The sequence below is a fragment of the Mesorhizobium sp. B2-3-2 genome (genome assembly GCF_006442295.1).
Taxonomy (GTDB): Bacteria; Pseudomonadota; Alphaproteobacteria; order Rhizobiales; family Rhizobiaceae; genus Mesorhizobium.
Map to the genome: position 1 here is coordinate 1 of NZ_VFWA01000020.1, position 55151 is coordinate 55151.

59 protein-coding genes and 1 riboswitch (1 of these 60 running past the window's edge) are annotated in these 55151 nt (G+C 63.9%); of the genes, 48 read left to right on the forward strand and 11 right to left on the reverse strand.

The features are described 5' to 3' along the window. Nucleotides 1-428 precede the first annotated feature (428 nt). The 4 genes from FJ964_RS27965 (at nt 429) to FJ964_RS27985 (ending at nt 2863) form a co-directional block, all read left to right on the forward strand. Nucleotides 429-812 carry a hypothetical protein gene (locus FJ964_RS27965; RefSeq protein ID WP_140553692.1) on the forward strand — a complete coding sequence of 128 codons (384 nt, stop codon included), beginning with the start codon at nt 429-431 and terminating at the stop codon, nt 810-812. Then, nucleotides 805-1200: a hypothetical protein gene (locus tag FJ964_RS27970; protein WP_140553693.1), complete on the forward strand. Its 396-nt coding sequence runs from the start codon at nt 805-807 to the stop codon at nt 1198-1200. The genes FJ964_RS27965 and FJ964_RS27970 overlap by 8 nt, the downstream gene beginning before the upstream one ends. Next, a complete protein-coding gene (locus FJ964_RS27975) occupies nt 1157-1852 on the forward strand; it encodes a terminase family protein (protein ID WP_224713325.1) in 696 nt (231 codons plus the stop codon). The genes FJ964_RS27970 and FJ964_RS27975 overlap by 44 nt, the downstream gene beginning before the upstream one ends. Nucleotides 1853-2107: 255 nt before the next feature. Then, nucleotides 2108-2863: a terminase family protein gene (locus FJ964_RS27985; RefSeq protein ID WP_140553698.1), complete on the forward strand. Its 756-nt coding sequence runs from the start codon at nt 2108-2110 to the stop codon at nt 2861-2863. Nucleotides 2864-2994: 131 nt separating this feature from the next. Here FJ964_RS27985 and FJ964_RS27990 read toward each other — a convergent pair whose 3' ends face one another. After that, nucleotides 2995-3366, reverse strand: coding sequence for a nuclear transport factor 2 family protein (locus FJ964_RS27990; RefSeq protein ID WP_140516300.1), 372 nt, complete (start codon nt 3364-3366; stop codon nt 2995-2997). A 149-nt stretch (nt 3367-3515) separates the two neighbouring features. Here FJ964_RS27990 and FJ964_RS27995 point away from each other — a divergent pair, with 149 nt between their 5' ends. Beyond that, on the forward strand, nt 3516-4043 hold the full coding sequence (locus tag FJ964_RS27995; RefSeq protein WP_140553701.1) for a hypothetical protein: 528 nt from the start codon (nt 3516-3518) through the stop codon (nt 4041-4043). Further along, nucleotides 4030-4179 (forward strand): hypothetical protein, encoded by a 150-nt coding sequence (locus FJ964_RS31110; RefSeq protein WP_181172645.1) that lies wholly within the window; start codon nt 4030-4032, stop codon nt 4177-4179. The genes FJ964_RS27995 and FJ964_RS31110 overlap by 14 nt, the downstream gene beginning before the upstream one ends. A gap of 292 nt (nt 4180-4471) precedes the next feature. Here FJ964_RS31110 and FJ964_RS28000 read toward each other — a convergent pair whose 3' ends face one another. Further along, nucleotides 4472-5086, reverse strand: coding sequence for a methyltransferase domain-containing protein (locus FJ964_RS28000; protein WP_140553702.1), 615 nt, complete (start codon nt 5084-5086; stop codon nt 4472-4474). A 289-nt stretch (nt 5087-5375) separates the two neighbouring features. Between FJ964_RS28000 and FJ964_RS28010 the strand changes: the two genes are divergently transcribed. Then, nucleotides 5376-7151 (forward strand): portal protein, encoded by a 1776-nt coding sequence (locus FJ964_RS28010; RefSeq protein ID WP_140553706.1) that lies wholly within the window; start codon nt 5376-5378, stop codon nt 7149-7151. Further along, nucleotides 7148-7471, forward strand: coding sequence for a hypothetical protein (locus FJ964_RS28015; protein WP_140553707.1), 324 nt, complete (start codon nt 7148-7150; stop codon nt 7469-7471). The genes FJ964_RS28010 and FJ964_RS28015 overlap by 4 nt, the downstream gene beginning before the upstream one ends. Before the next feature lie 134 nt (nt 7472-7605). On the opposite strand, the gene FJ964_RS28020 is transcribed toward FJ964_RS28015, so the two are convergent. From FJ964_RS28020 to FJ964_RS28030, 3 genes are all read right to left on the reverse strand, one after another. Then, a complete protein-coding gene (locus tag FJ964_RS28020) occupies nt 7606-7920 on the reverse strand; it encodes a YMGG-like glycine zipper-containing protein (RefSeq protein ID WP_140553709.1) in 315 nt (104 codons plus the stop codon). A gap of 186 nt (nt 7921-8106) precedes the next feature. Then, on the reverse strand, nt 8107-8502 hold the full coding sequence (locus tag FJ964_RS28025; RefSeq protein WP_140553711.1) for a type II toxin-antitoxin system HicB family antitoxin: 396 nt from the start codon (nt 8500-8502) through the stop codon (nt 8107-8109). Nucleotides 8503-8506: 4 nt separating this feature from the next. Further along, on the reverse strand, nt 8507-8695 hold the full coding sequence (locus FJ964_RS28030; protein ID WP_140553713.1) for a type II toxin-antitoxin system HicA family toxin: 189 nt from the start codon (nt 8693-8695) through the stop codon (nt 8507-8509). Nucleotides 8696-8956: 261 nt separating this feature from the next. Between FJ964_RS28030 and FJ964_RS28035 the strand changes: the two genes are divergently transcribed. The 9 genes from FJ964_RS28035 to FJ964_RS28080 all read left to right on the forward strand — a co-directional run bounded on the left by FJ964_RS28035 (nt 8957) and on the right by FJ964_RS28080 (nt 19800). Next, nucleotides 8957-9868 (forward strand): hypothetical protein, encoded by a 912-nt coding sequence (locus tag FJ964_RS28035; RefSeq protein ID WP_140553715.1) that lies wholly within the window; start codon nt 8957-8959, stop codon nt 9866-9868. A 45-nt stretch (nt 9869-9913) separates the two neighbouring features. Further along, a complete protein-coding gene (locus tag FJ964_RS28040) occupies nt 9914-10903 on the forward strand; it encodes a Coat protein (protein WP_140553716.1) in 990 nt (329 codons plus the stop codon). A 302-nt stretch (nt 10904-11205) separates the two neighbouring features. After that, on the forward strand, nt 11206-11820 hold the full coding sequence (locus tag FJ964_RS28050) for a hypothetical protein (RefSeq protein WP_140553718.1): 615 nt from the start codon (nt 11206-11208) through the stop codon (nt 11818-11820). After that, nucleotides 11820-14276: a hypothetical protein gene (locus FJ964_RS28055; protein ID WP_140553720.1), complete on the forward strand. Its 2457-nt coding sequence runs from the start codon at nt 11820-11822 to the stop codon at nt 14274-14276. Before FJ964_RS28050 ends, FJ964_RS28055 begins: the two co-directional genes overlap by 1 nt. A gap of 261 nt (nt 14277-14537) precedes the next feature. Further along, the gene (locus tag FJ964_RS28060) at nt 14538-15191 is read left to right on the forward strand and encodes a hypothetical protein (protein WP_140553722.1); all 654 of its coding nucleotides are present in this window, start codon (nt 14538-14540) and stop codon (nt 15189-15191) included. Nucleotides 15192-15193: 2 nt separating this feature from the next. Continuing rightward, on the forward strand, nt 15194-15697 hold the full coding sequence (locus FJ964_RS28065; RefSeq protein ID WP_140553724.1) for a hypothetical protein: 504 nt from the start codon (nt 15194-15196) through the stop codon (nt 15695-15697). Beyond that, a complete protein-coding gene (locus FJ964_RS31115; protein WP_181172639.1) occupies nt 15697-18336 on the forward strand; it encodes an HNH endonuclease signature motif containing protein in 2640 nt (879 codons plus the stop codon). Before FJ964_RS28065 ends, FJ964_RS31115 begins: the two co-directional genes overlap by 1 nt. Continuing rightward, entirely contained in the window at nt 18333-18806 is a 474-nt protein-coding gene (locus tag FJ964_RS28075; RefSeq protein WP_224713324.1) for a hypothetical protein, read from the forward strand. Before FJ964_RS31115 ends, FJ964_RS28075 begins: the two co-directional genes overlap by 4 nt. 559 nt (nt 18807-19365) lie before the next feature. Beyond that, a complete protein-coding gene (locus FJ964_RS28080; RefSeq protein WP_140553726.1) occupies nt 19366-19800 on the forward strand; it encodes a hypothetical protein in 435 nt (144 codons plus the stop codon). An 815-nt stretch (nt 19801-20615) separates the two neighbouring features. On the opposite strand, the gene FJ964_RS28085 is transcribed toward FJ964_RS28080, so the two are convergent. After that, nucleotides 20616-20804 (reverse strand): hypothetical protein, encoded by a 189-nt coding sequence (locus tag FJ964_RS28085; protein ID WP_140553728.1) that lies wholly within the window; start codon nt 20802-20804, stop codon nt 20616-20618. A gap of 332 nt (nt 20805-21136) precedes the next feature. On the opposite strand from FJ964_RS28085, the gene FJ964_RS28090 reads away from it, so the two are divergent. Further along, nucleotides 21137-23710, forward strand: coding sequence for a hypothetical protein (locus FJ964_RS28090; RefSeq protein WP_140553730.1), 2574 nt, complete (start codon nt 21137-21139; stop codon nt 23708-23710). Here the strand turns inward: FJ964_RS28090 and FJ964_RS28095 are convergent. Together FJ964_RS28095 and FJ964_RS28100 are read right to left on the reverse strand one after the other, a co-directional pair. Continuing rightward, entirely contained in the window at nt 23707-24372 is a 666-nt protein-coding gene (locus FJ964_RS28095) for a class I SAM-dependent methyltransferase (RefSeq protein ID WP_140553732.1), read from the reverse strand. The two genes, FJ964_RS28090 and FJ964_RS28095, sit on opposite strands and share 4 nt — an antisense overlap. 38 nt (nt 24373-24410) lie before the next feature. Continuing rightward, on the reverse strand, nt 24411-25238 hold the full coding sequence (locus FJ964_RS28100) for a class I SAM-dependent methyltransferase (protein WP_140553734.1): 828 nt from the start codon (nt 25236-25238) through the stop codon (nt 24411-24413). A 182-nt stretch (nt 25239-25420) separates the two neighbouring features. Here FJ964_RS28100 and FJ964_RS28105 point away from each other — a divergent pair, with 182 nt between their 5' ends. The 6 genes from FJ964_RS28105 to msrA all read left to right on the forward strand — a co-directional run bounded on the left by FJ964_RS28105 (nt 25421) and on the right by msrA (nt 27895). Then, nucleotides 25421-26158 (forward strand): glycosyl hydrolase 108 family protein, encoded by a 738-nt coding sequence (locus FJ964_RS28105; protein WP_140553736.1) that lies wholly within the window; start codon nt 25421-25423, stop codon nt 26156-26158. A gap of 2 nt (nt 26159-26160) precedes the next feature. Beyond that, complete coding sequence (locus FJ964_RS28110; protein WP_140553738.1) at nt 26161-26361, forward strand: hypothetical protein; 201 nt, start codon at nt 26161-26163, stop codon at nt 26359-26361. Further along, complete coding sequence (locus tag FJ964_RS28115; protein ID WP_140553739.1) at nt 26358-26597, forward strand: ABC transporter permease; 240 nt, start codon at nt 26358-26360, stop codon at nt 26595-26597. Before FJ964_RS28110 ends, FJ964_RS28115 begins: the two co-directional genes overlap by 4 nt. Next, the gene (locus tag FJ964_RS28120) at nt 26582-26782 is read left to right on the forward strand and encodes a hypothetical protein (protein WP_140553741.1); all 201 of its coding nucleotides are present in this window, start codon (nt 26582-26584) and stop codon (nt 26780-26782) included. Before FJ964_RS28115 ends, FJ964_RS28120 begins: the two co-directional genes overlap by 16 nt. A 99-nt stretch (nt 26783-26881) precedes the next feature. Next, on the forward strand, nt 26882-27193 hold the full coding sequence (locus tag FJ964_RS28125) for a hypothetical protein (protein WP_140553861.1): 312 nt from the start codon (nt 26882-26884) through the stop codon (nt 27191-27193). A gap of 183 nt (nt 27194-27376) precedes the next feature. After that, nucleotides 27377-27895, forward strand: coding sequence for a peptide-methionine (S)-S-oxide reductase MsrA (msrA, locus tag FJ964_RS28130; RefSeq protein ID WP_140553743.1), 519 nt, complete (start codon nt 27377-27379; stop codon nt 27893-27895). 156 nt (nt 27896-28051) lie between these two features. Here msrA and FJ964_RS28135 read toward each other — a convergent pair whose 3' ends face one another. Beyond that, nucleotides 28052-28369 carry a hypothetical protein gene (locus FJ964_RS28135; RefSeq protein ID WP_140553745.1) on the reverse strand — a complete coding sequence of 106 codons (318 nt, stop codon included), beginning with the start codon at nt 28367-28369 and terminating at the stop codon, nt 28052-28054. A 218-nt stretch (nt 28370-28587) separates the two neighbouring features. Beyond that, nucleotides 28588-28701, forward strand: a riboswitch (TPP riboswitch). On the opposite strand from FJ964_RS28135, the gene FJ964_RS28140 reads away from it, so the two are divergent. From FJ964_RS28140 to FJ964_RS28155, 4 genes are all read left to right on the forward strand, one after another. Further along, complete coding sequence (locus FJ964_RS28140; protein ID WP_140553746.1) at nt 28692-29300, forward strand: YkoF family thiamine/hydroxymethylpyrimidine-binding protein; 609 nt, start codon at nt 28692-28694, stop codon at nt 29298-29300. It overlaps the preceding riboswitch by 10 nt. A 98-nt stretch (nt 29301-29398) precedes the next feature. Next, complete coding sequence (locus FJ964_RS28145) at nt 29399-30154, forward strand: ABC transporter permease (RefSeq protein ID WP_140553862.1); 756 nt, start codon at nt 29399-29401, stop codon at nt 30152-30154. After that, nucleotides 30151-30918, forward strand: a complete 768-nt coding sequence (locus FJ964_RS28150; RefSeq protein ID WP_140553747.1) for an ABC transporter ATP-binding protein — start codon at nt 30151-30153, stop codon at nt 30916-30918. The genes FJ964_RS28145 and FJ964_RS28150 overlap by 4 nt, the downstream gene beginning before the upstream one ends. Continuing rightward, complete coding sequence (locus FJ964_RS28155) at nt 30911-31933, forward strand: ABC transporter substrate-binding protein (protein ID WP_140553749.1); 1023 nt, start codon at nt 30911-30913, stop codon at nt 31931-31933. Before FJ964_RS28150 ends, FJ964_RS28155 begins: the two co-directional genes overlap by 8 nt. 168 nt (nt 31934-32101) lie before the next feature. Here the strand turns inward: FJ964_RS28155 and FJ964_RS28160 are convergent, their stop codons facing one another. Further along, nucleotides 32102-34513 carry a tetratricopeptide repeat protein gene (locus FJ964_RS28160; protein ID WP_140553751.1) on the reverse strand — a complete coding sequence of 804 codons (2412 nt, stop codon included), beginning with the start codon at nt 34511-34513 and terminating at the stop codon, nt 32102-32104. Nucleotides 34514-34630: 117 nt separating this feature from the next. Between FJ964_RS28160 and FJ964_RS28165 the strand changes: the two genes are divergently transcribed. The 17 genes from FJ964_RS28165 to FJ964_RS28245 all read left to right on the forward strand — a co-directional run bounded on the left by FJ964_RS28165 (nt 34631) and on the right by FJ964_RS28245 (nt 50240). Further along, nucleotides 34631-35419: an isoprenylcysteine carboxylmethyltransferase family protein gene (locus tag FJ964_RS28165; RefSeq protein ID WP_224713323.1), complete on the forward strand. Its 789-nt coding sequence runs from the start codon at nt 34631-34633 to the stop codon at nt 35417-35419. A gap of 182 nt (nt 35420-35601) precedes the next feature. Next, the gene (locus FJ964_RS28170) at nt 35602-35766 is read left to right on the forward strand and encodes a DUF3309 family protein (RefSeq protein ID WP_023757858.1); all 165 of its coding nucleotides are present in this window, start codon (nt 35602-35604) and stop codon (nt 35764-35766) included. A gap of 432 nt (nt 35767-36198) precedes the next feature. Continuing rightward, on the forward strand, nt 36199-36924 hold the full coding sequence (locus tag FJ964_RS28175) for a GntR family transcriptional regulator (RefSeq protein ID WP_140553753.1): 726 nt from the start codon (nt 36199-36201) through the stop codon (nt 36922-36924). 3 nt (nt 36925-36927) lie between these two features. After that, nucleotides 36928-37980 carry an ADP-ribosylglycohydrolase family protein gene (locus tag FJ964_RS28180; protein ID WP_140553754.1) on the forward strand — a complete coding sequence of 351 codons (1053 nt, stop codon included), beginning with the start codon at nt 36928-36930 and terminating at the stop codon, nt 37978-37980. Then, nucleotides 37977-39014 (forward strand): PfkB family carbohydrate kinase, encoded by a 1038-nt coding sequence (locus tag FJ964_RS28185; RefSeq protein WP_140553756.1) that lies wholly within the window; start codon nt 37977-37979, stop codon nt 39012-39014. Before FJ964_RS28180 ends, FJ964_RS28185 begins: the two co-directional genes overlap by 4 nt. Then, nucleotides 39001-40062 carry an ABC transporter substrate-binding protein gene (locus FJ964_RS28190; RefSeq protein ID WP_140553758.1) on the forward strand — a complete coding sequence of 354 codons (1062 nt, stop codon included), beginning with the start codon at nt 39001-39003 and terminating at the stop codon, nt 40060-40062. The genes FJ964_RS28185 and FJ964_RS28190 overlap by 14 nt, the downstream gene beginning before the upstream one ends. A gap of 66 nt (nt 40063-40128) precedes the next feature. Continuing rightward, nucleotides 40129-40998 carry an ABC transporter permease gene (locus FJ964_RS28195; RefSeq protein ID WP_140553760.1) on the forward strand — a complete coding sequence of 290 codons (870 nt, stop codon included), beginning with the start codon at nt 40129-40131 and terminating at the stop codon, nt 40996-40998. Next, entirely contained in the window at nt 40998-41786 is a 789-nt protein-coding gene (locus FJ964_RS28200; RefSeq protein ID WP_140553762.1) for an ABC transporter permease, read from the forward strand. The genes FJ964_RS28195 and FJ964_RS28200 overlap by 1 nt, the downstream gene beginning before the upstream one ends. Further along, the gene (locus FJ964_RS28205) at nt 41786-42850 is read left to right on the forward strand and encodes an ABC transporter ATP-binding protein (protein WP_140553763.1); all 1065 of its coding nucleotides are present in this window, start codon (nt 41786-41788) and stop codon (nt 42848-42850) included. The genes FJ964_RS28200 and FJ964_RS28205 overlap by 1 nt, the downstream gene beginning before the upstream one ends. Nucleotides 42851-42907: 57 nt before the next feature. After that, on the forward strand, nt 42908-44158 hold the full coding sequence (locus tag FJ964_RS28210; protein ID WP_140553765.1) for an aconitase X: 1251 nt from the start codon (nt 42908-42910) through the stop codon (nt 44156-44158). Beyond that, nucleotides 44155-44604, forward strand: a complete 450-nt coding sequence (locus tag FJ964_RS28215) for a DUF126 domain-containing protein (RefSeq protein WP_140553767.1) — start codon at nt 44155-44157, stop codon at nt 44602-44604. The genes FJ964_RS28210 and FJ964_RS28215 overlap by 4 nt, the downstream gene beginning before the upstream one ends. Nucleotides 44605-44849: 245 nt before the next feature. Further along, the gene (locus FJ964_RS28220) at nt 44850-45446 is read left to right on the forward strand and encodes a thioredoxin family protein (protein WP_140553768.1); all 597 of its coding nucleotides are present in this window, start codon (nt 44850-44852) and stop codon (nt 45444-45446) included. A 27-nt stretch (nt 45447-45473) separates the two neighbouring features. Beyond that, nucleotides 45474-47099, forward strand: coding sequence for an FAD-binding protein (locus FJ964_RS28225; RefSeq protein ID WP_140553770.1), 1626 nt, complete (start codon nt 45474-45476; stop codon nt 47097-47099). After that, nucleotides 47096-47422 carry a ferredoxin family protein gene (locus FJ964_RS28230; RefSeq protein ID WP_140553772.1) on the forward strand — a complete coding sequence of 109 codons (327 nt, stop codon included), beginning with the start codon at nt 47096-47098 and terminating at the stop codon, nt 47420-47422. The genes FJ964_RS28225 and FJ964_RS28230 overlap by 4 nt, the downstream gene beginning before the upstream one ends. A 13-nt stretch (nt 47423-47435) precedes the next feature. Then, a complete protein-coding gene (locus tag FJ964_RS28235) occupies nt 47436-48272 on the forward strand; it encodes an ABC transporter ATP-binding protein (RefSeq protein WP_140553774.1) in 837 nt (278 codons plus the stop codon). Nucleotides 48273-48284: 12 nt separating this feature from the next. Then, nucleotides 48285-49184: an ABC transporter permease gene (locus FJ964_RS28240; protein WP_140553776.1), complete on the forward strand. Its 900-nt coding sequence runs from the start codon at nt 48285-48287 to the stop codon at nt 49182-49184. A gap of 36 nt (nt 49185-49220) precedes the next feature. Then, nucleotides 49221-50240, forward strand: a complete 1020-nt coding sequence (locus FJ964_RS28245; RefSeq protein ID WP_140553777.1) for an aliphatic sulfonate ABC transporter substrate-binding protein — start codon at nt 49221-49223, stop codon at nt 50238-50240. Nucleotides 50241-50292: 52 nt separating this feature from the next. Here the strand turns inward: FJ964_RS28245 and FJ964_RS28250 are convergent, their stop codons facing one another. Further along, nucleotides 50293-51321, reverse strand: coding sequence for a LacI family DNA-binding transcriptional regulator (locus FJ964_RS28250; RefSeq protein ID WP_140553779.1), 1029 nt, complete (start codon nt 51319-51321; stop codon nt 50293-50295). A 355-nt stretch (nt 51322-51676) separates the two neighbouring features. Here FJ964_RS28250 and FJ964_RS28255 point away from each other — a divergent pair, with 355 nt between their 5' ends. The 3 genes from FJ964_RS28255 to FJ964_RS28265 form a co-directional block, all read left to right on the forward strand. Further along, nucleotides 51677-53290, forward strand: coding sequence for an extracellular solute-binding protein (locus tag FJ964_RS28255; protein ID WP_140553780.1), 1614 nt, complete (start codon nt 51677-51679; stop codon nt 53288-53290). 83 nt (nt 53291-53373) lie between these two features. Further along, complete coding sequence (locus tag FJ964_RS28260) at nt 53374-54234, forward strand: carbohydrate ABC transporter permease (RefSeq protein WP_140553782.1); 861 nt, start codon at nt 53374-53376, stop codon at nt 54232-54234. Further along, nucleotides 54231-55151, forward strand: the 5' portion of a protein-coding gene (locus FJ964_RS28265; RefSeq protein ID WP_140553784.1) for a sugar ABC transporter permease. 39 nt of this gene lie beyond the right edge of the window; the window shows 921 of its 960 coding nt (coding positions 1-921); its start codon is at nt 54231-54233; its stop codon lies beyond the right edge, outside the window. Before FJ964_RS28260 ends, FJ964_RS28265 begins: the two co-directional genes overlap by 4 nt.

A 55151-nucleotide genomic window follows, 5' to 3' on the forward strand; every position in this document is an offset into this window, starting at 1 on the left:
GCGGTCAGATCGAACATTGCGGTAACTCCTTGGATTCGTTATCGCAAATCGCAGATGGTACGTCAAGTATATAATTAAGAGTTTTTTCCTAAAAGCTGTTGACGGGGTGAAGGCAACTATGCTATGTTTCTATCTATGGTGCTGAGTTGCGCCGATGACCCGCCCCCGAGGCGGGTTTTGTGTTTTTGGTTTTGCCTTCTCCTCGAACGATGGCGCTCTACGGCGCCCCCCTCTGTCCTGCCGGACATTTCCCCCTCAAGTGGGGAGATTGGCAGCTTCAGCGTATCGCTCATTCCTGCAAAGCAGGAGATTGGCGACAGCGATAGCGACAGTCGATCTCCCCCCTCGTGGGGGAGATGTCCGGCAGGACAGAGGGGGCGCGAAGGAATGCGACGTTTCGATCCTGACGATTATCTGCGAGAACAGCCATGCCACGCTATGCCACCATCATCACCGGCGATGACGGCCTCGAGGTCGTCAGCGCCATTGGCGAATTCGAGGGTGCGGCGCCGCGGCCGCGGCTGGGCCGGATCGAGCAGGTCGCGCCCGGCGTGCTGATCGGCATGGCGCGGGACGCGGCCGGCGGCTTCGCTTTCCCGCAGCCGGCGATTCATAGCGGCGCCATCGGCCTCGCAATGGCGGGCCTGAAGGGCCTGCCGGGCACCGCGAAGCCTGCGGGGCGGCCGAAGGGCGCCAGGAAAGCCAGGAAGAAATCCGCTCGTTCGAAGAAGCGGGTCCGGTCGGTCAAGTCCGTGTCGTCGAAGGCCAAGGCCCGTGTCGATGCCGGCGAAGCGGTGACGGGCCATGGCTGACGAAACCGCCGCTGTGCCGGTGCGCGGCAAGGGGCGCAAGCCGGCCGCCGGGCGGAGCGCAGGCCGGGAGGCCGCGCCGGAGACCCGCCTCAAACGCCCGAAGAAAACGCTGGGCGACGACTTTCTTGCCGCCGTGCGCGCCGATTTCCGCGCCCATGGCGCCGGCGTCATCGCCGAAGTGCGGGCCGACAAGCCGGACCAGTATCTGAAGATCGTGCTTTCGGTGCTGCCCAAGGATTTCGATGCCGCCGTCAACCATCTGGATGCCTTGAGCGATGAAGAGATCCGCCGCCGCATCCGCGCGCTCGAAGCCGCGGTCAAACCGTTCCTCGAAGACATCGCCGATGGCGGCGAGAACGGAATATCTGGCGCTGCTGGCGGAGCTTGACCGCAGGCGCCGTACCAACCAGCTTGCCGCCTACCGGCCCTATGCCAGGCAGGCGGCGTTCCACGCCGCAGGCGCCACCCACCGCGAGCGGCTGTTCATGGCCGGCAACCAGCTCGGCAAGACCCGCGCCGGCGGCGCCGAATGGGCGATGCACCTGACGGGCCGCTATCCCGCGTGGTGGCAAGGCAAGGTTTTCGATGCGCCCGTGCGGCTGTGGGCCGCCGGCGTCACCGGCGAGGGCACGCGCGACAATCCGCAGCGCGTGCTGGTCGGCCCGCCGCAGCGGCAGGCTGAATGGGGCACCGGCATGATCCCGGCCGATGCGATCGTCGACACAATGATGGGCCGTGGCGCGCCGGGCGCGCTCGACAGCGTCGTGGTGCGCCATGGCGGCGGCGGCGACGTGCAGGCCGGCGAGAGCGTGCTGTCGTTCAAGAGTTTCGAGAAAGGCCGCGAGAAATGGCAGGGCGAGACACTGCACGGCGTCTGGTTCGACGAGGAACCGCCGCTCGACATCTATTCCGAGGGCCTGACCCGCACCAATGCCACCGGCGGGATCACCATCGTCACCTTCACGCCGCTGCTGGGGATGAGCGACGTGGTGCTGCTGTTCTTGAGCGCGGCGGAGGTGGAGGGGTTGGGGAAGGGGTGATGGAGCGTGCCTTTCCTTCTCCCCTTGTGGGAGAAGGTGGATCGGCGCGCAGCGCCGAGACGGTTGAGGGGTGCTCCAGCGGAGTGAGGCGTTGGCGTTCCCTGGAACACCCCTCATCCGACCTCGCTTCGCGAGGCCACCTTCTCCCACAAGGGGAGAAGGTGAAGCGACCGCCGGCCGCGCCTCTCTGTCCAAAACTTCCTGCGAAATCTAACACCTATTCTCCTCTCCTGATTTATCTTGGATACCTCCCCAATGTCCCGTCACGTCACCTTCATGACCATCGACGATGCCGAGCATTATTCGCCGCAGGAGCGCGCGGCGATCGTCGCCGCCTATCCCGAACATGAGCGCGAAGCGCGGGCTCGCGGCATTCCGGTGCTGGGGTCCGGCCGCATCTTTCCGGTGGCGGAGGAGTTGATTGCCTGCGCGCCGTTCCGGCTGCCACGCTACTGGCCGCGCATCGGAGCGCTCGATTTCGGCTGGGATCACCCTTCCGCCGCCGTCGAGCTCGCCTGGGATACGGAGGCCGATGTCGTCTATGTCGCCAAGGCCGCACGCGCCTCGCAGCAGACGCCGGCCATGCAGGCGCTGACCCTGAAACCCTGGGGCGAATGGCTGCCCTGGGCGTGGCCGCGCGACGGCCGCCGCGAGACGCTGGAAGGGGCGGGCACGGCGCTCGCCAAGCAATATGCCGCGCATGGGTTGAACATGCTGACCCGCCACGCGCAATTCCCCGACGGCTCCGTCTCGGTTGAGGCCGGGCTGATGGAGATGCTCGACCGCATGCAATCCGGCCGCTTCAAGGTGTTTTCGACGCTTGTCCCATGGTTCGAGGAGTTCCGGCTCTACCATCGCAAGGACGGCCAGGTGGTGAAACTGCGCGACGATTTGATGGCGGCGACGCGTTATGGCGTGATGATGCTGCGCGAGGCGATGGTGGATCCGGCGGAGTTCAGGGCGGCGAGGCGGGCGAAGGGCCAGAGCGATCCGCTGGGGGCGTTTCGGTAGGCTCGCCACATTTCGTCATTCTCGGGCAACGATCCCACCGTGACTTCGGAGCGTTGCGGCGGCGCAATTCTCGCTGAGTAAACGAGTGCTCCAGCGCCGGCCCGATAGCTCTCGCTGCGCTTGCCCTGCGCCTACTCCAGGATTTTCCAGTAAGAATCCTTGCGGATCACCTTGCCGTCGCGAAACGTGTAGAAGTCGCAACCCCGGACCTCCTTTTTCTCCCCCTCGCGTGTGGTGCCGGTGAGGGTCCATTTCGAGATGCCGGTATCGGCGGTCGAATCCACAAAATGTTCGGCGTTGCCGTAGTGGACATCCGGCAAGCCTTCAAAGCGTGTCGCCAGTGCTTTCCGTACGTTTGCCTTGCCCTCGAAACGAGAGCCCCAGGGCTTGCCTCCTCTCGGCATCTCCAGGATGCAGTCGTCGGAAAAGAACGCCATGATCCGATCGAGATCGTGCGCGTTGAAGGCCTCGCATAGCTGCGTCAGCGTCGATCGAATGTCCATTCGCCCGTCTCCCTTCAATTGGATGACCGATGTCTTGCTCCCGCATTCGATGGTCGAAGTAGGTCACCGGCTAGGAGACCGGTCAAGGGCGTGAATTCTTCACGCTGCACTCACATAGATGAACCGTATCCCGGGGCTCTGGCATCCGCATGACCCTCCGCATCGTCCCCGCCACCCTGCGCGATCTCTCCTACATCGCCGCCAATTTGCGGCCCGAGGACCGGGCCGAGATCGATTGCCAGCTCGATCAATGGTCGCCCGCGCTGCTGGCGCTTACGGCGCTGCAAGGACTTGCCTATGTGGCCGAGCTCGACGGCAATCCGGAGGCCGGTTTTGGCGCTGCCGAGCAGCGGAGCGGGCTGTGGATCGCCTGGAGCTGGGGCACGCGCCGCATGAAGCGTTGCGTGCCCGGCATCACCGGATTTTTTCACACTGTGCTCGGGCCGCAGGTTTCCGCCCGCGGCGCCTGGCGGGTCGAGGCGCGGGCGCTGGCCGGCAATGAACTGGCGCTGCGCTGGCTTGGGCGGCTCGGCGCCTCGCAGCGCTGCCTGCTGCCCGGATATGGCAGGAACGGCGAAGATTTTTTCCTTTACGACTGGACAAGAGAAGGCTGGAACCATGTGTCTGTTTCAAAAACCACCGGAACTGAAACCGCTGCCGGCAGTGCCGACGGCTGAGGACAAGGACGTGCAGGCGCGCGAAGCCGCACTTCGGGCTGAACTCGAACAGCGCCAGGGCACGGCGAGCACCATCAAGACCGATCTGGCGCCCGGCAGCCTCGCCGGCCAGCGCCGTGTGCTCCTGGGGATGTGACCATGACCGCAATGAAGCGCAGTTTCAGGAAGCGCGTGCTGGACTGGTGGTACTGGAGACGGCATGCAAGGTTGGTGAAGCGGCGTGGCGGGTGAACGCTGCCAATCTCCCCCCTCGTGGGGGAGATGCCCGGCAGGGCAGAGGGGGGCGTGAAGGAACGCCGACCTCTCAGTTTTCAACCTGCGATGGCTTGAGAGATCGACCATTCAGCTGACAGGTCGGCGGGAGAGCGCCCCCCTCTGGCCTGCCGGCCATCTCCCCCACGAGGGGGGAGATTGGCAGCTTCCACCGCTCACCCCTTCTTCGCGAACGCCCAGACCATCATCGGGTATTCCTCGTCGTTGCTGAGGTCCCGCCACAGGCCGTAGGCGCGGACCGGGCCGCCTATGTGGGCGCGGGCGCAGGCCTTGTTGCCCCAGCCGAACGCCTGGACGTTGTCCTCGGCGAAGCCGCCATCGACCATCAACTGCTTCAGGCCGGCCGGCGTCCACCTGTTATAGTCGTGCGGCCTGGCATGGACGCGAAACAGGAAGGGCGTCGCCACCATCGCCCAGCCGCCCTCGCGGGTCATGGCGTGGATGTTCCGCGCGGCCGCCTGCGGCCGCTGTACATGCTCCAGCACCTGATCGGCGATGACGATGGAGTATTGCTCGTCGGTGCGATCCTTGCAGATGTCGAAATCGGGGAAGTCGACCGAGCGATAGTTGGGGCACATCGCCTTCCAGTAGCGGTTCCAGCCGGGCGAGATCTCGATCACGTCGCGCGATTTGCGGTTGGCAGCCGTCAGGAAGGTTGTGAAGGCTTCGATCTGGCGGATGCGCAGCCAGTTGCGGGAATCGTAGCCGATCAGGCGCTTGACCGCCTGCTTGCTGCGATTTTTCACGGTGCCGGCAAGGCTTGTCGTCACTTCGACCTCCTCAGACGCCCGCCGCCAGGGACAGCCTAGCCCGGCCAAGTGGGCAAAAGATGACAGGATCGGCAATCTCCCCCCTCGTGGGGGAGATGCCCGGCAGGGCAGAGGGGGGCGCGACAGAACGCCAGCCTTTGCGATTTCGAGCCAGGACAACCTTGGAATTCCATGACGATTTGCTGGACAGGCCGGCGGGACAGCGCCCCCCTCTGTCCTGCCGGACATCTCCCCCACGAGGGGGGAGATCGGCAGCTTCCGGTTCGGCGCCCAAACAAGCGAGATTGAAATGACCGATTCCCGTGCCCGCGATATTCTTTCCCGCCAGTCCGAGCTCGAGAGCGAGCGCGCCGCCTACGAGCCCGTCTGGGAGGCGGTGGCGGAGTTCTGCGATCCCGATGCGCCCGATATCCTGTCCGGGCGCGGTGCCCGCCGCGGCGACAGCCAGGCCGAGCGGCAGGAGCGGCGCGGCGCCCGCGTCTATGCCAACACCATCAACTCGGCCGCCAACCGGCTGGCGGCGGGGCTCGAAAGCCTGATCATCCCGCAGTCGGAGAAATGGCACGGGCTGACCACCGCCGAGATGGACGACGAGGAGACCGACGAGGAAAAGGAATGGGCGGAAAACCTGCGCGACTTCCTGTTTTCGCTGCGCTACTCCGCCAATTCCAATTTCGTACCGGCGACGCAGGCCTGCCTGCGCAATGTCGTGCGCTACGGCCCGGCCTATCTCTATGCCGAGGAAGGGTTCGGTTCGACGCTGATCCGCTATGCCTCGATCCCGGTGGTGGAAGGCTATCTGTCGCGCAACCGCTGGGGCCAGGTCGACATCTTCCACCGCCGCTACGAACGCACCGCGCGCCAGGCGGCGCAGTTGCTCGGCTACGAAAAACTGCCGGCGCGCATCAGGACGCTGGTCGACGACCCCGCCAAATGCGAGGAGAAGATCGCGCTCATCCAGTGCATCCAGCCGCGCGACGAGCGCCGCATGTACCGATCGGGCGGAAGCTACCGCTATCTCGACGCCGCCTTTGCCTCCTACCACGTCATCGAGGACGAGGAGGAGATCGTGCGCGAGAGCGGTTTTCGCACCTTCCCGGTGTCGGCCTTCAACTGGCGCCGCTACGAGGGCGACGCCTACGGCATCTCGCCGACCATCGAGGCCCTGACGACCGTGCGCGAGGAAAACGCGGTACGCCGCTCGGGCCTGCGCGCGCTCCAGCAGATCACCGATCCGCCGACGGCGTCGAAGGCCAGGCTCGACTATGTGCCGGTGCTCAATCCGGGCGAGAATTATCCGGGCCTGATCGACGACAATGGAAGGCCGCTGATCGCGCCGATCACCACCGGCCAGAACCCGAGCTACGCCTTCGACTATGCGGCCAGCCGGGCGGAGGAGATCCGCGACATGATGTTCGTCAATCTGTTCCAGACGCTGGTGCAGAACCCGCAGATGACCGCCACCGAGGCGCTGATCCGCCAGGAGGAGAAGGGCGCGCTGCTCGGGCCGTCGGGCTCGATCATCCAGGCGGGCTTTGCCACCAATCTCGACCGCGAGCTCGGCATATTGGAGGACAAGGGCCTCTATGACGAGGACAGCCGCTTCCTGCCGCCGGCGAGCCTGGCGGGCAAGGCGGTGCGGCCGACCTTCACCGGTCCGCTCGATGTCTTGCGCCGCTCGGCGGAAGCGCGCGACACCATCCAGTTGGTGACCACGGCCATGCAGATGGCGCAGTTCGACCCCGATGTGATGGACAATATCGACAGCGACGAGGCGCTCCGCGTCGTGCAGAGCGCCGGCCGCAGCCCGCAGCGCATCTTCCGCCGCAAGGACGAGGTGACGGGCCTGCGCGACACGAGGGCCAAGGCCAGCCAGGCGCAGGCCGCGATGGCGGCGCTCGCCACCGCCGGCAAGGTGGCCAAGGACGCCGTGCCGGCGGCCGTGCAGGCGCGCGACAGCGGCCTGTTCGAGGGATTGCAAGGCATGCTGGGGGGCGGCGCGGCCGATGGGCCGGCACCCGATGCCGGCGCCCAGGGCGCGATGCCGGCCGGACAGCGCCCATGAGCCGCAAACGCTTCGCCCACGCGTCGCAGAACGGCGGCCCCGCCAAGGCGCGCGAGGCGCTCGCCAAGGCCTATCTGCGCGTCTTTTCCGGCGAGGACGGCGAAATGGTGCTGGCCGATCTCGCGGCGACGGTCGGCTATTTCAGGCGCCCGTCATACGGCGAGTGGATGGCGCGGACCAGGACGCCCAACGGCTTCGAACTGCACAGCGCGCTCAGCAACGCCCGCGCCGAAGTGGTGCAGCACATAATGGGTTTCCTGACGCTGGACGAGGCGCAGCTCGTGGCGCTGGAGAAGGCGGCGAGGGCGGAGGGGAGGTGAGGCGCTGAAGCCGCCGATCTCACCCTTGTTCAAGGTTCGGCGACGATCGAGGTCGGCGCCCTACGGCGCCCCCCTCTGTCCTGCCGGACATCTCCCCCACAAGGGGGGAGATTGGCGGTCTGGCCGCCGGTGATTCAATAATTGCCGTTGTAGTACCGGTCGTCGCAAGGCGCGGTGTAGATGCGGCCGCGGCGGTCCTGGTAGCGGCAGAGCTGTTCGCCGCGGCGCTGCGGGGTGGTGGCCGAGCCGACGACAGCGCCGAGCAGCGCGCCGCTGGCCGCGCCGATGACAGTGCTCTTGGTGTTGCCGCCGATGGCCTGGCCGACGAGGGCGCCGCCGGCGCCGCCGATCAGCGCACCGGTTCCGGCCCGCTGCTGGCCTTCCGTCTGCGCGCAGCCCGCCAGCGCGGCGGTCATCAAAACGGCGGCTATGGCTTTGTGAATGTTCATGTGACGTCTCCCTTGAAGATCTGAGATCCCTATCGATCGCCAAGTGCGGCCGCATTGCGGCGGAACGGCGGCACAGGCTCTCACGATATAAGACATGGTTTCTCGGGTGTTGATGGACCGAGGACGCGAAACACCTCTTTCGAACAAGGCGCTAGCACCGCTTCCTGGCAAAATGATTCAGCCGGCCTATGCCGCCTCGATAATCTTCCTGGCGGCGGCGGTCAGAAATCCGGAACGGCTGTAGCCGTGTCGTCTTGCATATTCGTCAATCTCGCCGAGGACATCTTCGGGAATGGTGACGTTGACCCGTACCACCCTCGTTGTCTCGATCTTCAGAGGGATCAGAACGGCAACGCCGGTAAGATTATCCTTGTCCGCCATCACTTGCTCGAGCGACGAGGGCTCGGGAATGGCCTCGCCATCCTCGACCAGACCATCGACATGAAAGGCGAGCGCTTCCTGCGCCATGGCACGGGCGTCGTCCAGTGTCGTGCCGGCAGTCACCACGCCGGGAAAATCGGGGAAAGAGACGCCGAAATCGCTGTCTGCTTCCTTGTGTATCAGTCCGATATATTGGCGCATCTCTCTACCTCAACTTGAGACCGGATTGCTTTTCGATGCTCTTCAGCGTGCCGATCGGGACATCCCGTTTGGGATGCGGAACCGTAACCCGACCCGGCTTGGTCGTGTGCTTGAACTGAGCATGACTGCCTTTTCGAGCCACTTCGAACCATCCATCGGCGGTCAATCTGACGATGATGTCGGAGCTCTTCATGTTGTGTATGGATACACACAGTTCAAGTGTCTGTCGATAGAGATCGCGCTGCCTGTCCCCGCCAGCCTTTCCGTCAAAGTCAGCGCGGATCGATGAAGGCGCCTTGTAGGTAAACGCGAACGCCGAGTTTCTTCGCGCCCCCTGTGTCCTGCCCGTCCTCCGCTGCAGCTGCGGAGGGTGGACCGGCACCTCCCCCTCGTGGGGGAGATTGGCAGCCTTGCCGCCGGCTCATTTTCTAACCCCTTACAAAGGAACCATCACATGACAGATCTGGCAAACGCCGGGTCCGTGGCTGCCGTATCGCAGCCGGCGGGCAACCCAGTAAGGCCACCGGCAGGCGCGGACAACGGGTCCGCCGCGCCTTCCGCCAAAAGTTGGTTTGACGGTCTTTCCGAAGGCAACCGCAAGCTTGCTGAAGCCAAGGGCTGGACCAAGCCTGAAAGCCTCGATCGGGTTTTCACATCCTATGCGGAACTGGAGCGGCGGCAAGGCGAAAGCCTGCGCGTTCCAGCCGCGGACGCGCCTCGGGAAGACTGGGACAAGTTTCATGCCCGGCTGCCCGAGGCGATGCGTCCGCTGACATCGCCCGAAAAGGTCGAATACCGGCGGCCGGAAGGCTTGCCGGAAGACTTCGCCTATTCGGACGAACTCGCCAATGCGTCCAAGGCCTGGGCGGTCGAAGCGGGTGCTTCGCCGAAGATCGCCCAGGCCTACCATGACAGGTTCGTCGGCTACATGGCCGAGCAGGCGGCGGCCCAGCAGGCAGCGCTCGCCCGCTCGGTCGAAGCCACCCATGACGACCTCGCCAGGGACTGGGGACCGACCGACAGCGACGGCTTTCGCCAGAAGCTGGAGGTCGCCAACCGGGCGATGAAGAAGCTCGGCCTGGTCGATGCCTACAAGCAGAAGGGCATCCTTCTGCCCGACGGCGCCCTGACCGATCCGCAGATCGCCAGGGCCTTCCAGGCGATCGGCGAGGCGATGTTCCGCGAAGACACGATCGACGCCGACGCGGCGCCGCGGGGGCAAAATCCCTTCCGGCGCAACGCCGCCGGCGAGCGCAACGTTTCGGCGATTTCAGCCCTTGTCAAAAGCGACCCTCAACGCGCCCGGCGGCTGGCCAGGGAAGCGGGCGAAAACCCGGATCTCTGGATGCCGAACAACCCCCTCTGATCCCGACGCATCAGCCGCCGATCAATCTCTCAAAGGAAAGACAAAATGGCAGACGCCTATACCCGTATCGCGGACGCGATCGTTCCGTCCGTTTATGCCCAATACGCTTTCGAGGAACACGTCCAGTCGCTCGAAATCTACCAGGCCGGCATCCTGTTTTCCGATCCGGCCATCTCGTCCAAACTGTCGATGGGCGGCCGTTCCGTCGACATGCCCGGCTGGAAGGATCTCGGCAACGACCCGTCCGAGCCGGTCAATGACGATCCGGCCGATTCCATCGAGATGAAGAAGATCGGCTCGCGCCGCGAGGTCGCCGCCCGCAACGTCCGCGCCCAGGCCTGGGGCGTTCCCGACCTGACGTCGATCCTGGCCGGCGACGATCCGCAGAAGCTGATCGTCAAGCGGCAGACCGAGTACTGGCAGCGCGCCAACAAGCTGACCCTGCTCGGCATGCTCAAAGGCGTCGTCGCCGACAATCTGGCCAATGACGGCGGCGACCTGGTGCGCGCCACCGGCGCCTCCATCGTCGACACCGACATCATCGAGGCGGCCTACCTGATGGGCGACCGCGCCGACAAGTTCCGCACCCTCTGGATGCATTCCAAGCAGATGAAGGCGCTGAAGCTCGCCGACCTCATCGACTATGTGCCGTCCTCGCAGCAGGGCGGGCCGCTCATTCCCTACTATATGGGGCTGCGCTGCGTGGTCGACGACGACATCCCGCAGGCGGGCGGCGTCTACACCGCGTTCATGTTCAAGGACAAGGCGATCCTGTGGAACGAGCTGCCCGTCAACACCGAAGGCGGGCCGCTGGAGTTCGACCGCAAGCCGCGCCAGGGCCATGGCGGCGGGGTGACGGAAATGGTCGGCCGCCGGCATTTCGTGCCGCACGTTCCCGGCACGCGCTTCCTCGACGCCTCCACCGCCGGCGAATTCGCCACCGATGCGGAGCTGGCGCTGGCGGCGAACTGGGACCGCACGGCGTCGAGCGTCAAGACCATGACGTTCATCGCGCTGAAGACCACGGAAGCGTAGGCGCCTCGGCGAAAGGGCGGGGCCTTTGGCGCCGCCCTTTTTCAAAGGCTGCATTCCTTCGCGCCCCCCCTCTGTCCTGCCGGACATCTCCCCCACAAGGGGGGAGATCGCTGTCACGCCGGCCTTCGCTGATCTCCACCGTTGCAAGAATGTGCGCTGGCGCTCGAACCGCCAATCTCCCCCCTCGTGGGGGAGATGTCCGGCAGGACAGAGGGGGGCGCCGTAGGGCGCCAACAACCACGCCAAGCCGCTTCGAGCGGCTTTTTTCATGCCGCAATCACAACCCACGGAGGCGCTGACCCATGGCCATAACCCCGACCGACATCGCCAACATGGCGCTGGCTGTCCTCGACGAGGCGCCGATCGACAGCCTTGACCAGGACATCAAGGCCGCGCGCTTGCTCAATGTGCATTTCGACCTGACGCGCGAAGCCGAGCTGACGAAATACGCCTGGGTGTTCGCCATCCTTTCGGCATCCGTGGCCGGCAGCGATACCGGCAGCGGCGCCTGCACGCTCAACTTTGCCTATGAACTCCCCGTCGATTGCCTTCGCCCGCTGCCGCTTACCCACAATGGCGAGCCGGACGGTGTTGCGATCTCGTGGCGGCAGGAGGCGGGGCTGGTCTATAGCGACCGGGCGGGACCGCTGACCATCCGCTATGTCGCCAACCTCACCGATCCCGACGACTGGGACGCGCTGTTCACCGAAGTGCTGGTGGCGGCGCTCGCCATCAAGGTCGCGCATCCGCTGACGCACAAGGCCGGGATGATCGACATTGCGCGTTCGGCCTACGACCGGGCGCTTGACGCCGCCTTCACCGCGCAGGCCATCCAGCGCGGCGGACGGCTTTCGATATCGAGCTGGGCGCGGCAGCGCGGCGATAACCGGTTTGTCGGTGCGGGGATCATGCGCTGATGGCGACGCTCTATCCGGTCCAGGACGTCTTCACCCGCGGCGAGATCTCGCCGCGCCTGCATGCGCGCGCCTCGCTCGATCTCTACCGGGCGGCGCTCTCGAAATGCGAGAACTTCGTCACCCTGCCGCATGGCGGCATCCGCAAGCGCGGCGGCACCTGTTTCGTCGGCGAGGTGAAAACGTCGGCGAAGAAAACACGCGCGATCCCGTTCATCTTCTCGGCCGACCAGGCCTATATGCTCGAGTTCGGCAATCTTTACATCCGCGTCTACGCCTATGGCGCGCGTGTCGGCACGGTCGAGGTGGCCTCGCCCTATCTTGAAGCCGACCTGTTCGATCTCGACTATGTGCAGTCCGCGGACCAGATGTGGATTTCCCACAGGGACTATCCGCTCAAGGTACTGACGCGCACCGCCCATACGGCATGGACGCTCGACGACTACGCGATCGACGACGGGCCCTATGACGACATCAACGATACGCCGACCACGCTGACGCCGGCCGACTACGGCGCGCTGACGCCGAAGATGACGTCGAACGCCGCGCCTTCGGGCACGGTCTCAGGCATGGGCGGGGCAGGGGACGCCTACCAACTTTTCGACAAGGCGACGGAGACGGACAGCGGCATCGCCGGCGCCACCAACGGCTCGGTCACCTACCAGCTTGCCGGTGGCGCCCAGGCCATCGTCGAGAACTACTACCTGACCGCACGCACAGGCGGGACGGTTGACCGCACGCCGACGATCTGGGTGCTCGAAGGATCGAATGACGGCGCGACATGGGTGACGCTCGACAGCCGCACCGGCGAGACCGGGTGGTCAGGCGGCGAAACCCGCTACTACGAATTCCTCAACAAGCTGGCGTTCGAATATCACCGCTTTACATGGAAGGCGATCAACGGAGCCTCGGACAGCGCGTTTTCCGAACTGAACCTCAACCGGGCGGCGGCGAGCCAGACGCCGTTCGACCTCACGGCGTCGTCGACCGCCGGCATCAATGGCGGCGCCGGTTTCCAGGCTTCGGACGTCGGCCGGGCCATTCGCCTGCTTGCATCCGATGGCCGCTGGCGCTGGGCCAAGATCACCAGCCGCACCAGCGCCACGGCGGTGAAAATCCAACTGCATGGATTTGCCCTGCCGGACCTCAGCCCGATATCGCGCTGGCGCCTGGGCACGCTCGTGCCCGGCAAATATGTCGAAAGCGGATCGCTCTACGAGGAGCGCCTGGCTTTCAGCCGCAAGTTTTCGGTCTACGCCTCGGCCACCGGAGATTTCAACAATTTCGCATTGGGCGAGAAGGATGACGACGCGCTGGAATTCCTCCAGGCCGGCGGCGGCCAGGCGAACGACATCACGTGGATCGCGGAATCGGATGGCGCCCTGCTGATCGGGACGCTCGGCGGCATCCGCGCGCTCTCCGGCTCCGGCATCGACGAGGCGTTGACGCCGTCCTCGTTCAAGAACCGGCGCTCGCGCACATCGGGCTGTGCCCGCATCCGCCCGGTCGATGCCGGCCAGTCGTTCCTCTATGTCACACGCTCGCGCCGCTCGATCGCCGAGCTGACGCAGGCTTCCACCGGCCGCTTCACCTCCGACGATATCGGCCAGATATCCGAACATATCCCGAAGAAAGGCGTGGTCGAACTGGCGTTCCAGACCGACCCCGACCCGATGCTGTGGTTTCCGCTCGATAATGGCGAGCTCGGCGGCTACACCCACCAGCCCTCGCAGGAGGTGCGCGGCATGCACCGCCACCGCTTCGGCGGCGCCTTCACCGGTTCCGGCTGGGCGGCCGTCGAAAGCGCTGTCGTGACGCCCGGCCAGGATGGGGTCGACGACATCTGGCTGATCGTCAGGCGGACCATCGGCGGCGTGACCAGGCGCTATATCGAGATCATGACGGCGCCGTTCGAGTATGGGGCGCTGGAGGACGCCTTCCAGGTCGATTGCGGCCTGACCTATTCGGGCGCCGCCGTCAACGCCGTGTCCGGGCTCGGCCATCTCGACGGCGAAAAGGTCGACGTGCTGGCCGGCGGCAAGGTCTATCGCGGGCTGCCGGTCGCCTCCGGCCAGGTGATGCTGCCCGGCGGCGCCATCGCGGCCAAATGGCAGGTCGGGCTTGCGTTCCAGTCGCAGGCCGACACGCTGGAGCTCGACGTCGCCGGCCGGGACGGCTCGATCCTCGGCCGGCGCAAGAAGGTGGCGGGGGTGATCCTGTCCCTGCTCGAGACCGACACGACGGGGCTTCAGGTGCAGTCGCTGATCCGCGGCCGCTGGGAAAGCGTGCGCATGCCCTCCATCGTCGCGCCCGACGGCAAGGCGAGCCTGTTCACCGGCAATGTCGAGGTGCCCATCGACGACAGCTGGGAAGGGCAGGGCAGGGTGCGGATCCGCCACGTCAACCCGACGCCCTGCACGATACGGGCGTTCACGCCCGTGTTCGACGCCGAGCCGTAGGGGGAGGCGCTGAAGCTGCCGATCTCCCCCCTAGTGGGGGAGATGGCCGGCAGGCCAGAGGGGGGCGCTGTCCCGCCAGCCTGTCTGCAATTCAGCCCACTCCTATCAGGCGCTCGTCGCTCGTGACTTGATCAAGGCCGCGATCCTTCGCGCCCCCCTCTGCCCTGCCGGGCGTCCGCTGCGCGGACCGCTCCTCAACCCCCACAAGGGGGGAGATCGGCGCTCCACCGCCTCCACCCCTACCACAAGGAACCCCACCCCGTGACCACATCCCCCCATGCCGAAAAGCTCGGCAGGGCGCGGACGGCTGCCGAATACGCTGCCGTCATCGCCTTGCTCGATACCGACCTCAACGATGCGATCGCCCGCCGGCGCGGCTGCGAACAGGCCGAGGACCGCGCCGTTTTCGGCGACGGCGATCTCTCCGCCGCGCGCATCGCGCTGGACGACTGTAACGACGTCGTCGCGCTGCTGGAGAAGATCATCGCGGCAGCGGACAAATGCCGTGCCGCGGCCGCCGCGGCAGAGGCGCGCGCCGCTGTCGAGGCGCTGGGCGAGCAGGCGAAAGCCAGGGCGGAGGTGCTGACTGAGCGCTGGCGCGCCGTGCGCCGCCTGGTCGAGCTGTTGCGCCAGGAATTGTTCGAGGCCGATGCGCTCGCCCGCGCGCTCGCCACCGCCAACGGCCTGTTCGACGCCGCCGGCATGCCTGACCTGACGGTGAACCTGGCCCTTGCCCGCCGCGCCGCCATGGCCGGGCCGCGCGCGGCGGCGCCGGCGCGCCTCAGCCGCCCGGCGCTCCAGGCCGACAGGCTGCTTCTGTCGTTCACCAACCCCGGCGGCGCGCTCGACCCACGACCGGCGCTCGGCGCGCGGGCGGCCAGGAAAAATCCCATTGCCGCATCTGAGCGAGGCTGACCATGTGCACATTAGCCCTTCTCGGCACGGCCATCTCGGTGGGTGGCGCATTGTTCGAAGGCCGGCAGCAGAACCAGGCGGCCGGTTACCAGGCCAAGGCCTACGGGCAGCAGGCGCAGGCCGATGCGCAAAGTGCGGCCTTCGAACAGAGCCAGGAGCGCCACAGGCAGGATCTCCTGCTGTCGCAGGCGCGAGCCCAGGCGGGCGCCTCCGGCGTCGGCATACAGGGCTCGCCCGCCGAGGTGCTGGCGGCCAATGCCAGGCAAGGCCAGCTCGACCTCAAGGCGATCCAGTACGGCTCGGCGCTGCGCCGGAACACTCTCGACAGCCAGGCCGCGCTCGCGCGCTTCTCCGGCAGGCAGGCGGCGGCGGCGTCGGTCTTCAAGGCCGGCGGCAGCCTCGTGTCGGGTCTCTCGCGCCTCTACGACCCGACCAAGGCCGTGACCTTCGGCAAGGGCGCCTTCCCGCCGGCGCCGGGCGGCGCCTTCACGGGAGGGCTCTACTGATGGCGACGATTCCTCTCCAGCTTGCGCAGCGCCGGCTCGACACCGGCAACGGCGTCTCCTATCCCGAGGGGTCGCCGGCCGGCAGGGCGATGCAGGATCTTGGCGACGAGCTCTCGGCGGTCGCCGAGCGCTACCGGCAGATGAAGGAGCGGCAGGAAGCGTTCGACGCCGAGCTGGCGCGCCGCCGGTTCGCCGACCGCATCGCGCAGGCGGAAGACGAGGTGGCGGCGAACGCGCCGGCCGACGGCAGCGGCCTGCACGATGCGATGTATGGCGAGGTCGACCCGCGCAGCGGGCAGGTGGTCAAGCCCGGCCTGTTCGACAGGCTGTTCGACGAGGCTGTGCCTGAAATACCCGAGAGCCGGCGCGCCGATTTCGCCAGGCAGAAGGAGCCGATGCGCGCCGCCGGCTCGCCGCGCATGGCGCAGCGGCAGCAGGCACAACGCGATGAGTATGAGCTGGCGGAGTGGGCGAAGGTCGACACCATATCCACCAGCTCCATCGCAAAAGGCGACCCGAACGATATCAGAGCTTTCGAGGCGATCCGGCAGAACGGGTCCGATCTGATCGCCAAGATCGGAAACCCGGTTATCAGGCAAGCGGCGGAAGTGGCCTGGCGCAGCAACACGGCCAAGGCGCTGGTTCAGGCGATGATCGCCCAGGATCCGAAGCGGGCCGCCGAGATGTTGGGCGGGGCGCGAGCTGGAAGCCGGCTCAAGTACGACACGGCAGAGGCCGTTGATGGCTCTGATGCGTCGGGCATCTCTAGTGCAGCTTTAGCAAATGGTGCTGGCAAGCTGACGCCGGTTAACAGTAATGCGCAGGCGTTCGACCGAAGCATCTCGACGACCCCGGATGCCAAGTCAGCCATCCCCCTGGATGCCATTACCTACCTGAAGCCCGGCGATCTCGCAGCGCTAAGGGATCAGGCCAACACGGCCACCGCTGCACAATTGGTCGATGCCCGCGCCAAGGTGCAACTGGCGGAGCAGAACGCTCCGGCTGTCATCGCCAGCACGGGCGAGTATCCCGAGGAGAAACCTACCGCACAGGATTTCGTCAATATCTATGGCCTCGAGGAGGGCGCCGAGCACTTTCAGGCCTTCGACACGACATCCAATGTCGCCGCTGCGGTCTTCGATATGCGCCGCGCGCCGAACCAGGCGATACACGCTCAGCTTCGCGATTTTGAGCCCGGTCCCAACAATTCGCAGGAAGAGTGGGCGCGATACGAAGCAAAGGCTGGCGGCGCGGAATTCGTTCTAGGCGCCAGGCGGGCCGACCCTGTCGCCTATATCGGCCAAATGTTCCCGGGCCGGGCTCCCAACTGGGACAAGGTCACCACTCCCGAGGGCTATAAGGCCGCCATCACCTGGGTTGTTGCAGCCCAACGGGAGATGGGTTTCGACAAGATACTGCCGTTGCCGTGGACCACCGCGGAAAGCCTTGCTGCGAAATTCATCGATCCAAGTGTGCCGTGGCGGCAGCGCATGACCGATCTGAGCACGATTTTTTTGGCGGTCCGCGATCCACGCCTGCGCTTCGGGATGGCCCAGCAATTGTTTGCCTCCGGCCTGCCTCGGCTGCGACAGAACGCGGCAACCGATCCGAAGCTGACATCAGCGGATATCCAGGCACGAGAAGACGCCTTGGCGGCCGCCCTGTTGACCGTCGCATTGCATCCGGCTCGATCACAATACAACGCTGCGTCGCTTTGGCTGCAACCTCTCCAAGCCGCCGATGACGTGGCCCGGCTGATGGCCAAAGGGATGACCCTCGGTCACGCGGACAAAGCCGCGGCCAGCCTCAGTTCGCTTTTTTCCGACAAAAGCTACGAGGAGTTGCTCGCCGCCGAACGGGCCGCGACGGAAGATGCCGAAGACCGGGCAGGGTCTGCAGCCCTGCCTGCGGAACTCCTTGGTGGGATCATCGCCGGACATGGTCTGGCGAGTTCGGGCATCACTCTCACGGGCAAGTTGGGCACCGCAGCCTTGGACGGCCTGACCGGCCTGGCTGCACGAACCGCCGTCGCTGGCGGCGAGGGTGCAATCTATGGCGCCACATATGCGCACGGCATGGATGAGGACATGCTGCGCGGTGCAGCCGCTGGGGCACTTTGGGGTGCCGGCGGCAATATCCTTGCCGAGGGGCTCAGCGAGATCGGCAGGCAGGTGACAGCGAGGCTCACCGGCTCGCCGGAAGGCTCGGCAGCATCTGAACTTGTGGACAGCAGATCCGCCGACGAGGCAGCCGACGTACCGCGACATGAAGGCGTTCCGACGGCGACAGAAGTCGAGGCGTCGGAGCGCGTTGCGACCGCAGGGGACCCGGCTGCAAGAATTACGGACGAGGACGATCTAAACCTTGTCCCGACCAATCGTACGACCACGAACAGAGCTCTTCGCAAGGAATGGGAACTACTGCATGGCAAGCCCTGGCCCAAAGATCCCAAGACAGGTCGAAATATGGATGTTTCCCATGAAAAAGCTCTGGCCGATGGTGGAGCGGATCATGTATCAAATGTTCAGCCGCGTACCAGGGAAGATCACATAAGGCTCCACATGGAGGCTGGTGATTTTCGGCGGTGGGCTAAGAGGCGATGGCGGAAGAATAAATTAAGTAATGGAGAGGGTGTGTGAACGCAATTATGCCAGATCTCAGTACAGTAAGCCGTTTGCCGCTTCCTGAGGGTGATCAAGACGCCGATGATAATCTTGATGCAGCTCTTCAAGAGGCCCGTGAATATATAAAGTTTTATGATTGGGGAAAGAATATAAAAACAGAGTATCTTGGATATGGCGCCGAGGGAATAATATACATTTTTCTCTTCGAGATTTCACCGGGGAGACCAGATGTGCCCCAATGGATATGGGTAATCGTGGGTGATGTGCCGCCAGCTTATATGCCCGGCGACGATGTCGAGACTCCGTACGAGGCGCTGGATGGATATATCGGCGCAATGGATGAATGGGTTGAGGCCGCGCGTCAGGGGAAGTCAGTGGCGAAGCTGATCCCTGTGAATGTCCCGGCGAACCCCGCCAATGCCGAGATGTTGGGCGGACGTCTTAAATTCCTCGATGAAAAGATTCTGCCGCTGCTTGAAAAGTGATGTGTAGGCACTTGTATAGGCAATGAGGCGTTTTTGACCCGATTGCCGAACAACGGCAAAGCCGTTGATGGGCCAGGTCATAGCGAAGGTGAAGGGATTGCCTCCGGGACCCCAATAAACCTCAAGTCGTAAATTGGAGTGGCGGCCTCTAAATTGTTGCATTTGGCTCTAATCCGTATGGGCGGCGCTGGTCGCGGTGCCCAATCCTGACGATCGAACCAATTGACTAGACCGGGGAGAGGCCAACCGCGGAAGAGCGCATTCTGCCCGAGCTCGGAGAGACGGCTACATTTTTCTGATGAAGCCACCTGAGCGGGAGGCCGGAGGCACCGGCTTCGGGAGGAAGGGATTCCGATCGTTTCGATCCTATGCGGTGACGGGTGTTGGCTCTCGAGCTCGGCAGCGACAAGGTGGAGATGACCGAGGCGGATCTCTCCAAAGACCTGAAAAGGGGAATGCGGTGGTCGCAAGAATATGGCGTAGCCTTGTTGCGTTTGGCCAGATGATGGCTGGGGCGGAAGAACTTCGGCCCGTTGCCGTGACGGCAGAGAATTCGGTAATGAGATACTATGAAGTAAAGCCTCTAGTAGCCGGTGAGCTAGGCGATGACACTGTCGAGGATGCCAGCGTTCATCCGCCCATTGTGAGCAAGCTCCACTATCATTTCGCGGGCTGGCTGGGAGATGCACTCGTGACCTCGTTTCCTTGTTTTCTTGTGACCGAAGAAGCCAAACGTGGGTTGCTCGCTATCGGCATCTCTGGCGCCACATTCGCCGACGCGCAGGTGACCATATCCGAGGATTTTCACCTGGTGCAGCCCGACGTCGTGCTCCCTCCGTTTGTCTGGCTCAAGGTGGACGGCAAGGCAGGTCACGACGACTTTGGGATTAATCAGAACCTGTACCTCGTTATATCGGAGCGGGCCCTCGATGTGCTTGATGAACTGGGGCTTCCTTCCGCATCCATCGAACCGTTCCACGTCGGCAACAAATAGTGTGGCACCCGCGTCGTGGCCGACGGCGTCAAAGCGCCTCGGATCAGCGTGGAGTTCAGGAGAGCGTTATTGCCCGACTAGAGTCCAGAGCCGCTTACTTGTCGCTCCATCGCGCGGCTACTCGGCCGCCAACGCGATGGCCGGCCGGCGGACGGGAGGCAACGCCAAGATCCGCGGTATGAGCGAATCCGGCCTGCTATAGCGCGTTCCGGTCAACTGTTCCTCGCCTGGCTGCCGCAGTGCCAGCACGGGCCGCCCGGTCTTCCGACGCGTGTAGTAGGCCCGCTCACCGAACTCTGGCACGCCGTCGTCCAACTTCTTGGTTTGGGTGAATTGCTGGCCAGTCGGCGCCGATGGCTGAAGAAGACAATTTTATGCAAATGTTTCCGGATTGGTCTATTCTGTTACCTGGGGGCAGTTCAGGTGCAATACAGCGGAAACACTCACGGAACACCTTGGCGTTAGGGCTGCCAGTGCACTTCCATGGCGCATTTGGCAGCTCTGCGATGAGTAATATTAGCTAGGCGTAACTTTGGCATGTTCGTTGCACCTTACCCCTCGAGGGGACCACAGGGGTTGGAACCGATGTATCGAAATGACGCAGATCTGTTCGCGCGGGCGAGCGCGCGGGGCATTACGATCTATCAACGCTCAAAGACGGTGTGGATCGCGGCGGGAAGCTACCGGGACCGCGAATATGCGGTGAAGGGGCGGACACCCGCCCTTGCGCTCGCATTGTGGAAGGAGGCCACCAGATACAGCGGGTCGGGACTTTAGAGCCCGCCCTTGCCGTCTGGATGAGGCCTCAAAGGCGACTAGACGCCCGCTACGCGACAGAACATCTGCAACGCCGTCAGGGTGCGGGCTTCGGTCGGCTCTTCGCCTCCTGCCTGTAAATCCGCCGGCGCCGCCACCGCTCCAACGGATTTGTACCGGGAAGCGAACGGCCTTTCTTCTGCCGTGCGGTTGTCGTTTGCAGCCACGACAATCGCGGATTTTTTCATCGGAAATCACACCTTGTGGAATCGCTGCGACATTGACGCTCCCATAGCGCAAGGCACCGCAGTGCGCGGGTGTTAACACGGCAGCCAGTCCGGGTGCAAGCCGGCATTGCTGCTTGCCAGGAAGTGCGTGCCCAAGGACAGAAAACCGACCGCTGAATTGTCTTTCGCCTGGCCGAGCGGCCGTGACTTAATTTCTCAAAGAAGAACCTGAATGACCGTGGCGCCGTGGCCGCACGGGCCAGCGCTTATCCCCTCCGAACCCCTCGCCACGCCGCCAACCAACCCGAATTCCAAGCCTTGCTTTCGCGAGGCTTTTTTATGGAGCAAGCCTCATGGCCCGACCCGCAACTGCCGCCGTTCGCCTTTTGACGGGCGAGCGCGAACCCGTGCGCCTGGCGACGACGGCAAACCTGGAGACGGTCATCGTCGACGGCGTTGCCTGGATCCTGGGCCTGAAGACGATCGATGGGATTTCGACCGCCGTCGGCGACCGGGTATTGGTCAAGAACCAGTCGGACGCCCGGCTGAACGGCATCTACACGGCGAGCGAGGGCTACTGGTACCGCGCGGCGGACGCCCGCACCACGCGCACGATGCAGAAGGGAACGACCGTTCACGTGCAGGAGGGGGTTGTTTCGGGTGGCCTGGTCTACGCTTTCCAGACCCTCAACCCGGTGATCGGCACGAGCAACATCGTGATCTCCTACTATCTGTCGGATGATCCGCTCGCAGATATCGGCGGAGCGCTGGCGGCAGTCATCCACATCGCGGAACTCGCGCGCGACCTGGCCCAGCAATATGCCGCCGACGCCGCGCAGGTTTCGGGCGTCAACGTGCCGATCTACGCTTCCGTGGCGACGGCATCGGGCTCGACGATCGCTGCCGGTGTCAAGAGCATCAGGACCCAGTTCTACGCCCCGGTCTTCACGACCCCGGCAACCCTGGTGGGCGGCGCCAACTATGCCCGCATGTCGCGCGCCGCGATCACCGCCGGCGGCTACCCGGCGCTGGCCTATTTCCGATCCGCCGACCGTTTCATGCCGGACGGGACAACCGATGCAGTCAATGGCGGGTTTTGGGTGTTGAATGAAAGCGTCGCCACCGCCACGATGTTTGGCGCCCGTGAAGGGCTTGCCGACAACGCGCTTGCGTTAAACGCGCTCGGCTCCTATTGCCGGATTACCAAGGCCGTGCTCGTCCTGCCTGCCGTAGCAACATACTACGCTGTTGGCTCTTCTATCGACTGGCGCGACATCAGCGAGATCAATGGCAAGGGGGCGCTGATACGCGGTGCTTTCGACGGCCTTTCGGCGGTCCGCATCGGTGGGACCGGAGCCAATGTTTTGCGCGGCGCAAAGATCTGGTTGGAAGTCCAGAATACACCAGACAAATCTGTTGTCGCCAACACGCGAGGCATTCACTTCGGCGGCATGGCCGAGAGCAAGCTCTGGCTTGCTGCCCGTGGTTATGACGAAGGGCTTTATTTCGACGGCCTGGCGGCAAATACAAATTGGGTAAGCAATGAATTCAACATCATCACTCTCTACAACAACGGCTCCCATGTGCATTGCGATCTGGCTGGCGCGAGCTATTTCGTAAACAACCAGTTCCGCGGTGGAACCTGGTACATCGGCACCAACCAGAAGGCGGCGGGTCGCGGCACCTTCAAGCTGACGCTTGCCGGGACCGCCGCCGTTGAAGAGGTGTTGATCGACAGCCCCCAAATCGGCATTGATGGCGGCTCGGCCGGCGTCGGCCATGCCGCTTTCATCTACGCCGCACTTGGCAGCACCAGCAACCTAACCACCGTGTTTTTCAAGAATGCGCGCATCGAAACTTACAGCGCCTTCACCAACACACTTGCCCTCGTTAATGTGCCATCCGCGATTGGCTTCGCCTCCTTTAACATTGATCTTTTGAGCGCGTCAGGCATCGATGACGCGAACATCCTTTCGCCTGATCTGAAGCGCCTGTTTGTCTCGCTGCGAGATATGTCGAATAGGCCGACTGGCGGGGCCAACTTGGTGAGGCGCTTTCAGGGCGAGCGGTTCTTTCCGGTGCAGGCCGAGGGCCGCATCACGGTACCCGGGGTCGTTTTGTACGACAGCGCGACCGGCGGTTATGCAGCTCCATCGCCCTTCCTGACCAATGGTGTCACGGCGCGCACGTCGCGGGCTAACGGCGACGGCCAACTTGTGGTGTCAAGCTCGGGCCAGGCTGTCGGCCACATCTACAAAAAAGCCAACACCACACAGCACGCGTTCCTCAACTTCCTTAACGGTTCGCGCGCCATTACGGTCATCTGTTTCGACGCCTCTGGCACCGTGTTGTCAGGCAATGCCCCGTACTATGCAAAAGGCAGCAACGGCCAGTCAATCGCTCGGACCGGTGCATCGGTTTATGAATTTTCGACCAACTGGCTGTGGATACACCCATCTGTTGCCTCATTCTTCGTTGGGGCGTCCGGATGGATTGGCGCAACGATCATTGAAAGTATCGATTTTGAACAAGGCTTCGCCGCGCCCATACTGCGATTGCGCGACCAAGAGACCGACATCAGCCGGCTTTGCTATAGCTTCCTTATGGAAAGCTATCTTCCCGTTGGAGCGACCATCGAGCGGGCGCAATTTGGTGGATATCGAAATACATTCCTACTGAAGACCACCGTCTCCACCGCCGCCATTTCCGGTGCCACCACGATTGGCTTAGCAAGCGTCGCGGGAATCACAGCTGGCGACCGTATTGGAATCGAACTTGACACTGTGATTACCGGAGCAGAGCTCCAATGGCACCACACAACTGTGAACGGCGCACCTTCGGGTAACACGGTGACACTGACCAACGCCTTGCCGGCAGCAGCCGCTGCCGGCCGCGCGGTCAGGTTGAATCGCTGGGTGGTGCGCTAGTTCGGTTTCTTGCGCAGGATCAGCAGCGCTTCGTCGCCGTCGGGAATTATCACGCGCGTCTCGGCGGAGCGGGCGATCTTCAGGATGTCGATCCGCTGGCCGGCCGCATCCAGCGCAAGCTGCTTCAAAAGCCGCAGATTGGGAATGGCCACCGTGTGCTTGCCCCGCGCATTGCGCTCGATCGGCAGGGTGATGAAGACGATGCCGCCCGGTTCACAGACCCGCACCAGTTCCCGCATGGCTTTCTTTGGATCCATGGTGTGTTCCAGCGTGTGCCGGCAGAAAACCAGGCCGAAAGAGCCGTCGGCGAACGGCAGTTCATGCAAGTCGCCCTGAACGACATTGCGTCCGTTGGCCCTGGCGTGCGCCACCAGCGGTTCGATCAGTTCCACGCCGGTGACGTTGTCCAGTCCGAGCTGGTTGAAGAGGCTGACGGTCCAGCCGTCGCGCGCCCCGGCATCCAGGATCGACGACGGCGGGCGGCGCCCTTCGAGGAACCGGATCAGGTACTGGACCGTCGAGATGATCTTTACGCGAGGCAGCACATATTCCAGCTTGTCGCCCCTGTACTGCACCTTCAGGTAGTCATCGGCCGCCATGGGGCGGGTGTCGATGTTCCGGCGCGTGCCGAGATAAAGCCTGCGGGCGACATTTCTGAGCAAGGTCTCGCCTCCGATGGTTTATCCGGGCTGTCGTCTCGTCACCGCCTGATGCCCCAGGCATAGGTTCTTTGCCTGGATGCGTTCAGACGGCGCACCTCGTACCGGCCCTGCCGCTCGATCTCGGCGACCGCTTCGACCACGCCATCGAAGGACCCTGGCGTGACGTCGTCGAATACGACCATGTCGCCCTCGCGCTGAACGCCCGAAACGCAGCGATGCTCGGCCAGCACGTTCTTCCTGGTGTGCTGCGCGTCGATAAAGGCGAAATGGATCCGGTTCACGCCGACCCTGGGCAATTGAAAGAGTGAATCGCCTTGCAGGAAAATGATCCGGTCGGCCAGCGGCTGCCACGGCCGAAGCAGTTCGGCGCGCGACTTCCTGCCGTCATGGTCGTCGATGCAATTCCAGTAGAAGCGGTGATGGTGCGGCAGGACGTCAAGCGTGACGACATGCCCGCAGGCGCCGGCATCGGCGAGCGCCTTGGCCATGCAGATCGCGGAGAAACCACGCGCGGTGCCGGTCTCGACGACGGTGGTGAACGGCCTTGGGCTGTCGGCCAGCTGGCGGCGAAGAAGACTGTAAAGCACCCGCCCGTGCGGGTAGGCGAGCGCGTTGGTCTTGATGGTGATCTGGGTGTGGAGGGCCAGTTCGTCGAGCCAGTCGCGATCGACGGCAAAGCCGGTTTCGGTTTCGAGCCTGTCGATCTCAGGGAATGAGACGCGCCGGGTGGCTTCGAACAGCCTCAGATATTCCTCTTTCGGGGCACGCGGCGCCGAGCCCAGCGGGTCGACGTTCCAGCGGCGATCGATGGCGGCCGACAGGCTGTTGAAGGCCAGGCGCCGCGCGGCGCCAACAAAGTCTCTCATCCCAGACCTGTTCGTCCTGAAGTTGCATTTTTCTAACCATGCGCCGGCCGGCGCGCAAGGCGATCTTCGGTTTTGATGCACTGCAAGCAGGCGCCGAGGCGCGCGCAACGGCGACTATCCGCACCTCTGTGCTGCCGGCGATCACCCACTCACCCCATCAACCAGAAATCGAAAGGGATATCATGGACCGCAATTTTACGCGGGCGCTTGCGCTCGTCCTCAAATCCGAAGGCGGCTGGTCGGACAATCCGGCCGATTCGGGCGGCGCCACCATGAAGGGCGTCACTCTCGCCAATTTCCGCCGCTACGTGAAGGCGGATGCCGCCAAGGCGGATCTCAGGAAGATCAGCGATGCCCAGCTCGCCACGGTGTACCGCCGCTTCTACTGGGATGCGATTGCTGGCGCCGAGTTGCCCGACGGCGTGGATTACGCAGTGTTCGATTTTGCCGTGAACAGCGGGCCGGGCAGGGCGGCGAAATATCTTCAAGCAGTGGTCGGCACCGTCCAGGACGGCCGCATCGGGCCCGAGACGCTCGCTGCCGTCGGTTCCAGACCGGCCGCTGTCGTCATCGACAATCTCTGCGATGCCCGCCTGGCTTTCCTGAAGCGGCTTCCGACCTGGCCGACTTTCGGCAAAGGCTGGTCGAGCCGGATCGGATCCGTCCGCGCACAGGCGCTGCTGCTGACGGCTGCCGGGGCAGGCGAGGCATCGGCCACGCGGCCAGATCCTGCACCGACCGCTGCTGCGGCGGCGCCGGGCGGCGCTGCTGCCGTAGATGCCGTCGAACCGCTCGCGGCGGCGCCTGCCGACGCCAACATCCCAGCCGCCACCAAGGCGGGCGGCATCATTGCCGCGTGCCTGCTCGTCGCCTACGCCGCCTGGCAACACATCGCCGCCGCCTTGCAAGGAATGTTCTGATCATGGCCACCATAACCCAGCCGACCATCCGCCCGACCAACAAGCTGACGGCCGCGACCATCGCCGCCGCCGCCGTTTCGATTTCCGGCGTCTTCGTGCGCAATGTCTGGCCATCCTGGTACGATGCCGAGACGTGGGCCACGTTGCTGCCGCTAGCCGTCTTTGCCGTCGGCTATCTCGTCAAGGACGCGCCAAACCAATGAGCGCGCTCCTCTCCTTCCTGCTCGGCAATTCGACCGTTCTCGGCATCGGCGCGGCCATCGCCGCTGCGTTTGGCTGGGGTGTTCGCCAGCGGCTTGCCGGCGAGCGCGCCGAACGCAGCCGGCAGGCCGCGGCCGAGGCGGCGGCGCGGGACGTCGCCGACCAGGTTGACAACGATATCGGCGCGCTGCCCGCCGCCACTGCGCGAAAGGAGCTCAGGTCATGGGCAAGGGATTGATTGTCGCAGCGGCCGCAGCACTTGTCGCGGTAGCCGGCTGTACCACCGTCACCGGCGGATTTTGCGCGGTCTCGAGCCCGATGCGCTTGTCCGCATCCGCCGTCGCAGCGCTGTCGGATGCGGAAGTCAGAACGCTGCTGGCGCACAACCGCAAGGGCGAGAAACTGTGCGGGTGGAAACCGTGACGATCGTATTGCCGCTCGATTCGGGTCCTGCTGCTCGGGGACTGCTCATCTTCGGTGCCGGATCGGTCATCTGTTGCCTGATCGCGAGACGATGAAATGATGCATGATATTTTCGACCTGCTCGGTATCAAGGTGCCGGTGGTGTTCGCCGGCCTGTCCGGCGGCATATTGCGAGCGCTGTCGCGCCACCGCTACAAGCCGCGCGAGATGGTGGCCTCGCCGATCTGCGGCGCGCTCGCCGCCGCCTATCTGACGCTGCCCGTGGTCCAGTATTCCCGCGCCATGGGCCTGCCGATGGCCAATGACGACACCACGACGCTGGCGGCCGCATTCCTCATCGGCGTCTGCGCCATGTGGATCTCGGATATCGTATTCGAGGTCGTGGTGCGCAGGTTCAAGCCTGGGGAGTGACGCCGCGCGCCCGTGGTGATCGGCAGCAGGACGCGCCCGCCGACTGGACGAAGCCGACGACAATGCCCATCTATGGGAAATCCTGGAGCGGCTGTCATAGCGCCGGGCCTCCAGTTTTATCTTGCGCAAATCCGGACGGAAACGGCTACAACCTTTCCCGGAGTTGCTTTGGGGAGATTTGATATGGCGACTTCAAGCGAACGCGCAGTGCTTGCCGGCGGCTGTTTCTGGGGCATGCAGGATCTGATCCGACGCATCCCGGGCGTCCTGTCCACGCGCGTCGGCTACAGCGGTGGCGACGTGCCTGATGCCACCTACCGAAACCACGGCACCCATGCCGAAGCCATCGAGATCAATTTCGATCCCGCCAGGCTGAGCTACCGCACGCTGCTGGAGTTCTTCTTCCAGATCCATGACCCGACGACACGCAACCGCCAGGGCAACGATGTGGGGATGAGCTACCGTTCGGCGATCTATTACACCAGCGATGAGCAGAAGCGCGTCGCCGAAGACACCATCGCCGACGTCGACGCCTCGGGCCTGTGGCCCGGCAAGGTGGTTACCGAAGTGGCTCCGGCCGGCGCGTTCTGGGAAGCCGAACCCGAGCATCAGGACTATCTGGAGAAATACCCGAACGGCTACACCTGTCATTTCGTCAGGCCGGGCTGGAAGCTGCCGGTTCGCGAAAAGGCTGTTTCGTAGGCGCCCGGACCGAACAAAGCCCGGTTCCTGCCAGGCTCGGCCGATGGCGGGCTGCATTTTCAGGCGCCTGCCTGTTCGGCGAGGGTGAAACATCCAGAGACGGAGAGGCCACGGAACAGGCGTGCCGTGGCGTTCTCCGGCAGTTTCGGCGAATGGCTACTTGCCGCAATGCTTGTCATTGACGGTCGGCGAAGCCGTGCCCGGAGCGGTGTGGCTGGCATCCGGCTGAGCACCTTGTGGGCTGGCCGGACAGTTCCGGTCGGCGTTCGAATTCATGCCGTCGGGCATGACGGTCGTGCTGCCGGTCGTGCCAGGATCCACCGTGTTCGGCGATGCCGGCGTGTTCGGGTCGACCGTCACCGATTGGCCGCTGCCAGGCCCATTATCGCCGCCGTTTCCGCCAGTATTTTGCGCCATCGCCGAAGTGGCGAGACCAATTGTAAGAGCCGAAGCTGCGAGGATTTTCATGAACATGGTTTGTCTCCATTTCTGTGAAGTCTTCGCTCGTTTCTACGAAGTTCGTCGCGTTTGCGACTATAGGGACAACCACTCGTCGTGGCTAAGGTTCCGGACAAATTTCGCTCAAGACCGGGCCCGACGGAACCGCCCATAAATCAGGCTTGGCGCAATGCATTTCCGGCGATGGTCCTGAAAAAACAGCTTTCATAGCCGTCCGATTGGTGCTTTAACGCGCTCATCCACAGGGGTGCTCCGTACGGTCGGGGCTGAGACGAGGGCGGCAAGCCCACGGACCCTAAAAGCTGATCTGGGTAATACCAGCGGAGCGAGGCGGGCGATGTTTTCAGGCGCACAGATTTCCCTATATCCCATGGCCGACGATTTCGTCGGTGTTATCCTTGGTGCGCTCGGTGCGCTCGATCCCTATCGTGATCGACTGAGGATTGAGACCGACGATATCTCGACCCTGCTGGTCGGACCGCCCGAGGTGCTGTTTCCTGCCATGCGCGACCTGTTCGTGGCGGCAGCGCGCAGCGGCAAGCATTGCGTGCTTTCGGCCGCCGTCTCGCGCGGCTGCCCGGGCGAGCCGGACGATCCAATCTGTCGCTCCGACGCGTTTGGCGGACCTGCCGGGCCGCTCGGCCCGCGCAAGGAAGCCGCTATCACCGCCGTGCGCGGCGTGGCCGTCACCGGCCAGCCGGCGGCGGCGCAGTTCTCGCTCTATGTCATGGGCACCGACGACCACATGGACGAGATCTATGGCTGCATCGACGTCCTGAAGCAGTCGGGCGTATATGAGCGCTCCAAGCATTTCTGCACAAAGTTGCGCGGCGACGCAGGCGCCATTTTTACCGCTCTCAACGAGGCCTTTTGCCGCTTCGGGCCGGGTGCCGGCCACGTAACGCTCGACGTCACCGTCTCGGCCAACAGCCCCACCGCCGTCTGACGGCGCGCCCCGCGCCGTCCGCTCCGGGTACCTGTGTGTCCTCCCCGTCCGCCCCTTCGCGTCCGATCGTGGACCTCATCGCCAGAACCGCTCCGGCGATGCTTTCGGTGGGGCTACTGCTGGCCGCCTGGGAACTCTATGCACGCTTTGGTGGCGTCAAGCCGACAATCCTCCCGGCGCCATCGCGCGTCTTCGCTCAGGCAATGCTCAACCGGCAGGCGCTGGCCGATAACGCCGCGCCAACCCTACGTGCCACGCTCGCAGGCTTTGCCTGTTCGCTCAGCGGTGCCTTTGTGCTGTCGATATTGGTCGACTTCTCCCAGCCATTGCGGCGCGCCCTTTTTCCGGTCTTCGTGGTCAGCCAGACCTTGCCGCTGGTGGCGATTGCACCGCTGGTGGTGCTGTGGTTCGGCTTTGGGCTGATGCCCAAGGTCATGCTGGTGGCGCTGGTCACCTTCTTTCCGATGTTGGTGGCTTTGGCCGAAGGCTATGAGGCGACGGAGACTGAGATCGGCCAAATGCTGCGCGCCATGGGGGCAGGGCGCTGGCGTGTCTTCGTCCTGGCGCGGCTGCCATCGGCGTTGCCCTACTTCTTCGCTGGTGTCAGGATCTCCATCACCTATGCCGTCGTTGGCGCCATCTTCGCCGAATATGCGGGCGCGGCGAAGGGCCTCGGCATCTACATGCTCAACGCCAAGAACAACTTCCGCCCGGACCTGGTGCTGGCCGCCGTCGCCGTCAGCGCCGTGCTGACGCTCGTCCTGTTCGGGCTGACGGTGCTGGTCCAGCGCCTTGCCATGCCCTGGGAACGGGCCGCCGGCGGGCAGGCCCCAGGAAAGGGGCCGTGGCGATGAACCGGCTCGACTTGCGGCATGTGCGCAAGGCCTTCGAAGGGCTCGACGTGCTTGCCGACATTTCGCTCAGCGTCGGCACCGGCGAGTTCGTCTCCATTCTAGGCCCCTCCGGCGCCGGCAAGTCGACGCTGTTCCAGCTTCTGACCGGCGCGCTTCACGGCGAGGGCGAGATATTCTTCGACGGCAAGCCGCTCGATGACCATGGCCGGCATTTCGCTTTCATGCCGCAGCGAGACGCGTTGATGCCCTGGCGGCGCATTCTCGACAACGCCACGCTCGGGCTTGAGGTGCAAGGCGTCAGGCGCAAGGCTGCCCGCGCTCGCGTTGCGCCGCTGTTCGACGAATTCGGGCTTGCCGGTTTCGAACGGCATTTTCCGGCGCAGCTTTCCGGCGGCATGCGCCAGCGCGCGGCCTTGCTGCGCACCGTGGTGCAGGCACGCGATATGCTGCTGCTCGACGAGCCGTTCGGCGCGCTCGATGCGCTGACCCGCGCCGCCATGCAGCGCTGGTTGGAACAGATGTGGCGGCGCCACTGCTGGACGGCGCTGCTGATCACCCACGACGTGCGCGAAGCTGTGTTCCTGTCCGATCGCATCTATGTGCTGTCGGCGCGGCCGGCGCGCGTCGTCGCTGAGATCAACGTGCCGCTGCCGCGTCCACGCGAACTGGCCGGCGGCGCTGCACGGCAGGCCGGCACCCTGGAAGCCGAGATCCTCGACATCCTCCTCAACCCGAGCCACCAGAAGGACATGGACCATGACTGATCTGACGCGCCGGCAAGCCTTGCTGCTCACTGCCGCTGCTGGCCTTCCCCTTGTAGCTCGGCCAGGCCGATCTCTTGCCCAAGCGGCCGCCCGGAAAGTAACGGTGGCGCTGGACTGGACGGTCAACACCAACCATATCGGCCTGTTCGTCGCTCGCGACAAAGGGTTTTACAGCGAGGCCGGCCTCGAGGTCGACATCCTGCCCTACAGCGATACCGGTGCAGGCACGCTGGTTGCCAACCACGTTGCTGATTTCGGGATCAACGGCTCCATCGGCCTCTTCACCCAGAAAACCGCCGGCGCCGATCTCAAGGCGGTCTATGCCGTGGTGCAGTCCGAAACCGGGCGGCTGGTGTTCAATGCAGCACGCGACGAGATCAAAAGCCCCAAGAATCTTGACGGCCTGACCTATGGCGGTTTCGGCAGTGCCTGGGAAAACGCGCTGATCTCGACCATCATCCGTCACGATGGCGGCAAGGGGGCTTTCGAAACAGTGACGCTCGGCACGTCCGCCTATGAGGCGCTGGCCAACGGTTCGGTCGACTTCACGTTGGAGGTCTCGACCTGGGAAGGCGTCGAGGCAGAACTCAAAGGCGTCAAACAGCGAAGCTTCGTCTATGCCGACTACGGCGTGCCCGACGAGCACACCACGCTGATCTCCTCTAGCGATGCGTATCTGCGTGCAAATCCGGAATTGGCGTCGGGCTTCATACGGGCAACGCGGCGCGGCTACCAGTTCACCGTCGATCATCCCGAAGACGCGGCCACACTGCTAATATCAGCCAACAAGGATGCCCTGACCAATCCGGCATTGATCCATGCCTCGCTGAAGGCGCTGATCGATGGGCACTATCTGCGTGGGCAAAACGGCGCCATCGGCAGCATGGACCCGGCCAAGATGGAAGCGATCGGTTCCTATCTCTTCGCCGCAGGGATCCTCCGGAATGGCGACGGCGAGCCCGTTGTCCGGAAACCGGATTTTCGCAGCTATTTCAATAACTTCTATCTGGGGTAGGGATCAAGTCGCATCGGACGCCAGCTCTGCTCAAGCTGATTGCCTTTCGTCAGTCTCGTCAAAGCTGCGGTCAAGGCAAAACCCTTACCGCAATAAGCACAGAGCGGCGACTGCCATTACGCTCAAATCACACCAACGCAACATCCGCGCCCCTCCCAAAAAGTCCGTCTAATCTACCCCGAGGCTCAGCGCCTTCTTGCGATCGGCCTGAGCACGCTTGCGGTTGCCCTTGGCTTCCCACGCCCGGCTCCGCGCCTCGTAGGCGGTTGCGAAATCCGGCTTGAGCCTTATCGCCTGGCTGAAATCCGCGATGGCCCCTGCATAGTCCGCTCTGCTGATTCGGATCACGCCTCGACCGAAATAGCCAAAGGGGTTTTTGTGATCGAGGCTGATGGCCTTTTCGAAATCGCGCAGCGCGGCGACGTCCTTGTGCCCTCCCATCCATAGGACGCCTCGATCGGCATAGACCCTCGCGTCCGCGGGGTTGAGATTGATGGCCTTTTCGAAGTCGGCAAACGCCCCGTCGTAGTTTTCCTGGAAACTGAGGTTCTGGCCGCGACTGTAGTAGGTTTCGGCTATATTCGGATTGATCGCGATCGCCTGCGTGTAATCGGCAACAGCATGAGCGTAATCGTTCTTGGCCTCCCAAGCCATGGCCCGGGCCAGATAGGCGTCATGAAATGCCGGGACAAGTGCGATCGCTTTGCCATACAGAGCTATCGCGCCGTCATAGTCGTTTTTCTCATGCAGCCTCCGACCCTTGGCGAAAAGCGCCTTGGCGGCCGAATCAGTATCGCCCGGTTCGGTCGAAGCGGCGGCTGAACTGGCGGTGGCCGCCGCCGAGCTGACGGCGGCGGGCGTAGCGGCCGCCATATCGCCCTGTCCCTTCGCAGCCACAGCCGCCTTGCGGGCGACCGCGTAATCGCGATTGTCGGGATCGAGCTTGATCGCCTGGCCGAAGTCGGCGATTGCCTCGTCATAGTCCTTCCTGTCAGCACGCGCCATGCCGCGCCCATAATGGCTGGCGTCGTCTTTCGGATCGATCTCGATGGCTACCGAATAGGCGGCAATCGCGCGCGCCACGTCGCCCTTGGCGTGCCAGGCCATGCCCATGCAGAAGTAGGCGTCGCGCGCTTTTGGATCGAGTGTTGAAGCCCGGCTGCAATCGGCAAGAGCGCCTTCGGCATCGCCTGACGTGATCTTGGCGAGGCCCCGGCGAGAATGAGCTGCAGCAAAATTGGGGGCGAGCTGGATGACCGTGTCGTAATCGGCGATCGCTTGCGCGTAAGCGCGTTTGGCGGCCCGGGCCTTGCCGCGGCCGTAATAGGCGAACCGGTTGTTCGGATCGAGCGCAATGGCTTTGTTGTAGGCGCCGATCGCCTGATCGTACTTGCCCATGTCCAGGAAGGCATCGCCGCCAAGGATCGCTTCGAGGGCGCGCGGGTCGGTCGCCTCCAGAGCCCTTGCGGCCAGCGTGTCTTGGGTAGCAGCGATATCCGGAACGACGGCTCGCTGCTTTTGCTGTTGGGTGCCCGGCAACAGTGCCGGCTTGCTCTGGTCGGTGGCAAGCTGATCCCCGCAGCTTCCTGCCCGCATCGGATCAAGCTCGATGGCGCGCCGGCAATCCGCCGCCGCTCCGGCGCTGTCTCCCTTGAGCGTCCTTGCGCGGCTGCGGCCGAGATAGGCGTCCGCATTGTCGGGATCGAGGCTGATCGCCTTGTCGAAGTCGAGAAGCGCGCCCTCGATGCCATATTTCGACAGCCGCATCCCGGCGCGCTCGATCAGGGTCTTTGCGGCTGTGCGATTGCTGGTCGCATCCTTGGCGGCGGATAAATCCCCGCCGGGCGCCTGTTCGGCATCGTCATCGGTGACAGTGGGATCGAACTCACTCTCGGCGGCGCGGGCGATGCCGCGTTTGACATTGGCCAATATGTTGTTGGGATCGATACGGACCGCCTCGTCATACTCGGCCAAGGCCTGCTTCGAGTAGCCCTTCCTGTCCCAGGCGATGCCCAGGCCCGCATGCGCGTTGCCATTCTGAGGGTCGGCCTCGATTGCCTGTTGGAAATCGATGATGGCCGCGTCGGTCTTGCCCTTGTGCAGGAAGGCGAGGCCACGGTTGCTGTAGGCATCGCTGGAAGACGGCTCCAGGCTGATGACGATGTTGAAGTCCGCGATCGCGCGATCGTCTTCTCCATTGCTGAACCAGTCGGCGCCGCGGTTGAGATATGCGGATGCGTCGTTCGGATCGAGCGCGATCACCTCGCTGTAGTCGGCGATCGACCGGTCGTATTGCTTCTGGTCGCCCAGAGTGACGCCCCGTTGGAAATAGGCTGTGGCGCGGATGCCGGCCGGCTCTGCGGCATCCTCCGCGATCGCGGTGCAGGCGACGATGCGCTTGTCCGGCTCGATGTCCTCGCCGATGCAGGTGGCATAATCCTTCTCGGCAGCGAGCGCAGGCATGTTCAGGGCGAGTACGGCGCCAAGCGCGACTAAAGGCCACCAGCTGGGCACAAGGGTTGTCAGCGCACGAAATTCAATCGCGGCGGCGGTCAGTCCCGCATCCTTCCAGCTCATCATGTCGCTGGTCCCCCAAAAAACTTGATCGCCTTGGCGGCAATGTTCTCATTGTTCCTTTTTTGTTCTTAATATGCAAGCATAAATTGCAAATCGTCCGGCGGATCTGATGTCATCGCAATGATCGAGACGGTTAACTTGCCGTCGATCCGATCTTGTTGGTTAACTACCCGGCAATGGTTGCGTGCAAAGGTCGCCCGAGAGGACCATCGGGTATTCGCCTTGCTCATGTCAAAAAGTGAAACGCTTTCACGCGCCGACGAGGACGGGTTTTTCTCCGCGGCGCGCAAGCGCGAGATCCTGGTCGATCTGCGCGAAGGCTTCTTTCGCGCCTGCGCACTGGCTTGCGCGGGGTTGTTTGTCTATGGCGGCGTGTATCGACTCGTGCAGGATCCGACTCGGCTCAATGTCGCGCTGGTGGCGATTTCCGAGATACTCACCTTTACCTGGCTGCTCCTGTCGCGGCGACCGGTGGTGCGTGACTGGAACCCGCTTACCGTCATCGTCTCCGTGATCGCCAGTTTCGGTGCCGCCCTCATCAGTCTCGAACCGGGAGTGGCCGTCATTCCGGTCTATGTCGCCGCGCCGCTGCAGCTCATGGCGCTGTCTTTCGTCATCTGGGGAAAGATTTCCCTGGGCCGCTCCTTCGCCATCCTGCCCGCCAATCGCGGTGTGATGACCGGTGGCGCCTATCATCTTGTGCGGCACCCGATCTATGCTGGCTACCTTGCCGGGCATGTCCTGTTCCTGCTGTCGGCCTTTTCGTTCTACAATCTCGCCGTCTACGCCGTGATCACGTTCCTTCAGCTGTATCGTATCCTGCGCGAGGAGGCATTGCTGGCCACCTTGCCGGAGTATCGCGAGTACATGAACCGCGTGCCCTACAGGCTATTTTACGGGATCGCCTGACGACCCTTCCCTGATTCGAGACACCTAGTTGCTGCCTTCTGCCGACCCGCCCGGCCGGCGGCCCGTCTCGATGTCAGACATCAAATGGAACATGAACGCGATCAAAGCGTTCATCTTACCAGCAACATTCTCAACCCAGAAGTGCCGGAACCGGCGCGCAAGTGCCTGCGGGAGTGGAAGCCATGAGCCTTGGAACCATCCTTATCATCATCCTTATCCTCGCCTTGCTCGGCGGCTTCAGCGGCCTCGGCGGCGGTCCGTTCTATGGAACCGGTTATTATGGCGGCGGCGGGCTGGGGCTTGTGTTGCTGATCGTCATTATTCTGGTCGTGCTTGGACGCATCTAAAGTGCGTCGTGCACGTCGTTCTCAAGATGAGAGCCGCTTTTGGGCGACATGCATTGGCGTTGATCGCGAGCCCGTGACCGTACCAATGCCGGCGCACACCGGATCGTGATGCGGGCAAACAGGCTTGTGGTCCGGAGCCTGGCGGAACTCCCGTAAGGTGATTTCGGTCCACACCCCCGTGGAAAGCAAGAGGAAAGGTCCCACCCTTGTCCTCCTGCAAGGCCCGCCCCGGTTCCCGGAGCGGGCTTTCGTTCTTCTGCCGATAGGATCACCACCGCAAGATGCGTCCAGAGCGGCGAATCCTTCTTCGTCGCTGCAGCCGGCTGATTTTGAAAGCAGCGCACCGCGCACATACCGGGCCTGCCATTGACAAGCTCGAGACATCAGGAGATCTTAAACAGGATTAGACAGGTTCATTATACAGGTACTTATATGAAGCGGAGCGCGATCAAACTGTCTCCCGGCACGGGCAAGCCCGAGCAGATCGCCACCGTTCTCGAACACGAGATCCGTTCCGGCGTGCTGGGTTTCGGCGACCGTCTGCAAAGCGAAAATGAACTCGTCCAGCGTTTTTCCGTCAGCCGCAACACGGTGCGCAAGGGGCTGGAGGAACTGTCCAGCCGCGGGCTGATCACCACAAAGGTCGGCATCGGGTCCTTCGTCACCTTTGACGGCAAGCCGGTCGATGATGCGATCGGATGGTCGCGGGCGCTGGCCAATGCCGGCGCCAACGCCGACACCCGGACGCTGCGACTGGAGGTGATCGAGGACCCCGACCTTGCCGTGCTGCTAGGCATCGAAAGCCCGCTCTTCATCGCCGTCGACCGGGTCCGCACCAACGCCAGCGACGGCCATGCCATTTCCATCGAACGCAGCCGCCTGCCGCTGTCGTCCGAATTGGAGGACGTGCCGCTGCGCGGCCTGCGCGAAGGCTCGTTGCACCAGACGCTGCGCGAAGCGGGGCTTGTACCCGACCATGGCGAGGAGTGGGTCGACATCGAGATGTTGAACGCCCATGACGCCGCTATCCTCGGCTGCCCGCAAGGCACGCCTTTCCTGCGCGGCCGCCGCCTGACGCGCGCGGCCGATGAGCGGCCGGTCGAATATGTCACCAGCCTGCTCAATCCCGCCCATTTCGCGCTGCATATGAGGTTCTGAGCAATGCCGGACAGCGAGCTTGAGATGGATCGCGCCATGGGTGCGCTCGTCGGCGGGGCGCTGGGCGACGCGCTTGGGATGCCGACGCAGCTTTTATCTCCGGGGCGGATTGCCGAACTCTACGGCCATGTCGAGGATTTCGTCGCGCCTTTCGCCGATCATCCGGTATCGAAAGGGCTGTCGGCCGGGACTATCACCGACGATACCGAACAGGCGCTGCTGCTCGGCCGCATCCTGGTTGCTTCAGGCGACCGCTTCGAGCATGCGCGCTGGGTCAACGCGCTGCTCGACTGGGAGCGCGAGGTCAAGGCGCGCGGCAGCTACGACCTTTTGGGACCGTCGACCAAGCGCGCCATCGACGCCATCAACAAGGGTGTGCCAGCCGAGGACGCCGGGCGCGGCGGCGATACCAATGGCGCGGCCATGCGCATCGCGCCGGTCGGCATCATGATGCCGCCGGAGCCGCTGGATGCGCTCGTCGACAAGGTGGCCGAGACCTGCCGGGCAACACACAACACCTCGATCGCCATTGCTTCCGCCGCGGCGGTTGCGGCCGCTGTCAGCCGCGGCATCGCCGGCGGCGACTGGCGCGCCGCGTCCGACAGTGCCGTCGTAGGGGCGAGGCGAGGGGCGACACACGGCTATTGGGTGACCGGCGGCGACATCGCCGCACGCATCGCCTGGGCGCAGGGTCTGGTGCGCGGTAAGGCGCCGCGAGATGCAGTCCGGGTGATCACCGATCTGGTCGGCACAGGTGTCGCCAGCCAGGAATCCGTTCCGGCCGCCTTTGCGGTGCTCGAAATCGCCGGCGGCGATGCTTGGCAGGCGGCCGTCATCAGCGCCAATCTCGGCGGGGACACCGACACGATCGGCGCTATCGCCGCAGGCATGGCCGGCGCCTGCACCGGCCTTTCACGATTGCCGCAGGACCGCATCGCCGCCCTCAAGGGCTTCGACATGTCGCACGTCCGAGCACTGGCCGCCGACCTCGTGGCGGCGCGGACGTCGAAGGGCCGCCCGGAGCAGACCGGCCCTGGCAAGGACGCGGCGGCATGAACGGGCGTCTCGTCCATGTCGGCAGCGCGGTGGTCGACTATGTCTACCGCATCGACGCCTTGCCGGCGCCCGGTACGGAGAAGACCGCTTCGAGCTACGCGCAAGTCGCCGGCGGCGGCTTCAACATGATGGTCGCGGCAATCCGTACCGGCATGAAGGTGGTATTCGCAGGCCAGCTCGGCAGCGGACCCAATGGCGACTTCCTGCGCGCCGCCTTCGCCGCCGAAGATATCAACATTCTGACGCAGCCTTCGCCTCTGATGGACAGCGGCAACTGCGTCGCCATGATCTCCAGCGATGCCGAACGCACCTTCGTGTCGTGGCCGGGGGCGGAGAGCGTGCTCAGCCTCGACATGATGGCGCCGGTGCTGGTCTCGACCGAGGATTGGGTGTTCACGTCAGGCTATACGCTGAGCTATCCCGGCAGCCGCGACGCGCTCACCGACTGGATCGAGACGCTGCCGGCGGACATTCCACTTGTCTTCGATCCGACGCCGGTCGTTTCGGACATTTCGCGCGCCACCCTGTCGCGGGTGCTCGCCCGCACGACCTGGCTGAGCTGCAACACGACGGAAGCCGCCGACATTGCCGGCCCGGGCGATGCCGACGCCCTTGCGGCACGACTGCTTGCCGATCATTGTCGCAAGGCCGACGGCGTCGTCATCCGCTGCGGCGCCAAGGGCTGCCATATCCGACTGGCGGGCGGCTCCGCCCGAACCATTCCCGGCTTCGAGGTCTCCGCTATCGACACCAACGGCGCCGGCGACGCTCATATCGGCGCCTTCGTGAGCGCCCTGGCGCGCGGCATGCCGCCTTTCGAGGCGGCGCGCTACGCCAATGCCGCGGCGGCCATTTCGGTCACCCGCCATGGCGGTTCATCGGCGCCAACAGACGCGGAAATCCAGACTTTCCTGAGCCATGCCGACGATCCCCTCGACCGGCGCGCGAGGCCAGGACCGGAAGGCCCATCAGACAGTCTGACAAAGCCCGGGAAGCGGGCAAACGAAGAGAGGAACGAACATGCGCATCCCTGACTTGACTGTCCTGTTGACGGCGACTGCCGTCTTCACCTCCGCACTTACCCTTGGCGCCATGGCCGATGAGGTGCATGTGCTCAACTGGAAGGGCTACGGCGCCGACGAGCCATGGGCGATCGCCGCCTTCGAGAAGGCGACCGGCCATAAGGTGGTCAACGACTTCTTCAATTCCGAACAGGAAATGCTGACCAAGATCCGCACCAATCCCGGTCTCTATGACGTCGTTATGATCAACGCCGCCTTCAACGACCAGGCAATGGCTGAAAAGCTGATCCAGCCGATCGATACCTCCAAGCTGCCCAACTATGCCGACATCAGCAAGGACAAGGCGAACTCGCCGATGCTCGACCATGACGGCAAGGTCTATGGCGTGCCGTGGGTGTGGGGCCTGACCGCCCTTGCCATCAACGAAAAGTCCTTCGACAAGCCGCCGACATCAATCGCCGAAATGTGGGATCCCGCCCATAAGGGCCGCGTCGTCATCCGCGACGATGCCGTCGAGGCCGTGCAGTTCGGCGCCATCGCCACAGGCCAGAACATCAACGACATCAAGGATATGGATGCGGTCAAGACGAAGCTCACCTCGCTGATGCCGCAGATCAAGACCTTCTGGAGCTCGGAGAACGACTGGAACCAAATGGTGGCTTCCAATCAGATCGACATCGGCACCTATTGGAGCGGTTCGGCCGACCGCGCCAAGACGCATTTCAAGCTGCCGGTCTCGCTCGTGATCCCGCAGGAAGGCGCGGTCGCCTGGCTGGACGCCTTCTCCATCCCGGTCGGCTCCAAGAATGTCGCGGGCGCCGAAGCCTTCATCAATTACATGATCGACCCGAAATTCTATGTCGAATGGGTCACCAAGGTCGGTGCACCAGTGTCGGCCAACACCAAGGCGGTGGAAGCGCTGCCCGAGGATGCGTTCAACCGCAAGGTGATGGGTGATCCCGCGGTCGCCAAGCGCATCCAGTTCCAGGCGCCGATCACCGATGCCCAGCGCGAAGCTTATCTTACGCTCTGGCAGCAGCTGAAGGTTGACGTGAAATAAAACGCGCGTCGGGGCCGGCCGGTGTTCTCGCCGGTTGGTCCTCCCAATCCGGGGGAGGAGGATAGCATGGCAGCAGAGGGGGCGGTCGCAGCGCGCGGCGGGCTGAGATCGGCGCTGCCGCTGCTGGCGCCCGCCTATCTCTGGCTGACGGTGGCGATCTTCCTGCCATTGTCGGCCATGGTGTTCTTCTCGTTCATGACCGACCTGCCGCTGACGGGAAAGCCGTGGGCGTTCACGCTTGGCAACTACGCCGCCTTCTTCTCGCAAAGCCTCTACCTGACACTGCTGCTTGCCTCGTTGCGCCTCGGCCTCGAGGTGACCTTGTGGTGCATCGTCATCGGCTATCCCGCGGCTTACGTACTGGCCAAGGTGCTGAAGGGGCGCAGCCGCGAGGCGATCTTCCTGCTCGTCATCCTGCCGTTCTGGTCGAACGGGCTGGTGCGCATCTTCTCCTGGGCGATGGTTTTGCGCGAAGGCGGCATTCTCGATACCGCGCTCAATGCGGTGCTGCCGTTCAAGATCAATATCGATCTCATGTATTCCTATCCGGCGATCATCATCGGACTGGTGCACTCCTATGTGCCATACATGGTGCTGACCTGCTATCTCACTTTGCAGGCGATCGACGATTCCTTGATCGAGGCCGGACGCTCGCTCGGCGCCTCGCGGCTGCAGGTGCTGAAGCGCGTCATCATCCCGCTGTCCATGCCGGGCCTGTTGGCGGGCGCGGCCCTCATCTTCGTGCCGGTTGTCGGCTCCTTCATGGAGCCGCGCATACTCGGCGGCCGCAGCGGCACCTTCTATGGTACGGTGATCGAGGATCAGTTCGTCGCTGTGTTCAACTGGCCGCTTGGGGCGGCACTCTCCTTCATCCTGTTGGCCGTGGTGCTGGTTATTCTGGCGCTGGCCGCACCGGTGCTGCGGAGGACGGCGTGATGGCGACGACGCGTATCCTGGAATGGCTCGGCCGCCTCTATATCGCGGTGCTGCTCGCCTTCCTGTACTTGCCCATCCTCATCATGGCGCTGATGTCGTTCAACGTCTCGCCTTTCTACCAGCTGCCGTTCGAGTGGACGACGGGATGGTATGCCTCGCTGTGGCAGAACGACCAGCTCATCGCCGCCACCTGGAACAGCATCAAGATCGCCGTCATCACCACGGTCATCTCGACCGTGCTCGGCTCGGCGGCGTCCCTGGCGCTCTACCGCAATGAATTCCGCGGCAAGAAATTCCTGCAGGCGCTGCTGTTCCCACCGATCGCCATTCCCTGGCTGATCACCGGCACGGCGATGCTGATCTTTTTCTTCGGCATCGGCATTGGACGCGGCCTGTTCGCCATCCTGCTCGGCCATGTCGCATTGGCGCTGCCCTATGTCATCGTGGTCGTCTCGGCGCGATTGCAGACCTTCGCGCCGGAGCTGGAAGAGGCGGCGCGCTCGCTCGGGGCCAATCAATTGCAGGTGACGAACCGCGTTACGCTGCCCTGGATCATGCCGGGTGTGATCGCCGGCGGCTTGTTTGCGTTCGCCGTGTCGTTCGACCAATTCGTGGTGTCCTACTTCCTGGCGACGCCGGGGCAGACGACGCTGCCGGTCGAGATCTACGCCGCGATCCGCAAGGGTTTCACGCCTGAGATTAACGCGGTCTCCACCATCATCATCGTCGTGTCGATGGCGCTGATGCTGCTGACGGCGCGCTTCTTCAAATTCGGCGGAGAGAAATAATGGCGGGCGTCCAGGTATCAAACGTCTCGCGCAGCTTCGGCGCGCACAAGGCGCTGGACGATGTCTCCATCGATTTCGCCGATGGCGGCTTCTACGCGCTGCTCGGGCCATCGGGCAGCGGCAAGACCACGCTGCTGCGCCAGATCGCCGGCTTCGATTTTCCCGACAGCGGCCGCATCGCCATCGGCGGCGAAAGCGTTGAGCGGGTGCCGGTCGAGAAGCGGCGCATCGGCATGGTGTTCCAGAACTACGCGCTGTTTCCCAATATGAGCGTCGCCGACAATGTCGCCTTCGGTCTGTCGGTGCGCGGCGAGGCCAAGGCGGCGATTGCCACCGAAGTGCAACGCGCGCTCGACCTCGTTCAGCTCAGCTCGCTCGGCGGTCGCAAGCCGCATCAGCTCTCCGGCGGCCAGCGCCAGCGGGTCGCGCTGGCGCGCGCCATCGTCACCAAGCCGCGCGTGCTTTTGCTCGACGAGCCGCTCGGCGCGCTCGACAAGGCGCTGCGCGTCGACATGCAGATCGAGCTCAAGCGCATCCAGCGCGAGATCGGCATCACCACCATTTTCGTCACCCACGACCAGGAAGAGGCGCTGACGATGAGCGACCGCATCGGCATCTTGCGCGACGGTCGCCTGGTGCAGGAAGGGCCGCCGGAGGATATCTACGACCGGCCGAAAAGCGAATTCGCCGCCACCTTCCTCGGCGACGCCAATATCTTTCGCGGCGATACCACCGGCAACGGCATTCGTCTGCCGGACGGCACGACGATCGCCGCCGGGGCGGGCGCCAGGCTTGCCGCCGGCGCAAAGGCAAGCTGCGCCGTGCGTCCGGAGCGTATTCGGATTGCCCTAGATGCCGGGACTTCGGACGGCGATGCCAACATGCTCAAGGGCCAGGTATGCAAACGCATCTTCGCCGGCAACAACAGCACCTACTTTGTCGAGCGTGCCGGCCAGACGCTGAAGGTCATCGTCCAGAACACCGGCGCTGACAGGCTGGCGGAAGGTCAGCATGTCGTACTACGCTGGTCGCCGGAGAGCACGGTGTTGATCGCGGCGGGGTAGTTCACTGAGCTGTTGGCGTGCCTCCGCGCCATAAGTCGAGCAGGGGCCGGAGCGGCAATGACGTTGGAATTGACTGCCGAGGACCAATCCATGCTCGATGGCGAGCAAGGGCCGTCGGCGGCCGCGGCCATGAAGATCCTTGTCGCCTTCTCCAAAGCCATCGGAGCAGAGAGCCTCCTCGACATTGCCGGCGCCCATATCGATGGCTGCCTCTACCACGGCAAGGCAGGGCTCGATTTCGTCGAGCGGCTGGTCGAAGGCGGCGGCCGCGTTCAGGTGCCGACGACGCTCAATGTCGGTTCGTTCGACCTCATCCATCCCGGTCTGGTGAAGATGCCGGCGGCGGAGGAAGCGCCAGCGCGGCGGCTGATGAAGGCGCATATCGAGCTCGGCTGCCAGGCGACCTTCACCTGCGCGCCCTACCAGACGCGGTTCCGGCCCGGTTTCGGCCAGCAGATCGCCTGGGGCGAATCCAACGCCATCGTGTTTGCCAATTCGGTGATCGGTGCGCGCACCAACCGTTATGGCGATTTCATCGACCTGTGCTGCGCCATGACCGGACGCGCGCCGGCCTGGGGCCTGCATCTCGACGAAAACCGGCGCGGCCGCATCCTGTTCGAGCTGGACTTTGCTGAGCCAGAGCCGAGCGACGGCTTGTTCGTCGGCGTCGGGCTGATCATCGGGCAAGCGAGCGGCGATCGCGTTCCGGTTATTACAGGCCTGCCGCGGCCGCGCGACGAGGACCAGCTGAAGGCGCTGGGCGCGGCAGCAGCGACGACGGGCGCGGTGGCGCTGTTCCATGCGGTCGGCATCACCCCGGAAGCGGGAACGCTTGACCAGGCGTTCCAGGGTCAAGCACCGGAAGACACGATCCGCATCACGCGGGCCGATATCGATCAAGCGCTGGCCAGGCTGTCGCGCGTACCCGACGGGGCGCCGCTGGCCGCCGTGTCGCTGGGCACCCCGCATTTCTCGCACGCGGAATGGATGCGCCTGCTGCCACTGCTGCGCGCCGTCGCGCCGGGCAGGGGCATCCCGATCTATGTCAACACCGGTCGCGCGACGCTGATGCGATTGCAGGAGGAGGGTGCGCTTGATGGCACGCAGGCGTTCGGCCTGATCCCCGTCGCCGACACCTGCACTTATGTCACTGCGATTCTGGAACGGCTCGACGGCGTGGTGATGACCAATTCCGGCAAATGGGCGCATTACGCGCCGGGCAATATCGGCGTGACGGTTGCGTTCGCGGATATGAAGGATTGCGTCCGCTCCGCCGCGATGGGGCACGTCGTGCGAGGCGCGTTATGACCGCGCCGGCGGGAACGAGAGTCGTCGAGCGATCCGGCATCTTCCAATTGGCCGGCAGTGCCGAAGGGCGGGCGCTGGTGTTTTCGCAGACGCTCAGCTTCTGGGGCGGCATCGATGCGGGGACCGGGGACATAACGGATCACTCGCATCCTGGCCTCGGCCAGAACGTCGCCGGGCAAATCCTGGTGATGCCGAGCGGGCGCGGCTCCTCGTCCTCATCCTCGGTGCTGGCCGAGGCGATCCGAAGGGGCACGGCGCCTGCCGGCATCCTCCTCGAACGGCCCGACCCGATCCTGGCGGTGGGCGCCATCGTTGCGGAATTCCTATACGGGATCAGCATGCCGCTGGTGGTCTGCGACATTGACGGCATTGTTTCCGGCGAGCGGATCGCGATCGGTGTCGGCGGGGATAACAGGGCAATTGTCCGCAAGGAAACCGTTTCCTGACCAAGTTCGACGCGGACGACGCAGGCAGTTGGCGCTTCGCTCCCCACCAAATCTCATTTCTTTCAGACAGCCTTCCGCTCGAACAAACTTTTCGCTCGGCCCGAAACATTGGCACGATATTCCAAGCGGCACGGTTGACTGGGAGCGGGTTGTCTAGCCTATAATTCTACTAAATTCATAGACTAACTTCGTCCGGCGCTGCACGGCATGCTCCATCCGAGCGGCAGCAAGAAGGGAGCGCATCGATGCCGAAGACAGAATCCAACTCGATCGAGCTTGGCACCAAAGCGGCCGATTTCCTGTTGCCCGACGCACAAGGCGTGCTGCACCGGCTCGGCGATTTCGATGCAAAGCCCGCCTTGCTCGTCGTCTTCATCTCCAACCGCTGCCCGTTCGTCGTTCTGATCCGCGAGCAGCTTGCCGCTTTCGCCAGGGAATATGCGGGCAAGGGGCTGCAAGTGGTGGCGATCAATTCCAACGACCATGAGGCGCATCCCGAAGAGACGCTGGCCCGCATCGGCGAGGAAGTGGAGGAATTCGGCTATTCCTTCCCCTATCTCAAGGATGCCTCGCAGCAGACGGCGAAAGCTTATGGCGCGGCCTGTACACCCGACTTCTTCCTGTTCGGCGCCGACCGGCGGCTCGCCTATCACGGCCAGTTCGACGATGCGCGGCCGGGCAACAGCAAGGTGGTGACGGGCGCCGATCTGCGCGCGGCGCTCGACACGGTGCTGGAAGGCGGCAGGCCCGCCGCCGACCAGGTGCCGTCGATCGGCTGCAACATCAAATGGAGCGCCGGCAATGAGCCGGCGTGGTTCTCGGGCGCTGCGCGCGCTGCTTAGCGCCTCGCACTCCTTCGCAGAGCATCCATGTCCATGCCTCAAAAATCCGCGTCCGACAGGCTGCAACTCCAGGCCGACGTGCTCGTACTGGGCGGAGGCCCGTCCGCAGCCTGGGCGGCGGTCGCCGCTGCCGAAAGCGGCGCGCAGGTGGTGCTGGCCGACAAGGGCTATCTCGGCACCAGCGGCGCCACCGCACCGTCCAATACGGGCACTTGGTGCGTACCGCCGGGCGACAACAGGCATGCCGTGGTCGAGCGACGCTGGCAGCGCACCGGCGAACTTGCGGACCAGCGCTGGATGCTGCGCTGCGTCGACACGGCCTATCGCAACCTGCTCAGGCTTTCCGAGTGGGGCTATCCGTTCCCAAGCGAGGATGACGGCCGGCTCTACATCGCCAATCTGCGCGGGCCCGACTACATGCGCTTCATGCGCCGCCGTGTGCTTCTGGCTGGCGTTACCGTGCTCGACCACCATCCGGCGCTGGAACTCCTGTCGGATGGCGATGCCGTCGTGGGCGCGGCCGGTATCGGCCGGCAGGCCGGCCAGGACTGGCGCGTCGACGCCAACGCGGTGGTGCTGGCGACCGGCGGCTGCGCTTTCCGTGAGCGCATCCTCGGCGGGACTGGACTGACCGGCGACGGCTATCTGATGGCGGCAGAGGCCGGCGCAAGCCTGTCGGGCATGGAGTTTACCGGCAAATACACGTTGGCGCCCTTTGGATCTTCGCTGAACAAGGGGTTGCCGTTCCGCTGGGCCTCGTTCCATCGCGAGGATGGGTCGCCGATCCTGGGCCCTACCGGTGAGCCGCTGCGCAACGGCATCGGTGAACGCGAGGACGAGGTGGCGCGCGCATTGATCGAGGGACCGGTTTATGCGCGCCTCGATCAAGCGGAACCCGCGCTGCAAGGCTGGTTGCGCCAAGGGCAGCCGAACTGCTTCGTGCCTTATGACCGCGCCGGTGTCGACCCGTTCACCGAGCTGTTCCGCATCACCCTGCGCGCCGAAGGCACGGTGCGCGGCACCGGCGGCATCGACATCGTCTCCGACGACTGCGCCACCGGCGTGCCCGGCCTCTATGTCGCAGGCGACGCCGCCAGCCGCGAGATCATGACCGGAGCGGTATCGGGCGGCGGCGCCGTCAATTCCTCCTGGGCGCTGGCCAGCGGCTGGTGGGCGGGCAAGGGCGCCTCGACCCATTCGAAGCGTCGCGGCGGCAAGGCGTTCCGCGACACCGTCGAGCCACTCGGCCAGGCCGGCCTGCGCCCGGCGGCCTCGCCGCGTGCCGACATCGCGGCAGGCGAGATCATCGAGGCGGTGCGCAACGAGGTGACGCCGCTCGACAAAAATTTCTTCCGCAACGGCGAGAGCTTGGAAAAAAGCCGGGAACGGCTGGAGAGTGTCTGGCGCGACGTGCGCGACTATCTGCGGGGCGAAGGGGTGGACCGGGTCCGCACGCGCGAGGCGGCGTCGATCGCCGCCGCCGGGCGCTGGTCGGTGGCGGCCGCGCTGTACCGGACAGAAAGCCGCGGCATGCATCGGCGCACCGATCTGCCGGGCAAGAACCCGGCCCTCACGCATCGGCTGGTCATATCAGGCGTCGACGACTTCCGCATTGCCGGGGCGCCGGAGCGCCTGGCGGAGCTGGCGTCATGATCGAGATCGTCTCGGCCGCGCGCTGCGTCGAATGCGACATCTGCGTCAAGGTGTGCCCGACCAATGTGTTCGACGCTACCAGGGACGGCGCGCCTGTGATCGCCCGCCAGGACGATTGCCAGACCTGTTTCCTGTGCGAGATCTACTGCCCGACCGACGCGCTTTACGTTGCCGAGTTCGCCGAGGGGCCGACCGGCATCACCGAAGCGCAGGTCGAGGCACATCAACTGTTCGGCGGCTACGCCCGCGCGCTCGGCTGGAAGCGCGGCAAGGCCGGCGGCTCTGAATTCGACCCGACGCACCGCATCCGCGTGGCGCAATAGGAAGCGACAGGACATGGACCGCATCGTCGTCAGCGACATCAAGAAGACCTTCCTGCTCAAGCCGGGGCAGTTCGTCACCGTCGACGGCGAGGAGACCGACCGCGTCACTGTGCTCGACGGTGTCGATCTTTCGGTCCGCAAAGGCGAGTTCATCACTTTGGTCGGCCCGAGCGGCTCGGGCAAATCTGTGCTGCTCGACATCATCGGCGGGCTGACGCAGGCAAGCGGCGGCGACGTCCAGCTCGACGGCCGGCGCATCACCAGGCCGGATCCTAAGACCGGCTATGTCTTCCAACAATATGCGCTGTTTCCCTGGCGCACGGCGCTGGCCAACATCGAATACGCACTGGAAGTGCGTGGTGTCGCCAAGGCCGAGCGCACGGCGACGGCGCGCCACTTGTTGTCGTTGTTCGGTCTTGCCGGTTTCGAGGACCGTTTCCCCAACCAGCTCTCCGGCGGCATGCAGCAGCGCGTGGCGATCGCCCGCGCCCTGGCGAGCAACCCGGAAGTGCTTTTGATGGACGAACCCTTCGCGGCACTCGACCAGCAGACGCGCGAGCTCCTGCAAGGCGAGCTCTTGCGGATCTGGGGCAAGATCAAGACGACGGTTATCTTCGTTACCCATTCGATCGACGAGGCGATCTTCCTCGCCGACCGCGTGGTGGTGATGACGGCGCGTCCGGGCGCAGTGAAGGAGATCATCGACATCGACCTGCCACGGCCGCGCGACGGAGACATCCGTGCCAGCGCCGGATTCAACGGATATCGCGCCCGCGTCTGGGACGCGCTGCGCGACGAGGTCAACAAGGCGCAGAAGGACTGGACGTTGTCGCCAGCCTTCAGTCATTGAGGAGCTAGAGCCATGGCCTATCTCACCGAAAAGTTCGGCCCTGCCGGCGCTCTTCACCTGTTTGCCGGCGCCGGCGAAACGGCGGCCGCCGCGAGAGTGCCGGCCATCAAGGCCCACAGTGCCAAGGCCCGGCGCAAGGGGACGAGCCACGGGACTTTCCTTTACGGCTTGCCGCTGCTCGGCCTGTTCTTCCTCGTGTGGGAAATCGCGCCACGGCTCGGCTGGCTGAACCGTATCTTCTTTCCGCCGCTGAGCGAGGTGCTGGTCGCTTGGTGGAACCTGCTCGCCTCGGGCGTTCTGGTCGAACATATCGGCATCAGCCTGCAGCGCGCGGCGATCGGCTTTGCTCTCGGCGTGGTGGTGGCCATTCCACTGGGCCTGCTGATGGGGCGCTACTCGCTGTTCGAGAAGGTCTCTGACCTGCTTGTGCAGACGCTGCGCAACACCTCGCAATTCGCGCTGCTTCCGGTGTTCATCCTTTTGCTCGGCATTGGCGAGGAATCGAAGGTGGCGATCACCTTCTACTCCTCGGTCTTCTTTCTGCTGGTCAACACGATCAGCGGCGTCAAGTCGGTCGATCCGCTGCTGATCAAGGCGGCGCGCTCGATGGGTACGTCCGACTTCGACCTGTTCCGGAAGGTTATCCTGCCGGCCAGCATCCCCTCTGTTGTCGCCGGCGCAAGGCTGGCGGTGAAGTCGTCGCTGTTCGCGGTGATCGGCGCCGAGATGCTGGCGGCCAAATCCGGCCTCGGCTTCCTTATTCAGAACTCGCAGTTGATGATGGAAACGGCGGACATGTATGCCGGCATCCTGACGCTGACCGTCATCGGGCTCACCGTCAACTATTTGCTCGTCTGGTTCGAACGCTGGGCGACCGCCTGGAAAGGCCAGTCCGAGTCCTCGCTCATCTGAGTCGTTCACTCATTCCAATCAGCAAGGATTTTCCTCATGTCCAACATTGCATTCGACGGATTTCGCCGGCTGTTCCTGAAGGGCGCCATTGCCGTCGTCATCGGCCTTGGCGGCATGCCCGCCTTCGCACAGGACAAGCCCGAAGTCATCCGCATCGGCAGCACCGCGCCGGGGCACCTGAAATTCGTCCTCGCCCAGAAGGACGGCTGGTGGGAAAAGGAGTTCGCCAAGGATGGCATCAAGGTCGAACTTGTCACCTTCAATGGCGGCTCCGAGGCGACGACGGCGTTGGCTACCGGCGCAATCGAATTCACCTATACTGGAAACAATCCCGCGTTGCGCGTCGCCGCCTCCGGCGCCGATGTCAAGCTGATCGGCCTGTCGAGCTATGTGCGGTCGGGAGGCTCGTATGTCGTGGTTAAATCCGACTCTCCCCTGAAGACGCTGCAGGACCTCAAAGGCAAGAAGGTCGCCTATCTCACGGGCACGGTGCGGCATTCCAATTTCAGCAAGGCGCTGAACAGCGTCGGCCTGACGACTGGTGACGTCGAGGGGTTGAACCTGCCTTTCGAGGCCTCCGGCCCGGCACTGCTGCGCGGCGACATCGACGCCCTCGTCGAGACGGATTCGACCGCGGCTAAGCTGGTCGATACCGGCGAGGCGCGGGTACTCTTCGATACCAGCACCTACCCGGAATGGAACGTGCCGAACGTCATTTCGGTCAACGGCGCCTTCGCGGCGAAATATCCCGACCTGGTCAAGCGGCTGCTGAAGGTCGACATCGAGATTTCGCGCTGGGCCGATGCCCATCCCGACGAGACGATCAAGACATTCGTCGAGGCGACCAAGTCGTCGGAGAAATCGGTGCGCAAGACCTATGCCGACGGCGTTTTCCACCAGGATCCGAGGCTGACCGACGATGCGATCGAGGCGCTCAAGGGCGAAGAGAAATTCATGGCCGGTGCCGGGCTTTTGAAGGGCTCGATCGACTATGGCAAATGGATCGACAAGAGCTTTGTCGATGCCGCCGCAGCTGAAGTCGCCGTCGTACAGTAGGCTTTCGGCTTGGGCGGGCCTCGCGGCACTCCCCCCAATCGTCGAAGGTCAGTCAGATCTCCGGGATGTTCTCCTTGAAAATCACCTGCAGCCTCGGCTGGTGCGGTTCGTAGGGCAGTGCCCGGACCGCATGGGTCAAGGTGTTGAGCGCTTCGCGAGCTTCGACGCGCGGGTTCTGGTCGATGACCGCGTCAAGCGTGCCGTCGAGCAGAAGCTCCTTGGTGCCTTCGGTTACCTCATGGCCGAGGAAAACCATCGACTGCGCGCGGCCGCGCTCCTTGAGCGCGCGGGCAATGCCGGTATTGCCCGCGCCGACATTGTAGATCGCGGCCAGATCGGGGTGTCGCTCCAGGAGGGCTGATGCCTCCGAATAGGCCTTCTCGCGGTCGTCAAGCATCTCACGCATCTCGACGATCTCCAGATTGGGCGATTCCTCGGCCAATATGTGGCGAAATCCCATCTCGCGTTCCTCATGGCCGCGATAGGAGAGCGAACCGGCGAACAGCGCCACCTTCCCGGGACGTTCCGACCCCATGAAACGGTTCAGCAGGTAGCCGGCCAGCCGCCCGGCGGCCCGGTTGTCGATGCCGATATATGCGACCCTTGGCACATGCAGGATATCGGAGGCGATGGTCACCACCTTGACGTCGTTGGCCGATAGCGAGCGGATCGCCTCGCGCACCGTCGGATGGTCGAGCGCGATGACGCCGACGCCCTGCGTCTGGCCGCGCAGATCCTGCAAAAGGCGTGCGAGCCGGTCGGGATTGAAGCCCTCTATGGTGGCGATGTGGACGTCGAGATCGGGCCGCGCCAAGGCCTGCGCCTCGATGTGGCGGTGCAGCATCTTGATGAAGGAATTGGTGCCGGCCGGCAGCGCGAAGTCGAGCCGGATGACGTCGCCGGGCAGGGCGCGCGGCGACGTCCCGTTCGGGCCTTCGGCGATGTAGCCAAGACGCTGTGCCATTTCGAGCACGATTTCGCGCGTGCGCGCCCTCACGCCCGGACGGTTGTTGAGAACACGGTCTACGGTGGCGGCGGAAACGCCGGCTTCCCGGGCTATGTCAGTCAGGGTGGAACGCACCGTCTTTCATCTCCTCAATGCATCAGGATCACGCAATGCCGACGCCGGCCGGGCGGCGACTGCTCTTCGCCATCCGCGATTCTGATGGGAAATGATGTATCCGGCCTTGGCCCTTGCGCAAGCCGCCGGGCTAAATCAGATCGCCCGGCAGGATCGCGTCGGCGTGAGAAGATAGATTTCCCATCAAATCGAGGCAGCAGGGGCGCAAAATGGATCTCTGTATGACGCATTTTCCTGTCTTGTTGCGATGTTGTGAGGTGTTTTGATTATTTATGATGTTGACAGCCTTCCCGTACTGCCGTCAATATCCCTCATGGGCTGTGGAGGAAACATTGGCCCTGAGGGAGGAATTCCAATGTCTGATCTGATCCGCATGTCGCGGCGCCGATTGCTGGCGTCCGGAGGAAAGGCGGCGGTGTTGGTGGCTGCCGCAGGCATCGCACCGCAATTCATTCGTCCCGGCCGCGCTTTCGCGGCCGACGCGCTGGCGCCGGGCATGATCGGCGGCCCGACCGGCTTCGAAGGGGCGGAGCGCTATCAGTACGGGCCGGACACGCCGGAGGGCCGCGCCATCGAGGCGGTCAAGGCAATGAAGGGCGCCGGCAAGGCGCCATCGAAGATCGTGCTCGGCCTGTCCGATGGTTCGATCGGCCAACTGACCCAGCCTTTCCCGGCCGGAGCACCATCGATCAAGGAACTGTGGGAAAAGGAAACCGGCATCACGCTCGAGATCGTCGGCGTGCCGAATGGCCAGGAATTCACCAAGACGATGCAGGACATTTCCACCAAGGGTGGAGCCTACGACATCTACGCCGTCGAATGGAACCGCCTCGGCGACCTCGCCGAGACCGGCGGCATCCTGAAGCTCGACGACTTCGTCGCCCAGCACAAGCCTGAATGGGACGACCCGGAACGCGGCTATGTCAACGGCGCCAAGGGTGTGTCGCTGCTCAACCAGTATCGCGGCTCGACCTACGGCGTGTCGCTGGATGGCGACTTCCAGACCTGGGTCTACCGCACCGACCTGTTCGGCGACGCGGCCGAGAAGAAGGCATTCAAGGACAAGTTCGGCTACGATCTGGCGCCGCCCAGGACATGGAAGCAGCATGACGAGATCGCCATGTTCTTCCAGCGCCCAGACAAGGGTCTGTTCGGCTCCACCGACATCCGCAATCAGGGCTGGGGCTACACCAACTGGTATCAGCGTTATGTCTCGATGGCCTCGCCCAACCAGTATCTGTTCGGCGATGACGGCAAGCCGCTGATCAACTCCGAGCAAGGCATTGCCGCCACCAGGGAATATGTCGAGTCGCTGGCGCATCATTCGCCGGACGCGATCTCGTGGGGCTGGCCGGAACAGTATGGGAATTTCGCCAAGGGCGGAGCGGCCATGACCTGCGCCTTCTCCAACCTGCCGAAATTCCTCGACAATGCCGGCAACAAGGATTCGGCCGTGACCGGCAAGATCGGCTCGATGCTGCCGCCCGGCCGCGAGATCGACGGCAAGCTGATCAGCCGTTCGGTGCTGTGGCTCAACCTGTCGGCGTCGGTCTCCTCGCAGGCCAAGAACCCGGAGGCCTGCTACCTGTTCCTGCAATGGCTGGGTTCGAGCCGCATCTATGCCTGGATGACGGCCAATCCGGGTGGCTATTTCGATCCGTTCCGGCTGTCGGACTTTTCCGATCCGCTGGTGCGCCAGACCTACCACGCCTACCACATGGACGTGGTGCGCGAGACGGTCGCGCGCACCGTGCCGACCATCAACTATCCCGGCGCCACCGCCTTCCACAACGCGCTGGACGAAAACCTGGTGGCGTCGCTGACCAAGGCCAAAACGCCTGAGCAGGCGATGGCCGACACCGAGACCGAGTGGAAGAAGATCGCCCGGCGCATCGGTGAGGACAAGCTTCTGGAAGCCATCAAGACCAACAAGGAGGCATGGCCGACCGTTCTCGATCCGATCAGCTGATCCGTCTCCCTTGGATCAGAGCCGGAGGGGAGGAGCATCCGCTCTTCCCCTCCGCAACCGACGCCACCAGCAAAAGCAGCCAGATGAAGCGTTCCGTCCTCTTCGAGATATTCCGCTACGCCGCGATCCTCGCGGCGATCGCGGTGACGCTGGTGCCGATCCTGTGGATGGTGTCGATGGCCTTCAAGCCGATCGCCGAATGGTCGGCGACGGGGGCTGACCTGACATGGTGGCCGAAGAACCCGACGCTCAGCAATTTCCAGTTCGTGTTCGGCGAATCGACCAACAATCTGATCGTGGCGCTCGACCGCACCGCGCTGAAGCCGATCGTCTCGTCGCTGCTTTCGGCCGTGTTCGGAACCGCGATCGCCATGTCCGCCGGCACCGCGGCCGCCTACGGCCTGTCGCGCTTCGGCTCGGGACAGAACCTGCCGCTGGCGCTGATCCAGCTCAGGCTGTTTCCACCGATGGCGGTAATGATCCCTGTCATGATCATGTGGGCGTTCCTCAATTTCACCGACAGCTGGTGGGGGCTGGCATTGATCTACGGCATCGTCACCTTGCCGTTCGCCTTCTGGTTGATGAAGACGTTTTTCGATGACATGCCGCGCGAGATCGAGGAAGCCGCTCTGGTCGAGGGCTGTTCGCGGTTGCGCGTCTTCACGCGCATCACACTGCCGATGATGCGCGCACCTCTGGCCAGCGCCGCCTTGTTCGTCTTCATCCTCAACTGGTCCGACTATCTCATCGCGCTGCTTCTGACGACACGCGAATGGGTGACGATCCCCGTCTACATGGCCTCGCTATCGTCCTCGATGACCGGGCAGCTCTACGGCGCCAAGGCGGCGCTCGGCCTGATCGCAGCGGTGCCGCCCGTCATCATGGGCATTGCCATCCAGCGCCATCTGGTGCGCGGGCTGACTTTTGGGGCGCTCAAGCAATGAGCGCTGCGACCGCGACGATTCCGGAGGGCGAAATGGGCGCCGCGCGTGCGAAGCCGGCCTTGCGCGATGAAGGGGCAAAGCTGGGCTTCCGGCTGACCTTGCCGGCGCAGATCCTGGTGCTGTTCATCTCGGCCTTTCCGCTCTTGATGCAGCTCTACATCAGCGTCACCGACTGGTCGCCGCTTTCGGGCCTCGGCTGGTGGAACGCCTGGGAGATGTGGAACAGCTTCGCCAACTATACCGATCTCGTCGCCGATGCGCGCTTCTGGAGCGCGCTGAAGCGCACCGCCATCGTCATGATCGTGTGCGTGCCCGCCGAATTCCTGCTCGGCCTGGCGCTGGCGACGCTGTTCGCCGACGATTTTCCGGGAAAGCGCATCTTCTATTCGATCCTGCTGATGCCGATGATGGTGGTGCCGGCGGTCGCCGGCTACATGTTCTTCATGCTGTTCCAGTCCGGCGGGCCGGTGAACGACATATTGTCGTCGTTGACCGGTTCTCCCGTCACCATCGCCTGGCTGTCGGACCCGACCTTGGCGCTGGTGGCGGTGATGATCGCCGACATCTGGCAGTGGACGCCGCTGATGTTCTTGATCCTGCTCGCCGGACTGGTCGGCGTGCCACAGGACCAGATCAAGGCGGCGACGCTGCTCGGCGCCAATCCCTGGCAGCGCTTTGCCACTATCGTGCTGCCGAAGATGAAGACCATCATCATCATCGCGCTGGCGATCCGGGTGATCGAAAACTTCAAAATTTTCGACACGCTCTACATCATGACCGGCGGCGGCCCCGGCGTCGCCACGGAAACGATCTCCGTCTACATCTACAAGGTCACCACCCAGGATCTGATCTGGGGCTATGTCGCGGCCATCGCGCTCGCCATCCTGGTGGTGCTGTCCGTCGTGGCGGTGTTCGCC

Bases quoted from the DNA above. Each gene is read 5' to 3' on its own strand.
- FJ964_RS27965 (WP_140553692.1), top strand. From the start codon at position 429: ATGCCACGCTATGCCACCATCATCACCGGCGATGACGGCCTCGAGGTC.
- FJ964_RS27970 (WP_140553693.1), top strand. From the start codon at position 805: ATGGCTGACGAAACCGCCGCTGTGCCGGTGCGCGGCAAGGGGCGCAAG.
- FJ964_RS27975 (WP_224713325.1), top strand. From the start codon at position 1,157: ATGGCGGCGAGAACGGAATATCTGGCGCTGCTGGCGGAGCTTGACCGC.
- FJ964_RS27985 (WP_140553698.1), top strand. From the start codon at position 2,108: ATGTCCCGTCACGTCACCTTCATGACCATCGACGATGCCGAGCATTAT.
- FJ964_RS27990 (WP_140516300.1), bottom strand. From the start codon at position 3,366: ATGGACATTCGATCGACGCTGACGCAGCTATGCGAGGCCTTCAACGCG.
- FJ964_RS27995 (WP_140553701.1), top strand. From the start codon at position 3,516: ATGACCCTCCGCATCGTCCCCGCCACCCTGCGCGATCTCTCCTACATC.
- FJ964_RS28010 (WP_140553706.1), top strand. From the start codon at position 5,376: ATGACCGATTCCCGTGCCCGCGATATTCTTTCCCGCCAGTCCGAGCTC.
- FJ964_RS28015 (WP_140553707.1), top strand. From the start codon at position 7,148: ATGAGCCGCAAACGCTTCGCCCACGCGTCGCAGAACGGCGGCCCCGCC.
- FJ964_RS28020 (WP_140553709.1), bottom strand. From the start codon at position 7,920: ATGAACATTCACAAAGCCATAGCCGCCGTTTTGATGACCGCCGCGCTG.
- FJ964_RS28025 (WP_140553711.1), bottom strand. From the start codon at position 8,502: ATGCGCCAATATATCGGACTGATACACAAGGAAGCAGACAGCGATTTC.
- FJ964_RS28030 (WP_140553713.1), bottom strand. From the start codon at position 8,695: ATGAAGAGCTCCGACATCATCGTCAGATTGACCGCCGATGGATGGTTC.
- FJ964_RS28035 (WP_140553715.1), top strand. From the start codon at position 8,957: ATGACAGATCTGGCAAACGCCGGGTCCGTGGCTGCCGTATCGCAGCCG.
- FJ964_RS28040 (WP_140553716.1), top strand. From the start codon at position 9,914: ATGGCAGACGCCTATACCCGTATCGCGGACGCGATCGTTCCGTCCGTT.
- FJ964_RS28050 (WP_140553718.1), top strand. From the start codon at position 11,206: ATGGCCATAACCCCGACCGACATCGCCAACATGGCGCTGGCTGTCCTC.
- FJ964_RS28055 (WP_140553720.1), top strand. From the start codon at position 11,820: ATGGCGACGCTCTATCCGGTCCAGGACGTCTTCACCCGCGGCGAGATC.
- FJ964_RS28065 (WP_140553724.1), top strand. From the start codon at position 15,194: ATGTGCACATTAGCCCTTCTCGGCACGGCCATCTCGGTGGGTGGCGCA.
- FJ964_RS31115 (WP_181172639.1), top strand. From the start codon at position 15,697: ATGGCGACGATTCCTCTCCAGCTTGCGCAGCGCCGGCTCGACACCGGC.
- FJ964_RS28080 (WP_140553726.1), top strand. From the start codon at position 19,366: ATGAGATACTATGAAGTAAAGCCTCTAGTAGCCGGTGAGCTAGGCGAT.
- FJ964_RS28085 (WP_140553728.1), bottom strand. From the start codon at position 20,804: ATGAAAAAATCCGCGATTGTCGTGGCTGCAAACGACAACCGCACGGCA.
- FJ964_RS28090 (WP_140553730.1), top strand. From the start codon at position 21,137: ATGGCCCGACCCGCAACTGCCGCCGTTCGCCTTTTGACGGGCGAGCGC.
- FJ964_RS28100 (WP_140553734.1), bottom strand. From the start codon at position 25,238: ATGAGAGACTTTGTTGGCGCCGCGCGGCGCCTGGCCTTCAACAGCCTG.
- FJ964_RS28105 (WP_140553736.1), top strand. From the start codon at position 25,421: ATGGACCGCAATTTTACGCGGGCGCTTGCGCTCGTCCTCAAATCCGAA.
- FJ964_RS28110 (WP_140553738.1), top strand. From the start codon at position 26,161: ATGGCCACCATAACCCAGCCGACCATCCGCCCGACCAACAAGCTGACG.
- FJ964_RS28115 (WP_140553739.1), top strand. From the start codon at position 26,358: ATGAGCGCGCTCCTCTCCTTCCTGCTCGGCAATTCGACCGTTCTCGGC.
- FJ964_RS28120 (WP_140553741.1), top strand. From the start codon at position 26,582: ATGGGCAAGGGATTGATTGTCGCAGCGGCCGCAGCACTTGTCGCGGTA.
- FJ964_RS28125 (WP_140553861.1), top strand. From the start codon at position 26,882: ATGCATGATATTTTCGACCTGCTCGGTATCAAGGTGCCGGTGGTGTTC.
- msrA (WP_140553743.1), top strand. From the start codon at position 27,377: ATGGCGACTTCAAGCGAACGCGCAGTGCTTGCCGGCGGCTGTTTCTGG.
- FJ964_RS28135 (WP_140553745.1), bottom strand. From the start codon at position 28,369: ATGTTCATGAAAATCCTCGCAGCTTCGGCTCTTACAATTGGTCTCGCC.
- FJ964_RS28140 (WP_140553746.1), top strand. From the start codon at position 28,692: ATGTTTTCAGGCGCACAGATTTCCCTATATCCCATGGCCGACGATTTC.
- FJ964_RS28145 (WP_140553862.1), top strand. From the start codon at position 29,399: ATGCTTTCGGTGGGGCTACTGCTGGCCGCCTGGGAACTCTATGCACGC.
- FJ964_RS28150 (WP_140553747.1), top strand. From the start codon at position 30,151: ATGAACCGGCTCGACTTGCGGCATGTGCGCAAGGCCTTCGAAGGGCTC.
- FJ964_RS28155 (WP_140553749.1), top strand. From the start codon at position 30,911: ATGACTGATCTGACGCGCCGGCAAGCCTTGCTGCTCACTGCCGCTGCT.
- FJ964_RS28160 (WP_140553751.1), bottom strand. From the start codon at position 34,513: ATGATGAGCTGGAAGGATGCGGGACTGACCGCCGCCGCGATTGAATTT.
- FJ964_RS28165 (WP_224713323.1), top strand. From the start codon at position 34,631: ATGATCGAGACGGTTAACTTGCCGTCGATCCGATCTTGTTGGTTAACT.
- FJ964_RS28170 (WP_023757858.1), top strand. From the start codon at position 35,602: ATGAGCCTTGGAACCATCCTTATCATCATCCTTATCCTCGCCTTGCTC.
- FJ964_RS28175 (WP_140553753.1), top strand. From the start codon at position 36,199: ATGAAGCGGAGCGCGATCAAACTGTCTCCCGGCACGGGCAAGCCCGAG.
- FJ964_RS28180 (WP_140553754.1), top strand. From the start codon at position 36,928: ATGCCGGACAGCGAGCTTGAGATGGATCGCGCCATGGGTGCGCTCGTC.
- FJ964_RS28185 (WP_140553756.1), top strand. From the start codon at position 37,977: ATGAACGGGCGTCTCGTCCATGTCGGCAGCGCGGTGGTCGACTATGTC.
- FJ964_RS28190 (WP_140553758.1), top strand. From the start codon at position 39,001: ATGCGCATCCCTGACTTGACTGTCCTGTTGACGGCGACTGCCGTCTTC.
- FJ964_RS28195 (WP_140553760.1), top strand. From the start codon at position 40,129: ATGGCAGCAGAGGGGGCGGTCGCAGCGCGCGGCGGGCTGAGATCGGCG.
- FJ964_RS28200 (WP_140553762.1), top strand. From the start codon at position 40,998: ATGGCGACGACGCGTATCCTGGAATGGCTCGGCCGCCTCTATATCGCG.
- FJ964_RS28205 (WP_140553763.1), top strand. From the start codon at position 41,786: ATGGCGGGCGTCCAGGTATCAAACGTCTCGCGCAGCTTCGGCGCGCAC.
- FJ964_RS28210 (WP_140553765.1), top strand. From the start codon at position 42,908: ATGACGTTGGAATTGACTGCCGAGGACCAATCCATGCTCGATGGCGAG.
- FJ964_RS28215 (WP_140553767.1), top strand. From the start codon at position 44,155: ATGACCGCGCCGGCGGGAACGAGAGTCGTCGAGCGATCCGGCATCTTC.
- FJ964_RS28220 (WP_140553768.1), top strand. From the start codon at position 44,850: ATGCCGAAGACAGAATCCAACTCGATCGAGCTTGGCACCAAAGCGGCC.
- FJ964_RS28225 (WP_140553770.1), top strand. From the start codon at position 45,474: ATGTCCATGCCTCAAAAATCCGCGTCCGACAGGCTGCAACTCCAGGCC.
- FJ964_RS28230 (WP_140553772.1), top strand. From the start codon at position 47,096: ATGATCGAGATCGTCTCGGCCGCGCGCTGCGTCGAATGCGACATCTGC.
- FJ964_RS28235 (WP_140553774.1), top strand. From the start codon at position 47,436: ATGGACCGCATCGTCGTCAGCGACATCAAGAAGACCTTCCTGCTCAAG.
- FJ964_RS28240 (WP_140553776.1), top strand. From the start codon at position 48,285: ATGGCCTATCTCACCGAAAAGTTCGGCCCTGCCGGCGCTCTTCACCTG.
- FJ964_RS28245 (WP_140553777.1), top strand. From the start codon at position 49,221: ATGTCCAACATTGCATTCGACGGATTTCGCCGGCTGTTCCTGAAGGGC.
- FJ964_RS28255 (WP_140553780.1), top strand. From the start codon at position 51,677: ATGTCTGATCTGATCCGCATGTCGCGGCGCCGATTGCTGGCGTCCGGA.
- FJ964_RS28260 (WP_140553782.1), top strand. From the start codon at position 53,374: ATGAAGCGTTCCGTCCTCTTCGAGATATTCCGCTACGCCGCGATCCTC.